Here is a 57,671-nt window from a genome sequence, read left to right on the forward strand (position 1 = left end):
CATTCAGTTTGTCTATCAATTGTTTAGTTTCGGGCGCAGTAATTACGTTTTTTTCGGGATTAATTACTACCATTATTTCCAAATCGGAATTGTAAAATTCATAAATCGATTTCATTATGGCCGAATCTCCCTCAAACTCAGTTAGCGCTGAAAAACGCTCAATTTTGAATAAAATTTGATTTGCCAAGCGTGCTTTTTTAGTGAAGGGACAAATCGCTAAATTGCTGAACACTGGATGGGGTAACTCTACAAACTCCGTCATCCATCTGAGGGTAGATTCTATGATTTCTGTGTCGAATTCATTCATCGAAAATCTATGTATTTGATATTTCACACTCATCATACTTTATTTGTAAGGAGGGCGATGCACACCATTGGTGTCAATTTAACGCTATTTCCCTCAGTCCGGCAGGAAATTCATTCCCTGCCGGAATTTCGGTTAAATTTACACCAATAAATTGCCCACCTGGCTTTTTAATATTGGCGATATAATTCATTCGTGAATTGTGCCATCTGGCATAATTGCACCTGTGAGTGTTGCCATGTCGAGATTTGCTCTACCCATATTTGCTCCTTTCATGTTAGCTTTCTCTAAGTTGGCACCACTAAAATTTGCCCCATATGTTTGTGCATTTTTTAGATTCGCTCCACTTAAGTCTGCCACATTCAGGTTAGCATGGTTTAAATTTGCCTGTATCAGGTTTGCTTCTGTGAGGTTTGCCGCCGTTAAGTTGGCAACACTCAAATTTGCTTCGCTTAACTTGGTTTTAATCAAATTAGCTTGCAGGAGTTTTGCACCGATCAAATTGGCCTTAGTTAGATTGGCACCACTCAAGTTAGCTTGACTCAAGTTAGCTTCACTCAATTGTGCACCATTCAGGTTTGTTGATGTGAGGTTGGCTCCTTGCAGATTAGCTCCAGCCAAGTTTACTTGACTCAAGTCAAAACCAGCTAGGTTCGCTTTTTGCAGTGAAGCACTAGGAGCAATTAAGTAAGCACCTGCATTAACAGGATTAAACCTTTTGGGGAAGGTAGTCCTTGCGTTGTAAACTGTTTGTTGAAGTTTTGCTCCCTCAAGGTTCGCCCCTTCAAGGTTGGTCTCGAATAGGTTAGTCTTAATTAGGTTTGCATTACTCAAATCAGCCTCCATAAATTCTAATTTACTCAAATTTAACCCACTTAAATTTGCTTTACTGAGATTTACCATCCTCAAGTTTGTCTCCGGATATAAATTAACACTGCTAAGATCTAAGCCACTCAGATTAGCTTCACTTAGGTTTGCATAATAGAGACGGACTTCACTTAAATTGGCATTGAGAAATTTTGTTTTCCTTAAGTTTGCTGAGTTTAGATTTGCCTTATGAAGGTTTGAATGACATAAATTTGCCTCACTCAGATTAGCACCATGTAAGTTTGTTCCAGAAAGTTCTGCACCGCTGAGATTAGCGCTACTCAAGTTAACCTGACTCAGGGATTTTCCGGTTAGATTTACTCCCGCTAAGTTAATCCCTGTAAAGTCGCGTTCTCCCTCTTGATACCGTTGCAAAAATTCCTCAGCACTAATAGCTGGTTCCAGATTTTCTAGTGCAGAATCATCTATTCTTTCCTCTTCCTTAGATTCCACAGTATCGGCATTCACAGGTTTAGCGATCGGCTGTTCTGCAGCTTTGCTAGATACCGCCTCTTCGCGCAATAACCGATCCACCCGATCGCTAAACCGCCTCACAACCTCAGCATCATCAAGCTTCTCACCAGCATTCGAGCTTTTCTCAACCGCATTCTCAACATAATACTTGTCTACAAAACTTTGCAACCCAGCATTATATCCCTGTCCTACCGCCTGAAACCTCCATTCGCCATTCTTCTTGTACAAACGTCCAAATTCTAAAGCCGTTTCTTGGGAAAATATCTGATTTAAATTGTACCTAACCAATTCGCTAACAGTTTCTCGATTGTAAAGCCTGATAAAAGCATTTGTAACTTTACTAAAACTTTGATTTTTTTCCTTTCCCTCGTGAATAGTCACAACAAACACAATTTCCTGAATCGCCGAATTGATTTTACTCAAATCCACATAAACCGTCTCATCATCTCCCTCAATTTGTCCATTCCTGCTGTCTCCCGAATGTCGCACCGCACCGTCCGGCGATGTCACATTGTTGTAAAATACAAAATACTTTTCATCAGGAATGCGACCGTCCGCCGCTAACATAAAAACTGATGCGTCAATGTCGCAGTTTTGTGCTGTCTGGCTGACTTGCCAACCCAGGGCGATCGCAATTTTATTGAAATTAGGAGTTTCTTTAGAAAGATTGAACCTTTCACCCTTAATTAATTCGATACTCATATGCGATAATTCCCTTACCTCATAAATGGTATTAATTCTCTCATCTATGTTAACCAGATCGCAAATTGGATTTTATCTCGAAGATATCGAAACCCCAATTGGTAGAACCGTCAATTTAACCCTTACCGGACTTATTCTCCTATCTTCGAGCAGCTTCATCGCCGAAACTTACCCGATTTCGGAAACTGTTAGAATTAATTTCCAAACTCTCGATACAGCGCTTTTAGTTATTTTTGTGTTTGAGTATTTATTGCGGCTGTGGTGTGCGGAAAATCGAGTTAAATTTATTTTTAGTTTTTTTTCAATTATTGATTTGCTGGCAATATTACCATTTTTGCTGGGGTTTGTCAACGTCAGTTTTATCAGAATTTTTCGCTGGTTTAGAATTCTCAGACTCATCCGCTTCCTGGAATTAAAAATTTCTATTTTCCGCATCAGCAGCGAAGATGGGGTAATTTTTGCTCGGATTTTGTTTACTTTGCTGGCAATAATTTTTGTTTATTCTGGTTTGATTTATCAAGTCGAACATCCGGCAAATCCCGAAAGTTTTGGAACTTTTTTGGATGCTGTTTATTTCTCGGTTGTCACAATGACGACGGTGGGATTTGGCGATGTTACTCCGATTTCGGAATCCGGCCGTTTTCTGACTATTTTGATGATTTTGACGGGAATTGCTCTAATTCCTTGGCAATTAGGGGATTTGATTAAACAATTAGTTAAAAGTGCTAATCACGGAGAAGCTGTTTGTAAAGGTTGCGGTTGGTCTGTACACGATGCTAATGCTAGATTTTGTAAAATGTGCGGCAGTCAGTTAGAGAATGGTTGACTGTTGACTGTTGACTGTTGACTGTTACAGCCGTTTTCAGGTAGGGACACAGAATTGCCCATTCGTGTCAACTTAAGCCTGAAACCCTAATAAATGTCGCTTTTAGGCAAAGTCTAGATCCCCCTAAATCCCCCTTAAGAAGGGGGACTTTGAGAAGAATCTTGTTCCCCCCTTAAGAAGGGCTAGGGGGGATCGAGTTATAATCGTCAAAGAGTAGACCGGTAGTAGGTTTGACGTTAAGTTGACACTAATGGGCATTGCTGTTTCCCTACAGAAGATTGCCTCTAATTTAGATGTAGCAGTATTTTTCATAATAATTAATAACTAATAACCAATAACTAATAACCAATAACTACTGACTACTGGCTAATGACTAATGACTGCTGACAACTGACAACTGACTTCTTTAAGCTAAGGGTAACAAAATTTCAAATTCAGTGCCGCTGCCTAACTCCGATCGCATTCTGAATGCACCGCCGTGTTTGCCCGTCACTATTTGATAGCTAACTGCTAAACTGGTTTCTTTGAGGGCGCGTTTTTCCGTAGAAAATGATTCTATAATTTTTTTGTACTTGCTAGGTGACATTCCTGGCCCGTTATCGGCTATGCAAATCGAAACCCAGCGAACATGAAGTTTATCTAAATCCGGCGCAGGTTCGGGACAGCAGACTTGAGTTGTGATTTCAATTTTAGGCTGGCGATCACCGTCTCTGAACCCTCCACCTTTGAACTCCTTCGCCAATTCTTGACCGACTGCTTCATTAATTAATGTATGAATAGCATTGGTTAAGATATTCATAAATACTTGGTTTAGCTGTCCTGCATAGCACGGCACTGGTGGCAGGTAGCCGTAGTTTTTCACTACTTGGATTTCCCTGGTCAAACGACTTTTGAGCAGCAAAAGTATGCTGTCTATGTTGGCGTGCAAGTCGGTTGGTTTGGGATAAACATCGTCTATGTGGCAAAAGTTTTGCAAACTGCTTGCCAGCTTGCTCAAACGTTCCGCTCCTGATTTGATGCTGGCAACAGTTCGGAGGAAATCGTTTTGCAAAAAGTCATAGTCGATCTCTTCTTTGAGCCGTGCTATTTGCGGCGGGGGGTTGGTACAGTATGCGTCGTAAACTGAGAGCAATTCCATCAAGTTTTTGCTGTAGTCGCTTACGTAGGTTAAATTCCCCCAGATAAAGCCTACCGGATCTAAAATTTCGTGGGCGACTCCGTTGACTAAACGCCCTAAACTAGCCATTTTTTCGCTTTGAATCATTTGAGTTTGGGCTCTTTCGTAGCGGACTTGAGTTTCTATGCCACGAATTTGCCAGTAGGCGATGTTTAGTGCGTTAGGGTCTAAGAGTCGGTAAGATTGGGAGTCTATTTGGACGACGATCGGTTCTGACTGCAATTCGGGCGATCGACGCAGAGCTTGTGGAGCTGCTGCCAAAATGGTTGTACTCTCTGGGACTAATAATATTTCGACGCGAGCGTAACTGTAGAGAACTTTTAGTGGCAGGTGCAAAAATAGCTCTGGGCCTTGGGGTTTAAGCAAATATTCCAGCAGTTGCCTGCGGGATATCATCCCCGCAAACTCTCCTGCTTCCATCAAGACGACTCCCGGCACTAGGGGATGCTGTTCAAACATTTCGGCAACTGCCACGGCCAAGCAGCTCGATTTAACCTGAAAGTCATACAGGGGCAAATCCCAGAGGGTAGACTCTAGGGAAAGGTCTTGATGGCTGCCTTCGGAGAGTGAAGGGCCAAGGAGTTTAGAACTGAATTTATGTGCCACTGGAACTTTTAGTTGCCGAAACGCTGGGAAAGTGAATTGAGAACCTACTACTAAGCTAGCCTATCACTTCAACGCAGGAGCGAACAACCGAGAATATTCTTGAGTTAATCATGTTTTGTGAACTATGGGCAGGAGAATTTCAAATTCAGTGTTCTTACCTGGTTGCGATCGCAATTTGAGTTGGCCGCCGTGCTTTTCTGTGACGATTTGATTGCAGATAGCCAGCCCCATACCGCTGCCTTTGCCTGCTGGTTTAGTGGTGAAAAAGGTGTCAAATATCTGCTGGTGATTTTCTGGAGCAATGCCTGGCCCGTTATCGGCAATGCAAATTGCCACCCGCTTGCCGTGTTCGGTTTCTATCACTTTAGTGGTAATTTCGATTTGGGGCTGCCAGTTGTCCGGGCACTGGGTGTGTATTTCTCGATCGGCTGCGTACTCTGTCAGGGCGTCTAGAGCATTAACTAACAAATTCAAAAACACCTGACTCAACTGACCGGAGTAGCCGCTTACTAGCGGCAGTTCGCCGTAATTTTTAACCACTGCTATGCTATTTTTAAAGCGGTTTTTCAATATTAACAGCGTCATCTCCACGCATTCGTGAATGTCTGTCTCCACTGGTTTTGTCTCGTCCATATGAGAGAAGTGGTGCAGCCCGTTAACTATTTTTAGCAATTGCGAGGCTCCCAACTCCATCCCTTCTAAGGTGATAGGCAAATCTTCTTGTAAAAAATCAAATTCAATTTCTTCTTTGAGAGCGTCTATTCGGGGACATGGTTCCGAATATTCTTCTTCATAAACCGACATGAGCTGAAGCAAGTGTTCAAAATAGGACAGCAGAAAAGTTAAATTCCCCCAAATACAGTTCAGCGGATTTCTGATTTCATGCGCTACTTCTGCTACAATTCTCCCCAAACTAGCCATTTTTTCTGTTTGGATGAGTTTGGATTGGGTTTGTTTGTGGAGCAACTTATTTGTTAATTGATGAATTCTTGATTGAGCAACCATTAATTGGTGTACGTCTAAGAGTTTGTAGCTCTGAGGCGCTACTTCCACTACTACAGGTTCGTAAATTAATTCTCCTGACCTGTAAAGCGATTCCTCGGCGGCTTCTACTATTAATTTACTGCCGGGAAGTATCAGCGGCTCTGGCTTAGAAAACTTGTATAATACCTCTATTGGTCGCTTGAAAAACATTTCTAATCCGTAGCGGCGGTTAATTTTTTCAAAAAATAGACGCCTGGATATTATGCCGACAAAAGTACCCCCCTCTGTCAAAATAACGCCAGGAAGCATGGAATTTTTTTCAAAAGCCTGGGCTACTTCTTTTGCCTGTTGAGTTAATTCAATTTGGCAGTTGTAGAGGGGCAGGTCTAGGAGAGTTGATTCTAAGGAAATGTTCCAAGTACAAATTTCAGGTATATGCAACACTGATAACTCCGAGCTAGTCTCACGCACAGCAAACATAGATGAAACCCCTGTTAAATGTTGTATAGATGGATAACTTAAGTTGCTATTAATTGGTAATGGGTAATTGGGAGAGGGTAGTTGCTAGTTTGTTAAATTAGAATAGTACCCGGTGGCTTAACCCGATTACACTAGCATTGTGTGCTAAAGGTTTTGTTTCTAAATCAATGTTAAACGATCGAAGCTTTTGTGGATATTACGGAGTTCATCTGTAAACTTTTTACCATGATATACCTGCGATCGCGTGTTTTCAGAAAATTTTTAATATTTATAATTAATTATTGTGATAAATTATACCATTTTTCTAGTGATAGAAGGGAATTGGAGAACCGCGAGCGGCTTATCAGTGAATATACGGGCATCCTTCGAGGGTTGGAGGGCCCGGATCAGCCATCGTCCAAGGGGCTTGAGGTTCCAACGGTATCGTCAAGACTGGGGTCCAGGCAACAATCGGCAGATTGTACAGCAGAAAGAAGTTCGGCCACGGATTCGCTTTCTTCGGATGTAACCGAATGTAACGGATGGAAGGCTTTAGTTATCGTCGCGAGAGAACGAAGAAGCAATGTTCCGCAAGGGTTTGTGCAATTAAGAACGTTCTAACCGTATTGGCGGTGGCCATACCACTCAAAAGAAATGCAACTTTAAGCAACTTCAAACGTCGATGGTAGTCAGTTTTTTGCCATCTGCCACCTGCCATCTGCCGTCTCCAATCGTCTTCTTAGGGTTCCACCTCCGGCCAGAGGCGTTCTAGCTGATACCGCCAAGCCGCGAGAGTATTTTCGCGAGACTCTCGCCCTAGTTCCATTTCACCCATCAATCCCTCTGCGTAGAAACGGTCTAAAGTCTGAAGGGTAGTTTCCACAGACTGTCCCTGCGCCTTCGCAGCTTTGATGATTTGACGGATGCGGCTTTCTATCAAACCGCCGAAAAAGTCAGACAAACCTCTCTCTTGCAAAGCCAGCAGTCTGGCGACGGCGGCTGAGAAATCGGCGGTCGCGAGTGTGGCACAACTGTGCTGAAATACTCCCCACAAAACGTTTTGATGTAAGGCGTAGCGAGTTTCGAGGGTGGTGTCAAAGTTAGCTTCTAGCAGTTTATCAAGAAATGGTTGAGCTTCCTGGGCATCGGCGATCGGCAGCAAAATCCGCAGCCAACTCCCGTCTTCTGAAAGGAGGACTAAGAGGCGAAAATTGGGGGTTTCTACTTGCCAAGAAGTGGCAGCAGGCATCTCAACACTATCACCAAATAAGTCTTTAAGGCTATTGCTAATTTCTTCGGGAGTCATAAGGATTTTAGATTTTAGATTTTAGGTTAGTCACCAGTCATTAGTCAGCAGTGCGATCTTAAATCTCAAATTGGTTTATGGTAGCCAGCGGGGGTGATAGCCGGCAAAGGGAAGTTCTTCGGGCTGTAGTTTTGCGGGAGAACCGTCTGTCGGTATTTCTACTAAGGGTAGCAGCCAGAGGCGGCTGGTGGCGATCGACTGTCCGCTATCGTTGCGGGGACTGTCTGCTGCTGAGGGAGTTGCTGCTGTGACTGATTGGTCGAAAATTAATGCCAGACCGTCGGGAGATAAACTGATTTGGGTATCTAATTGGTTGGGCAAAATCAGCAGCGGTTTGATGGTTCCTACCAAACGAGTACCTTCTTTTTTGAGGTCGATGGTGGCGATGAAAGGCTGTTCTTTATAGCTTTCTGTTTTGAGGCGTTGGGCTAACAAACAGTAGAGACGCTGAACTTGGTTGTCTTGGTTTTTGCGGGGGTCGAAATAAACGGCCATAATGCTGCCGGGAATACGCAATATTTCTTGTTCTACACCTTGGTTATCTAAGATGAAAAGCGATCGAGTAAAGTCGCTGTTGTATTTAACATAGGCGGCGGCAGAGTTGTCCCGGGCCATGCCCAATACTTGTTCGTATTTTGGCAAAAATTCTACTGGGTCTGCTTCGGGTTTGAGGGGGACGATCGCTAATCCTTGTTTTTGAGATATTACCATCGATTTGCTGTCGGGGCGAATCATAAAATCTCCGCCTTGTTCATTTTCCAATGGTCTGGGCGCCTGTGTTTCTTCCAAAATCCAAGGACTGAAATCGCCGGGATTGCGGCGGTTGACGCGCTGGACAACTATGATTTTTCCATCGGCTGAGAGGTCGAATTTGAGGTTTTGGTAATCTTTGGCATCTAATAGTTTGTCGATTCTACCCGCTGGATATTTTTGTTGAGTTCCTGAACCCGATTGGGGGTTGAGGCCGGTGGTGACTGTGAATAGTTCTTGATTTAGGGTGCCGCGAGTACGGGCGAGCGATCGATCGGTGGCTGAGAATAAAATGCGATCGCTGTCGGGATAGGGTTTAAAATCGGTGACAACTAAATCTTTGGGAGTTAGGGGTATCGGTTTTGAGTCGCTGCTGGTGAGATTGACTAGCATTAATCTGCTTTCTGTTTCGCCTTGAACGCCGATGTAAGCAAAAGCTCGATCGCGGCTGCGAAAGGAACTGCTAAACGGTTGCATCGGCGTTCCTTTGTTTTGATTTTTTTCTCCGAAATACTTATCGGTTGCTCCGGCGAGTTTGACTGTGTAGGTAACGCCGTAGGGTGCGGGATCTTTGAGGGTGTAAGCCATGCGTCTTCCAGCCCAACTAAATTTACCGGGGAGGGGGGGTTCTAGCTTTAAGTTTTCCTCGACGGTGGGCTGGTTCATCGGCCGAAAGAATGTGAGGATAAAGCCGGTATCTTCGGCGCCGATTTGTTTGTTTTCCCAGGTAAATTCTCGCACTCTGGGTGCTGTGCGATCGCCGCTCAGCAGCAGCAGTCCGATTAAGACGCTCAGCACTAGCATGAGCAAGATGGCCGTGCGGTCGATCGGCTGTTTGAATGGCAGATTAGCGAAAGGTGAAGGATTAATTTTTTTCTTAAAAATACTCACAAATCTTTCTCTCCTACTTTCTGCTGAAAATCAACTGCCAAATTTTCCCTCTTAAATTTTACTGTCTTGGGCGTACTCCCGACCCTCTGAAACGGTTTTTTTTACCAGCGAGAAGGGCTGGAACGAAGTATGTTGGTCACTAACTCGGTTTCTGAAAGTGTTGATGCCTCCAGGACTGAATTAAACTCACGAGCTTAAATCCGTGGATTCTGCGGCACTTTCAACAGTATCAACCGAGTGGAGATATGGTGAAATTTGAGTTTTACCTTTTAGGATGCCTCAGAGCTAAAAATTGCTCGATCGAGAGAGGATTTGAGGACAGTAGATCACCCTACAATTGTGCCAGTTGCGTCCAGGAATATTTGAGATTAAATCTCAAATCGCTAATTATTTTATAGGTTGAGAGTTAACCCTGGCGCTCTACCCATCTTCCTAATAATCATGACCCCTACTTAGATACCTTTCACGAATCCTTGACTATTAGGGGGTTGGAAATATTATTAACTGCTGACAGTGTATATGGCGATTCTGGTGCGGGATACAGCTTAGAATATTTGCTATCGTAATGTCTGACCTCAAAATAGTTTAAGTTTGACGGGTGAGGCTTATAGATTGAGAAACATTCCAAAATACAAAAAGTCGCTGCACTCTCTAAAGGCCCGACATTCACTACTTGATTTTTAAAGAGCCGACCTGATTTCATCCACTCTTTCATCTGCTTTCTTGACAAACAGTAAAATGCTGAATGAGGATTGCTAAACTCAGCAAATTTTACACCTTCTATCTTTACACTAGATAGCTGATTCCATGATAGCTCCGGATCTATTGTCAAATCAATATATCTCTTGGTTCCTTGATACATTTCAAAACGGTTTGGGTAAAGAATAGCATTCTCATACCCGCTTTGTCGGTTAAATTTTTCTAATTTTTCTAGAATGAAAGCATCATACAAAACAATGTCATCTTCTATGAATAAAAACCAGTCAAATTTTTCTACTCTTTCGACAAATTCTTCCTGAAGCCTAAACTCTACAAACATGGGATCGCATTCAGGGCCTTCTTGTATCTGAATGCAATTAATTTGATATTCAGGTAAGTAGGCTGTAACGTGCCTGTTCGGTAGGGTTTGGATAGCAATACTCAGGTCGCAATGAGCAAAACTCGTCAACAGTCCATCTATTGTATGCCTGAGTCTCTCTATTTTTTCTGCGCCTTTTTCTGGATTGTTAGATTCTTCAACGGATGTAATGTGTGCGACAGCAGCAAAGACTTTGGGACGTTCTTTTTCGGGTTGCTCGATTTGTTTAAATAAATTTATAATGCTATTTCTTTGATAAAATAACATCAGTTTAGCATACCTCCTAGTCACTCGCAATATTTCTTGAAACAGAGCAATTTGTAAAAAGATAAAGTGAATTACTTTTCTTCTTGTATTGGGTTCGGCTGACATATAGACAATCTCCTTTTCCTTTACTTAAACAGTTGATTGATGGGAATTAAATCCATCGGTGATATTTTATCGATTGGCAGACCAAAATCAAAAGCCACTCTACACCAAATTAGAGTGGCTAGCACCCCTATAAACAGCCCTGTTAATTGAATATCCTGCCAAAAACAAGTTAGTCCTTCTTTCCACAAACCGTAGTTAGTTACTGCATAGGTAGGAAGGTCGCCCAGAGCTACAGCAATCACGGCACCTAAATTACCTTTTAAGTGGTATCCCAGCGGTATAGTTATACATAGATTCACAAAAGTCAGCAGATTACCCATAGCTGCGTACTGAGACTTTCCTACGGCTAACAGACAAGAACCCATCATATTGTGCAAGGTGGTGTGCCAGATACCTAAAGCCAAGATTGGCATCATCCAAGAAGCCGCCGCATACTCTTTCCGATAGAGTATTAAAATTAACTGATCTCCGAAGCTCACAAAAATTGCTAAACCTACGGCTAATGGTATTAGAATTAACTTGCGGTTGTTCAGGATCTTGGCGCGCAACTCTTCCCGCGGCAACGTGGCTAGCATAGAAATCGAGGGAAAAATCACCCGGCCACTAATGGCGATGATGACTTGGCGCGGCATATCCCCCAGGGTAAAAGCGATGCCGTAAATGCCCAACAGTGTTAAAGTAAATATTTTCCCGAGAATGAGTCGATCGGCTTGAGAACACAGAAAAAATAAAATCGTAGACAAAAATATCCATTTGCCATAAGAAAATATTTCTTTTACGGCTTCTTTATCCCAAGCAAAGCGGTTTGACTTGCCGGGAATCAAAAAATGGCTCCATACTAACTCCACTACAGCTCCAGTCCAGCCGCCTACAACGATCGCCCAAATGCTGCGATCGAATAAAGCCCACACAATCATCACTGTAGTAGAAATTATCTGCGTACCCAACTCAAAAAGCACTACTTCCTTAACGCTCATTTTGCGTTCTAGGGTGGATACGGAAGTCGATTTAAACCCTCCTATTAGGGTATTTATACTTATGGCTGGAATCAACCACATCAGACGGGGTTCTTCATAGAATTGAGTAACTGGCCAGGTTATTAGAATTAAACACAACCAGACAAACAAGCTGCGAATAACTTGCATTGTCCAAGCAGTGTTGAAAAATTGAGGCTCGTCCCCGCGCTTGTTTTGAATGATACTTGGGCCCAGACCTATGTCTGTGAATAAGTTAATGCCTATGATGAAAACGTAGGCTAGACCCATTAGACCAAATAATTCAGGCAAAAGCAGGCGCGTCAGGATTAGGTTGCTACCAAATCGGATAATTTGACTGCTTCCATAACTTGCGATCGTCCAAACAGCACCTTTGATAGCTAATTTTTTTTCGGATGACATATACTCAGAATTTATTTCCTAATTACGAGTGTAGTTGCTGAATTTGTTATTTGCAACTCCTACAGGATGCTGCTGCGACTTTTATAGCTGACTGTACAGTATCTTTATTTGTATACGGAGAAGGGTTCTCAGTACCCATCTCGCAATAAATGTAAAATAGAATCTCATACTTCCTCTATACCTAATAATCATAAGGATTTTTGGGTTCGGGAATTGGCTGGAGGGAGGATGCTTGAATGATTAATTTGCGCTTGCCTTGGAGTTCTTCTACGATCGTTTCTCCTTCTATTTCTAGCCAACTGTCTGGGGCAAAGGCGGTGCGGCTTTGACCGATCGGTAATTTTACTGGCAACCCGATGGGATAGGCGTCGGCCGCGCAGCAGGTAATGATAAAACGCCCGATCCACATATATTGTTCTGCTATGTTGGGGGGGTGAATTACAAATCCTTGAACTTTGACTTTTTGACCTCTGTATGTATCGGGTTCTGGATTGAAATTTAACAGCCGCACCCATTCGACGAGCGATCGCTGTTCGGGTTTTGTAGTATTGCGAAATTCTTGGGGTTGCAGTCTGGTGATTGGCAGGGATTCAGTGAGGCCTCGTTCTAATGCTGTCTGGCTGCTAAAAGTGCGTGGCGTTGTTAGTAAACCGATTAATGCGACGCTCAACATTAAGGTACTGCCGATGCTGGGGGGAAACAAAGTAACGTGTTCAACTTCTGTAACTCTTAGAGAGTTATTTGCTAGTGATGTTCGCGATTGCTTTGTGGTGCGATCGAGTTTTACGAGTTCCCAAGTTTTTAACCCGCCAATAACCATTAAGCCGATTCCTCCCGCTAAAGTCAAGCCAAAGTAATTGGGGTGAATGAGAATGCTTAATTTGCCTGTAATCCAATATTTTAGGAGCAGTATTCCCCACGCTAAGATAGCTAGGGCGTCCAGCCAGGGGCTAATTTTTTTAAAATTCATTTTGTAAGAGTCATTGAGAATTGGGAATAGAGAGTTTGAAGGAAGAAAAAGAAAGAATAAGACGAAATAAGGAAGAACAAAGATTGAAAAAACAGCTACCCGTATATCCGTGAGTACCGTCGTGAATCAATTTCATTGAAAATCGCAACGGGTATTATTTATATGTCATATCTAATTTATTAACCTAAATGCAAGTTAACACCGAGGGTCATTAAAAAGGTTAACTGAGCTGCCAAGACAATTATGTAAACTACGGCTCGACTTTTAAAAATTGACAGCATTAAACCTATGCCTTTGAGGTCAATCATCGGGCCGAAAACGAGAAAGGCTAACAGCGAACCGCTGGTAAATGTGGAAGCAAAAGACAGGGCAAAAAAGGCATCTACTGTAGAACAAATGGATACGACTGCGGCTAATAGTAGCATGGCGAGAATTGAGGAAACGGGCCCTTGACCGAGGTTGAGAATGAGTTCGCGGGGTGCGCCAACTTGAATGATTGCTGCGATCGCACTTCCGATTACCAACACTCCTCCCAATTCGCGCAACTCCTGTACCATAGTATCTAAAAGCAGGCGCAGACGCTCTTTAGAAACGCGGTGGAACATCGAGGAACGTTTCGAGGTTTTTCCTGTTTGGCCTGTTTGTAATGGCTTCCAGTCGTCTTGTAGCAAAGATTCGATCGGCACCGCCCCCCCCGGCTGACCGAGCATAAAAGTTCCCGACTGCAACAGCAGCGGAGTGTTGGCTTGGACGAGCTCTTGTTCGGAAAACTCTGGTTTTGGTAGAGGGATAGCGCGGGCTACAGCAGGTTGCAGCAGAGGTCGCAAGTCTTTTTGGGTGCTGAACACCCAGCCGATAATTGTGGCTGTGACTAGGGAAAATACCACCCGCAAAACTACAATTTCTGGCTGATCGCGAAATGCCGTCCAAGTCGCCCAAATTACCACGGGGTTGATGGTGGGGGCCGCAAGCAAAAAGCCGATCGCGGCTGGTGCGGGCACTCCCTGCATCAGTAGCCTGCGGGCTACGGGCACGTTACCGCACTCGCACACGGGAAACAAAAAGCCGATCGAACTGCCCATCAAAGCCCCCAGTAGCGGGTTTCGCGGGATGCGGGATACGAGTTTGCGTTCGTCTACAAACCCCAGCAGCAAACCTGAGAATAAAACTCCCAGCAGCAGAAAAGGTATTGCTTCTACTAACAAGCTGAGAAAAAGGGTAAAAGCATTGTTTAACTGATTCGTGAGGGCGGGTTGCATCGATCACCTACTGGTAAATTGCTATTTAGTTACACGTCTTTGGCAGAACCCCCTGTCGATCATACCAAAGCACAGCACTAAGTTAAGATTCAGTTGAAACTTTTTTCTTACAATCCTCTATCTTATAGCCATCATTAAAACTCGCAGAGCCTGGTACGGACACGGCCGTACCGTTTCCCTATAGATATGGCGTACAATATATATCCGTCCCTACTTTTCACCATGGTATATGATTAATTTTTAAATTTAATAAAGCCTTTTCTTTGCTGGAATTGGTATAGTTTATAATTTAATCAATGCTAGCTTGTGAATGATTTGGAATGGTTAAAGTTGTTTGAATTCCACTCAATTTTTCTACCTGATATCTAATTCGGTGGCATCGGAATTGATATTACCCACACTCAGGACACCGCGCCTGGCCGTTTCCCTACAATTAATCGGCAGCCGGTGGTTAGATCTTTCATCGAAAAAAAGTGATTATTTTGGGGTAGGGAAACGGCATTGCCGTGTCCTTCGTTGTCTTGAGTATCAAAGGCCGTAGCTGGTGGGGGGGACACCATCGCGGTTATAGTGCGACCTAAAACTCAGGGACGCCCACCCACGGGTACATTCGACCGCGAGGCGGGCGATCGGGCAATTCCGATTTTCCTCTATTGTCACTTTATTATATTTTGGAAAAATGTAATCTTATTATTAAAAATAGGTTAAGACCCGAATTCCAGGTTAATGAATAATTAAATAGTCGAACCAAGCGTTAATACCCCTCAAGTCAGTATAAAATAAAGTCAGGCCTAGCCAGGGCGCATTTATATCGGTGATACTTAATATTGCCTAATACTTTAAGTGGTAAAATTTTTCTTACTACAGTCAGTTTTTTGTGTAATTTAAAAAGCAGTTTGCCAGGAGATGCCGGTCAAAGCACTCAGCAACTCACCTGCTGACCTTTGGTAGCTGAATGTCTGCTAGCAAATAGAACCCCAAAAAAGCGTACTGATGAATTTATGTTGAATACCTCCTGCGTAGAAAGACCAGTCCAACCCATCTCCGAGGCTGACCTAGGAGAACTTTGTTTAGACTCTACTCTCCAACAATTGTCGCTGTACGATTTTCAGGTAGAAGCTACGGATTGGGGAATGCGAATTTCTCAGATGTTAGAAGCTAATCCGCTGTTACCGGGAGTCATTGTGACCCATCAAGGTGAATTTGCCGGCATGATTTCCCGGCGGAGATTTTTAGAATTTATCAGCCGTCCTTTTGGGCGAGAATTATTTTTAAAGCGACCAGTGAGGGCTTTGTACCGCTTTGCCGAAACTGAGAGTTTAATTTTTCCCAGCAATACTTTAATCGTCGATGCAGCCAGGAAGTCGCTGTTGCGATCGAAAGAACTGCTTTACGAACCGATTGTGGTTCAATTGTCACCTCAAACTTATAGTTTGCTAGACGTGCACGAACTGTTAGTAGCGCAATCCAATATTCATGAACTAGCAACAAAATTGCTGAGGCAGCAAACTCAATCTCAACTAATTCAAACCGAAAAACTAGCGAGTTTGGGACAGATGGTAGCTGGAGTAGCCCACGAAATTAGAAATCCCGTCACCTGCATCAGCGGAAATCTAGGCTTTTTGTCTAACTACTCGAAAGACATCATGGAGTTGCTATCTGCTTACGAACAAATTGTGGGTAACACCGAAAAAATTGACCAACTCAAAAAACACATAGAATTTGATTTTTTGCAAGAAGATTGGGTAGAAATTCTCAAAAGTATGAAAGTTTCATCGCAGAGGCTGACCGAACTCGTCACCAGCCTGCACACCTTTTCTCACATGGACGAAACCCATTTGAAACAAGCTAACATCCACGAATGTATTGACAGTACGCTGCTAATTATGAAAAACCGTCTCAAGTACGGAATTGAAGTAGTTAAAAGCTATGGAGATTTGCCTTTAGTCAAGTGTTACTCTGGTCAGTTGAGCCAGGTATTTATGAATATTATCAGCAATGCAATCGACGCTTTGGAAGAGGTAAAAGAAGAAAAAGGTTTTATGCCTGCGATTACTATTGAAACCGAGGTAATAGACAGTTGTGACGGAGACTGCGTAAATTCGGAATTAATTCAAAATTATGTTATGGGCGATCGACAAAATGCAAAACCGCTATCATCCGCCAGCCAAAACGGCGACTTCTGCCCAGAAGCAGGGGCAAAAAATCAAAATAACGCTTGGATAGCAATCAGAATTGCCGATAACGGACCGGGAATTCCGCCAGAAATTCAACGGCGGATTTTTGAGACATTTTTCACCACTAAACCCGCTGGGAAAGGTACTGGTTTGGGGTTGGCAATTACCCATCAAATTGTTACGGAAAAGCATAAAGGCAAGTTAAATTTGCATTCTACTCCCGGTACAGGTACTGAATTTGAAATTTTGTTGCCGTTGATTTGAAGGAAGTCCCGCAACCGATGAGTGTAACGGATGTAAGGGATACTAACGAATGGATGGAAGAGGGAATGCAGGACACGGATACACGGATTTAGGTAAGGTGCGCATTGCGCACCCTACTGTTACGCTACTGTTACGCTCGAAGCTGAACTGGCATCACCAAGAATGTAGCATTGACTCCGCCTAAAGGCTGAAAAATTACAGGTGCAAGAGCACCGTTTAATTGCAGTTGAATTTCGGGAGACTGAGCAGTTTTCAAAATGTCAATTAAGTATTTCACGTTGAAAGCAATATCTATGCTATCTCCCGAAATCTGTGCGGGCATTGACTCTTTACCACAGCCGACATCTTTAGCATCTACAGACAAAGTAATTTCCTGATTCTCCTCGTCGATGCTGCATTTGAGAATATTATTTTTTTGGTCTGCAAACACGGCAATTCTTTCTACTGCTGCTAAGAACGATCGCCTTTCTAAGGTAATTTGCCGCTCAAAGGAGGGCGGAATCAACTGCCGGTATGCGGGATATTGCCCTTCCAAGGTGCGGGTTGTCAGCCGCTGGTCTGCCCACTCAAACACTACTTGACCGTGTTCAAAATGCAGGGTTACAGGTTCAGTCCACTGTCGCATCACCAGCATTCTTTCTACTTCCCGCAATGCTTTAGCGGGGACTGTCACCTCAAATTCTTCTTGAGTTTCTTCGCCTTCAGCTTTTTCATTTGCAGTTTGAACTACTGCCAATCTGTGGCCGTCTGTAGCTGCAAATTCCAAGCAATCTTGCAATACTTTTAAATGCACGCCTGCAAGTACCTGTTTTGCCTCGTCGGGGCTAGTAGCAAATAAAGTTCCTTTGAGTCCTTCTATCAAGGCTTCGGGTGGCAATTTGAGGATTGTTCCGGCTTCGATTGCGGGTAATTCTGGGAATTCTTCGGGGCCCATGCCTCTAACTTGGTAGCTGCCAGAACTGCAAGTGAGATATGCTACGGTGTCTCCGGCTTCGTCTTCTAAAGTAATCTCTCCATCCGGGAGTCTCGAAACAATATCGTTAAGCAATTTAGCGGGTATTGTAAAACTGCCGCCGCCTGTTACTTCTGCTGCGAAGCTGGTACGAATGCCCAAACTGAGATCGAAAGCTGTCAAGCTAACCCGCTGATTTTCCTCATCCGCTACTAAGAGCACGTTGGCTAGTACCGGATGTGTCGGGCGGGAGGGAACGGCCCGACTTACCAACGAGAGGTTGGCGTTGAGGTCACTTTGGGTGCAAACCAATTTCATGGTAGGAAGGTTAATTAACCGGATTTGAAACAGAAACAAATCGTATCACAGAAAGCCAGCGGGTCGGTTTTTCTGTGTGTAGGGCTTAAGCATGGGGCGCTTATTCCCGGTTTCTACGCAAAATTTTGCCTGTAAAAACGAGAAATCTTCGTAGAAACCGGGTTTCTGAGGTTAGCGCGCGTCGCGAACTATGTGTGTCGGGCGTCTAGGGCTCACCAGTTTTTTTTATTTATTTAATTATTTTTGTATCGATCGCCCTGTAGAAACTGTGGAAAAAAAGTTAATTGTTTGCTGGGCGTGACTTGTAGCTAAGAATTATATCGATTCCGGTTGCACTCCTTATCATTGTTGAGTGTTGACTGTTGACTGTACAGCGAGATCCTACTTTGCACGCTACAGTCCTTAAGCCTATGCTGTCACTTTCGGCAAAAAATAATCTGGAAGGCTTATAGCATAAGACTTTTACCAAAATTCTCGATTTGGGCCATTCTGTTAGAAAATAAACGCTCAAATGCTAGCTATATCTACAGTTAAAAATTTGGCTCTTATTTTTATTTTCCCAGAGTAACAGAATAGGGTTAAGAGCGTACCGCTTCGTTGCAGCAAGGGCGCAGATCTTACGAGCGATCGCCCAGCCGATGTGCGGACAGGTTCCAGTCTCACTGGGTTGGGCGATCGGCTGTTGACTGGGTGACAATGCCTCTGGAACCTTGATGATAAAAGCATTGAAGCCCATAAATGTCAAAAAAGATAGCGGATTATTGACAGCTTATTGACTTATAATATCGTCGGAGAGATCCTTGAACCTGATTCTCTACGATCCCCACTCTCTTTTCTTGAGTAACCAGGCGAAGATCCTTTCGCTGGCTCACTAAACTCAAAACCTTGACGCAGCATTGCTTTCAACCTGCTTGTCACCAGGTCGAGATCGGCTGGCGTTGATTCAAGATGATGTCAATTTCCTCGTATGACCTTGGAAGACTAAAATTCATCAGCCTTTGGTATTGGATATTTTATTGAGATAAATTATCATCAGTGCTGTAGAGCAAAATTGCTGGCACTGCCAGCGGTCAATTAGGAGAGGTGGATGAATTTTTCAGCAATACGTGAACAATTTTTGGCAGGCGGTATTGTCATGTGGCCGCTGCTGCTTTGTTCAATTCTGTCGGTAACGCTGGCGAGCGAACGCGCCCTATTCTGGATCAGAATTTACAGACGACAAAAGCAAGTTGCTCATGATGTTTTGCGGCTCTATCAACTCAATAACATGGTGAGTGCGATCGATAAGCTCAAGCAGAATGTTGACTTACCGATCGCCCGCATTTTCCTCAGCACGTTGCAGCTTGAAGAGGCGACACCTGAAGAATTTATTCTAGCGCTAGAAACCGAGGGAAAAATCGAAATTCTGCTACTGAAGCGGTTCAATCATATTTTTGACACGATCGTTGCGCTAGCACCATTGCTCGGTCTTCAAGGCACAGTATTTGGGCTAATGACCACATTTGCCTCGATTAACATTGGCAACCTTGCAGCGACAAATAAATCGGGTTTGACCGCAGGCATTAGCGAAGACTTGATTGCCACTTCTGCCGGATTGCTAGTGGGCATTATCACTCTGACATTTTCCAGCATTTACCGGGGCTTATATCAGCGCGAAGTTGGCCGAATTGAAGAATATGGAGGGCAGCTAGAACTGCTTTATCGCCGTCATTATCGAACTGCACAAAAAGAGTATGAACCTACCAAAAGATCCTGAAATTCCTCCACCAATTAATATTGTGCCACTGATTGATGTGGTGTTCTCGCTGCTCACATTTTTCATTCTCTCTAGCTTGTTCTTAAGCAGCCCTGAAGGACTGCCTGTGAATTTGCCCAAAGCGACTGCGAGCCAGCCGACACAGACAACGAACCGAGTCACCATCACGATTGATTCAAAAGGACAAGTCAGTCTCGATCGTCAGCGCACAACGGTAGAGGCTTTGCCCGGACAACTGAGCGCCTTAGCTGCTACTCGTCAAGACCTGATTGCCGTGATTAACTCTGACGAAACCGTTGATTTTGGCTTGGCTGTAGCCGTTATGGATCGGGTGCGACAGGTTAAAGGAGTTAAACTAGCCGTTGCGACTCGCAGACCCCAATGATATCGATTCCGGTTGCACTCCTTATCATTGTTGACTCTTGACTGTTGACTGTAGAAGGAGGGGTCAAAAAAATGAAAATTGCGCGAATTATTAATTACGAGCTTGATTCGACTTTACGCCCGACTCCGGAAGCACGGATTTGATATCATTGCAGCGCGGCCGGAATTGATATTACCTGTGGAAAACTTGTGGGAAAGCTGGTGCGGTCGATCGCCCGCCCATTTTTTGTGCAAAAACTGTTTCGGGCGATCGAGTAAAGTTTTCCACAAAGGGAGGGCAACTTTTCCACAGGTTTTTCCACAGGCAAGCTGCTACGCATAGAAATTGTCTGTGATCGGAGAGTTACCCGTTCGGTGATGCCGATCTTGAAATCGCTACATAGAGTCATTGGTGTGACAACTGACAACTGACAACTGACTTCTTCTCAAGTTTTTCGGCTGACAGCATTAATTCGATCGCTCAACTGACGCAAAGTTTGAGCCAAATTCGGGTCAGTGTTCCGCAACTGAGCAATTTTGTCGCAACTGTAAAGCACAGTCGTGTGATCTTTGCCACCGAATACTTCCCCAACTTTCGGCAAACTCAAACCAGTATGCTGCCGAATTAAATACATCCCTATTTGACGTGCCAGACTAATTTCTCGCCGACGGGAAATTCCTTTTAAATCTTCAACAGAAACATCAAACTCCTCAGCCACAACTGCAATTACTGCATCTGGCGTTGCCTCTACGCTTTCAGTTTGTGGATTCAAAACCGGGGTGATATTTTCCACGGTCATCGGCAAACCAGTAATGGAAAGATATGCTACCGCCCGAATCAAAGCTCCTTCCAATTCCCGAACGTTGGAAGTGTAACTAGAAGCAATGTATTCAATGACATCTCGCGGCAACCGCATATTTTCATACTCGGCTTTTTTCTGCAAAATTGCCATCCGAGTTTCCAAGTCTGGCAATTGAATATCGGCAATTAATCCCATGGAAAATCTGGAACACAAACGCTCTTGCAGGCGGGGGATTTGCTGCGGCGGGCGATCTGAAGCTAAAACTACTTGATTCCCGGCTTCGTGCAAAGTATTAAAAGTGTGAAAAAATTCTTCTTGAGTGTATTCTTTGCCTTCAATAAATTGGATGTCATCTATCAATAAAACATCTGCGGCCCGATAATGATCGCGGAAAGTTTGCATACTGTCTTTGCGAATTGCGGCGATTAAATCGTTAGTAAATTTCTCAGTAGAAACGTAAAAAATCTTGGCGTTGGGGTCAATTTCCAAGCGATAATGACCGATCGCCTGCATCAAATGAGTTTTGCCCAAACCGACCCCGCCACACAAAAATAGGGGATTGAATTCTCGGCCCGGCGACTCGGCTACCGCGAGGGAGGCGGCGTGAGCCATGCGGTTGTTAGAACCGACGACAAAGCGGGAAAATAGGTATTTTGGGTTTAAATTGGCGGGTTTGGGGGGGTGAAGCGAGTGGCTTTCCGGGACATCGGCGATGGGGGAGGGCCAAATTATGGCCGAGTCGCTGCTGCCGCCTGTTTCGTTTCCTCCGGCAATTGTCAAGTAAATGTCTACGGGATAGCCCAGAATTTCTGCGACTGCATCGGCAAGGATTTCTCTGTAATATTTTTGCAACCAATTGCGAGCAAAGGGATTGGGGGCGCTCACGATCAAACAGTTATTTTCGAGTTGTTCGGCTCTAGCAGTTTTGATCCACGTCTCAAAGCTAGGTCTGCTCAGTTGTACCTGGAGACGTTCAAGTATCTGATTCCACAGACTTTCGAGGGGAATGTCCACTGCTCACCTCTGCCGATCGGCATTCAAGATATTAATTCTACTCTAGAGAGTTTAGTCGTCAGATGCTAAAGTTTAAGGGAGTCTGCCGATCGCCAAAATTTTTGCGGCTCTGCAGCCCAAACCAGGTATCGGGGAGCTGTTCAGCAAATATTTAGATTTGGCAGGAAAGCCTAAAAACGTGGCCATGAAGAGTTCTACTGGCAAATTTTGGAAGCAACCGGCAATTTACATATTGCTGCTGGTAACGGGAGCCGGGGCCGCCATGTTGGGCGATCGTCTGACGGTTTCTCAATTTCGTGCAAATTCTGGGGATTCTGGACAAAGGGGGCTGGAACCGAAATTGCAACTGCCTCCTAATACAAAGGAAAAGGATCGAGTTAGCAAAGTCTTGCCGCCGGTTTCCTTGTCAGGCGACGCGGCTAATGTGAATTTTATTGTGGCTGCGGTGGCAAAAGTTGGCCCGGCAGTGGTTCGGATCGATGCTTCGCGCCGGGTGCAGCCGGGAAATAGAGGGCTGTCGCCGCAAGATTTTTTGGGCATAGAACCGAATTCGGGCGGCCGGGGCGGAATTGAACGGGGTACTGGTTCGGGTTTTGCGATCGGTGCCGACGGCGTTATTCTCACTAACGCTCACGTTGTAGAGGGAGCCGATACAGTAAATGTAACTCTCAAGGACGGCCGCAGCTTTCAGGGGCGGGTGTTGGGGGCGGATAAGGTCACGGATGTGGCTGTGGTGAAGATTGAGGCGAATAATGTGCCTGTGGTGGCGATCGGCAATTCGGATAAGCTGTTGTCTGGGGAATGGGCGATCGCGATTGGCAATCCTTTGGGTTTGGACAATTCCGTAACAGCGGGGATTATTAGCGCTACGGGGCGATCGAGCTCTGACGTGGGCGTACCCGACAAGCGGATCGGTTTTATCCAAACAGATGCTGCGATTAATCCGGGGAATTCCGGCGGCCCGCTGCTGAATGCTTCGGGTCAAGTTATTGGCATGAATACGGCGATTATTCAAGGTGCTCAAGGATTGGGGTTTGCGATTCCCATTCAGGCGGCGCAACAGGTGGCGAAGGAACTGATTTCGACGGGGAAAGTCGAACACGCTTATTTGGGAATTGAAATGGCGACGCTGAATCCAGAGGTTAAGGAGCAAATTAACAGCAACGCTAACAGCAGCCTGCGAGTTACAGTCGATCGGGGTGTGGCTATTGTTAGTGTAGTTCCTGCTTCTCCCGCTGCAGCGGCAGGTTTGCGGGCTGGAGATGTGATTCAAAAAATTAACAATCAGCCGATTATTCAGTCGGAAGCTGTTCAGGATTTCGTACAAAATGCTAAGGTTGGCGGTCTGTTGCAAATGGAAATCAACCGCAACGGGCAAATAGTTAATTTGACTGTTAAAACGGGAAGTTTGCCGGTTCAAAAAGTTAGATAATCTGTTGATGGTTGACAGTTGGCCGTTGACGGTTGACAGTTGACGGTTGACAGTTGACAGTTGTTACCAATTACCAATTACCAAGGACTAATTAATATGGCAGAAATCTTGCAAATTTCTCAATTAGGAAATCCCGTGCTGCGCCGCCCGTCGCAAGTTGTCGAGAATATTCAGGACGATCGCATTCAACAGTTGATTGACAGCTTAATCTTTACAGTACAGCAGGCAAACGGAGTGGGGATTGCCGCCCCTCAAGCGGCTCAGTCCGATCGCCTGTTCATTGTCGCATCCCGCCCCAACCTGCGCTATCCCCAAGCACCCCACATGGAACCCACAGCGATGATTAATCCCCGGATTGTGGCTGCATCAACAGAGACAGTCAAAGACTGGGAAGGCTGTTTGAGCATTCCGGGAATTCGGGGATTGGTGCCCAGAAGTAAGGCGATCGAGATAGAATACACCAGTAGAGACGGCAAACTCCACCGACAAGAATTGACAGACTTTGTGGCCCGAATTTTTCAACACGAACACGACCATTTAGATGGAATTGTGTTTTTAGACAGGATAGAAAGCACCAGAGAACTGATGGCAGAGGATGAGTACCAAAAGCAATTTGTTAATTTACTCCCTTCAGCACAAATCTGTGAGCCGATTTGAGATTTACTCGTTATTACTCACTCGTTTTTTGTAGCGCAGAGTCATTGAATCTATTACAAACAGTATGAATAGCAATCAACAACCTGCAAATCATCAGCCACAAATTATTTTGATTACGGGGAACATGGCTGCTGGCAAATCAACTGCTGCCCAATCACTTGCCGAACGGTTGCCCAAAAGTGTTCACCTGCGCGGAGATATCTTTCGTCGCATGATTGTGAATGGGCAGGCGGAAATGGCCTTAAATTTGTCAGCAGAGGCATATCAGCAACTTCAACTGCGCTATCACCTGGCAGCAATGGCAGCGCGACAGTATCTCCAGGCTGGCTTTACGGTTGTCTATCAAGACATCATCATTGGTTTGGCACTCAGTGAGGTAGTCGCCGCGTTTCATGATGTGCCGTTGTCTGCGATCGTTCTGTGTCCCCAGGCAGAGGTTGTAGCGGCACGAGATGCAGCAAGATCCAAGACCGGATATGCCAACGAAACAATGGTTTATGAATTCGATCGCGTGCTCCGCACCGAAACTCCTCGTCTCGGTTATTGGCTGGATTCAACCCATCTAACGGTTAAAGAAACGGTCGATCGGATTTTGGCAAATTTGCAAGAGGAATGAGTGAAATAACATCGCTATGTGCCTGAGCGCGATCGCTCCTAAATCAATCGTTTAAAGGGAAGATATCTTATACTTGACATTTAAAATTTGTGATATAACTATTAACAATAACATCAAAGATGTTGCGAACAGGAGAGCAAATGTCTATCAATTTGGAAAAAGGCGGGAGAATCAATCTCTCTAAAGAAGCACCGGGGCTAAAAAATGCCGGGATTGGTTTGGGATGGGATACCAATATTACAGACACAGGCGCAGCATTTGATTTAGATGCTTCCGTGTTTATGTTGGGGGCTACTGGCAAAATACCCGGCGAAAAATACTTTGTTTTCTACAACAACAAGGAGTCGCCGGACACCTCTGTAATACATCTGGGAGATAGCCGAACAGGAGAAGGATTTGGCGATGATGAAACCGTTACAGTCGATTTAACCAAAGTCGATCCGGCGGTGCAAGAAATTGTGTTTGTGGTAACTATCCACGAAGCAGAATCCAGAAGGCAAAACTTCGGTCAAGTGCGGAATGCTTTTATCAGGATTTACGACACTACTACTAACACAGAGGTAACGAAGTACGATTTGGACGAGGATTTTTCTAGGGAGACTGCGGTAGAATTTGGCAGACTTTACAAAAAAGACGGCGAGTGGAGGTTCCAAGCTGTAGGACAAGGCTACAATTCCGGCCTGCAAAGCTTTGTAGATAAGTATGCCTGATAAAAGGTCGATCGATCCTATCTAAATAAATCGAGGGAAAATTCGGAAGCAGGAATGTTTCCCTCGATTTTAAGCAATCAGACTCATGAGGTGACAAACCAGATGGGAATTCAATTAAAGAAGGGCGAAAGATTTAATCTTTCTCAAACATCTCCTACTTTAACAAAAGTTGCGATCGCCCTGGGATGGGAAATAGCAACTCAACAAAGTTTATCCAACTCAAACCATCAAAGCTGCGATATCGATGCCTCTGTTTTTGCGTTAGGTTCGGACGGCAAAATCCCCGATGAAAGATACTTTGTATTTTACAATAACTCGCAGTCGCCGGACGGAGCGATCGCCCATTCGGGAGATAATCAAACTGGTCACACTCAAGGAGATGACGAGACAATTTATGTAGACTTAGAAAAAGTAACCGCTGCTGTTGAGGAAATGGTTTTTGTGGTCACGATTCACGACGCACAAGCTAAACATCAAAATTTCAGCCAAATCAGAAATGCTTTTATCCGATTGTACGATCGCGAAACCGGGAGCGAACTAGCGCGGTATGATTTAACAGAAGGTTTTTCTGAAGAAACAGCAGTCGAGTTTGGACGGTTGTATAAAAAAGAGGCAGCTTGGAGATTTCAGGCCGTAGGACAAGGATATAAAGCAGGGTTGCAGAGTTTTGTTGACAAGTATCATTCAGAGATTAAACAGCAAGAAAAGCCAGCACAACGTACAGTAGAACTGCCTAAGTTACCAGTTATTGAAGATAGCCACAAAAGTCAGAAAGCTATAGCATTAGACAAAAAGCTTGAGGAGAAAGCGCCGCACATTTTTAATCTTGCTAAGAAAGCCGATATCTCGCTCAAGAAAGCAAATCTGACAAATCACAATGCTCAAGTAGCGCTTTGCCTCGATATTTCTGCTTCCATGTCTTCGCTGTACAGTTCAGGCAAGATTCAGCGTTTGGCAGAGAAGATTTTGGCTTTGGGATGTCGGTTTGATGACAACGCAGCGATCGACATATTTCTGTTTGGAGCCAACCCCCACAATCCCGGTGAAATGTCGATCGACAATTTCTCAAACTTCATCCACCATATACTGCAACAGTATCCTTTAGAAGGAGGTACTTACTACGGCAAAGTGATGAAGGAAATTAGAAACTTCTATTTTCCTGACGGTCGCGGTAGCAGGCGCTACGCACCTATTAAAGCCGATCGACCTGTCTACGTGATGTTTGTAACTGATGGAGAAACTGCGGACGAATCGCAAAGCAAGCAGCAGTTACAATGGTCGTCCCACGAACCGATATTTTGGCAGTTTATGGCGATCGGCAAGTCGCAGAAAGATGTCAAAAGTAAGGGAGTTCGCGGGTGGTTAGCAAGAACCGTAGCGAGCGATTTTAGCTTTTTAGAACAGCTTGACGAAATGGGCGATCGCTACCTAGACAACGCCGATTTCTTCAGTTTAGAAGACCCGGAACATATTGCCGATGAGGAATTATACGATTTGTTGACAGCCGAATATCCGCATTGGGTAAAATCAGCACGAATCAAAAATCTCTTACCCTAGAAACAGCTTTTGCCGGCCAACAAAATGCTAGCTTAGGGCAATCATTCAACTTCAAAATAAACCTTACACAATCACAAAACTATGGCTATCAACTTGACAAAAGGACAATCAATCGTTCTCAGCAAAAGCGAATACGACTTGTCCAGACTGACAATGGCTTTGGGCTGGGATGTAGCGAAATCTAAACAAGGTCTTTTCGGCCGAAGCAGCGGTGCAAATTTTGACTTAGATTCCTACGCTCTGCTGCTGGGCGAAAATGGCAAATTAAAGAACTACAAAGAGGATGTAATTTATTACTCTAATTTGGAGTCCAAAGACAAAACAGTTGTTCACTCAGGCGACAATCTCACCGGGGCGGGAGACGGAGACGACGAACAAATATTGGTGAAACTGAGTTCTTTGCCAGCACAATATCACAAAATAATTTTGGGAGTTAATATTTACGATGGGAAAGAGAGAAAACAGCATTTTGGCTTGGTAGAAAATGCTTTTGTGAGAGCTGTAGATGCCGCCGGGAAAGAAATCGCTCGCTATCGCTTGTCCAATGACCCATCTTATGAAGGAAAATTAAATATGTTGATGGGAGAAGTCTATCGAGAAGGCAGCGAGTGGAAGTTTAAGGCTTTGGGAAATCCTTTGGCTGAAGATTTGAACGGTGTTGTCGGTTCGTTTATGCGGTGATATCAAAAATGTTTTTTTAACCGCAGATAAAGGCAGATAAACGCAGATGAAATTCCATCTGCGTTTATCTGTGTTAATCCGCTGATATCTGCGGTTAAAAAATCCCCATGTACTTATTAGACATCGGCAAAAAAGCTACTCCAATCAATCTTTGACCGGCCGCATTGTCGGGAACATGACGGCATCTCGGATGCTTTGAGTATTAGTTAAAAGCATCACCAATCTGTCTACACCGATCCCCATTCCCGCACAATTAGGCATTCCCAAAGATAGTGCTTGGATAAAGTCTTCATCCATTGGATGCGCTTCGTCATCGCCGGCATTTTTCTGCGCCAACTGTTCCTCAAACCGCTTTCTTTGCTCTTTCGGATCGTTCAATTCTGAGAATCCGTTCGAGTATTCTGTACCGTTAATAAATAGCTCGAAACGTTCTACAAATCCCGGCTTGCTGCGATGTCCTTTCGCTAAGGGACTGACTTCGACGGGGTAGTCGATGATGAATGTAGGTTGAATTAGTTTAGGAACAACTAATTTGTCAAAAACTGCATACAGCACGTAGCCTAAACTCTGTTGTTCTAACTTAGACAGGTGCAGTTCGAGTTTGCTTGCAGATTCGATCGCACTTTCCAAGTCCAAACTGTCAAAATCCAGCCCAAACTCGTCTCTGACAGATTCTACCATCGTTTTCACTTGCCAGTGTTTGCCGCTGAAACCCGGATATTTTTCGCTGTAGTCGAACTTGCGTTCTAAACTAATCATTTCCCCCTGATTTTCAATTTCTTTGACATCCCCAAATACCGCTGCCGCTGCGAAACATATCACGTCTTCGACAACTGTTAAAATGTCGAAAACATCGGCATAAGCTTGGTAAACTTCTAAAGAGGTAAACTCTGGATTGTGGGTGCTGTCAATTCCCTCATTTCTAAATGCTTTCCCTAGTTCAAATACTCGCTCGAAACCGCCGCAAATTGCTCTTTTTAAGAATAATTCTGGAGCCACTCGCAAATATAAATCCACTTCCAAAGCATTATGGTGAGTGATGAATGGCTTAGCAGCAGCACCGCCATAAATAGCTTGCAGTGTTGGCGTTTCTATTTCGTAAAAATTTGCTTGCCACAGATAGGAACGGATGCTTTGAACGATGCGGCTGCGAAGCATAAAACGGTTGAGCGCATCTTGGTTGCTTGCCAAATCCATTTCGCGGTGACGGCGGCAAACTTCGGGGTCGTTAATTCCATAATAAGAATCGGGAAATTGAATGGTAGCTTTTGATAAAAGCTTTAATTCCCTCACTAAAATAGAAAGTTCTCCCCTGGGGGTGCGGCAGCCGATACCTTCGACGCCGACAAAATCGCCGACATCGAGCAATTTTTTAATTTGTTCAAAGCTCAAACCGACTTCGCCGGTGACGATTGCTTTCTCGATTTTGAGTTGAATTTTGTCTGTGGCGTCTTTTAAATCGATGAAACCAATTTTGCCGCTGTCTCGCTTGGAAGTGATGCGGCCGGCTAATCGCAGGGAAATTTCTTCGGGGTCAGTTTCTCCGTTTTCGAGTTCTTTTCCCGGCTGACTAAATATTTCGCGAACTTGCTTGGCTGTGTGCGATCGCGCGTAGGATTCACTGGGATACGGTTCTATGCCTTGCGATCGCAGTTCGTCTACTTTTTGACTGCGGACTTCGGCTTCACTGAGAGTCATTAGTTATTGCCTGATTAAAATTACAAATATCTGACATCTTGCACTATTTTGGCATCGTGCGATCGGGTGGGCTAGAAGAGCCCAACCCCTACTCCCCACAAGAAAATTCACTCTTTGTGGAACAGGCATCTTGCCTGTTCGTGACAAAGCTGCAAGATGTCAGAAACACCAAACTCTATCATAACTAGGTGGTTTTGAGAGCCAATTTGCCAAATAATAAGTTACACGCTCTCGTAGCCTGATCGCACAGATCCGCACTCGCCCCAGAAATATCTCCGATAACAATTTACAATCGAGTGCACAAAGCGACCGAAACATTAAAAAATTAAGTTGTCTGTCGATCGCAACAGGTGAGATGATATGTAGTGCAGCCTCACGGCAGTTCCATAGAAACTGAACAGCAGAAACGCGAGCGATCGAACTCGGCTCATCGCACCTCTGTCAGAATCGACCACACACACTCTCTCTCTTAACGTATAAAAACCAGAATTATGGCTGTTGCAACCCAATCACTCGAAGAACTCTGCATCAACTCTATCCGCTTTTTGGCCATCGATGCGGTAGAAAAAGCAAAATCAGGACACCCGGGACTGCCGATGGGCGCTGCCCCTATGGCCTTTGTGCTGTGGGATCGGTTCATGCGGTTCAACCCCAAAAACCCCAAGTGGTTTAATCGCGATCGCTTCGTCCTCTCAGCCGGCCACGGCTGTATGCTACAGTACGCCCTCATGTACTTGACCGGCTACGATAGCGTCACCCTCGACGACATCAAACAATTTCGTCAGTGGGAATCCAAAACCCCCGGACACCCCGAAAACTTCGTCACCGAAGGCGTAGAAGTTACCACCGGCCCCCTCGGACAAGGAATTGCTAATGCCGTCGGTTTGGCAATGGCAGAAGCTCACCTCGCTGCTAAGTTTAACAAGCCCGACCATAAAATTGTTGACCACTACACCTATGTCATCATGGGTGATGGCTGCCACATGGAAGGCATTTCTGGCGAAGCTTGTTCTTTGGCCGGACACCTCGGACTCGGCAAATTAATTGCCTTGTACGATGACAATCACATTTCTATTGAAGGCGACACAAGCTTGGCCTTTACTGAAGATGTCGGCAAGCGTTTTGAAGCTTACAATTGGCACGTTATTACAGTAGACAATACCGCTCTAGATGAAGATACTAACCTAGAAGCAGTTCACAAAGCTATTGAAGAAGCCAAAAAAGTCACGGACAAACCGTCCATGATTAAAGTCCGCACCATCATTGGTTACGGTTCTCCTAACAAGCGCAATTCTTACAGTTCTCACGGTGCTGCTTTGGGTACCGATGAAGTGAAAGCAACTCGCGATTTCTTGAAGTGGGAACACGCACCGTTTGAGATTCCTGATGATGCTTTGTCACACTTCCGCAAAGCAGTCGATCGCGGTGCTCAAGCTGAGCAAGAATGGCACAAAGCTTTTGAGGCTTATAAAGCAGCATATCCTGCCGAAGCAGCAGAATATGAGCGCACAGTGGCAGGCAAACTTCCTGAAGGTTGGGATAAAGTTTTGCCGACATACAAGCCGGAAGATAAGGCAGATTCGACTCGGAATCATTCTGGAAAATGTTTGAATGCTTTGGCAAGTGTGTTACCTGAACTGATCGGCGGTTCCGCTGACTTGGCATCTTCTAACATGACTTTGCTCAAGGGTGAAAAAGACTTCCAAAAAGGTCAGTACGAAGGACGTAACCTGCGGTTTGGCGTGCGGGAACACGGCATGGGTGCAATCGCCAACGGTATGCTTTTGCACGGCGGTTTAATTCCTTACTGCGCCACTTTCTTGGTATTTGCTGACTATATGCGGGGAGCAATTCGCCTCTCTGCACTATCGGAAGCTGGAGTTATTTATGTAATGACTCACGACTCCGTAGCCTTGGGCGAAGACGGCCCGACTCACCAACCGGTGGAAACTCTAGCTTCTTTGCGAGTAATTCCCGATTTGTTGGTAATGCGCCCAGCAGACGGAAATGAAACATCAGGCGCTTACAAAGTGGCAGTTGAAAGCCGCACTCGCCCAACTTTAATGGCTTTGTCGCGCCAAAACTTGCCTAACTTGGCTGGAAGTTCGATGGAAGGAACAGCCAAAGGCGCTTACATTTTGTCCGACGACGGCGGCACTCCCGACATCATTTTAATCGGCACCGGCGGCGAAACATACCTCTGCGTTGATGCCGCTGAAAAATTGCGCGCCGCAGGCAATAAAGTGCGGGTAGTTTCCATGCCTTGCTGGGAATTGTTCGACTTACAAGATGCCGCTTACCGCGAATCTGTACTGCCAAAAGCTGTTACTAAACGCTTGGCAGTTGAAGCGGCTGCTAGCTTCGGCTGGGGACGTTATTTGGGTTCCGAAGGCGATAGCATCAGCATCGACAGATTCGGCGCTTCTGCACCGGGCCCCGTTGCTTTAGAAAAGTTTGGCTACACCGTTGATAATGTGGTAGCTAAGGCTCAGGCGCTGCTGGGTTAATAGCAGCAGCATAATTTTTGGTGGGGCGGGCTTCTGGCTCGCCCCATTTTTTATAGAAGAAGGAAGAATTTCGGCAACGGATGTAACAGATGTAAACGATGTAAGCGATGGATAGAAGAAGGCTTTAGTTATCTAGAAGATAAGGAAGAAGGAAGGAAAAGCTAAAATCTAAAATCTAAAATCGCAATATTGGGTTTCACTTCGTTCTACCCAACCTAGAGCTCGCTACAGCTCGCGAATCATTGAGAATTGCTATATTAAGAGTTACGGAAGAAAAACCAGTTTCTACGACAATATTCGGTTTAGCAACGAGGCATCTAACCAGAAACCTCGTTTTTAGCCCCCGGTGCGTTCAAGACTGTATCTTTCAAAAATTTGAGATAGGTTATAAGTAATTGAGTTAAATTACCAATTACCAATTCCCGCTTACCAATTACCAATTACCAATTACCAATTACCAATTACCAATTACCAATTACCAATTCTCGATTACCCATTCCATTTATGATGATTTGGAAATTTTTAAATCACCTGTTATTCATCGGGAATTATATTCCTCAAGGCTACTGTTACCTTTGGCAACGAGAACTCGTGGCGCTCCACATAGTGTCAGACTCTATAATTGCCCTGGCCTACTATTCAATACCGCTATCCCTAATTTATTTTATCGGTCAGCGAAAAGACTTGCCCTTCCGCAACATCTTTTGGCTGCTTGCAGCCTTTATTATCTCTTGCGGCACTACCCATATAATGGAAGTTTGGACGCTTTGGCATCCTGTTTATTGGGTTTCTGGCAGTCTAAAAATTATTACCGCCGCGATTTCTGGTTACACCGCATTTGCATTAATTCCTTTCGTTCCCCAAGCATTAACTCTCCTGAGTCCAACTCAATTAGGGATGATCCATTCCATACTGCAAAAAGAAATAATTGAACGCCGAGAAACGGAAGCTCGCTATCAAACTTTAACTGAAGCTTCGCCGGTAGGAATATTTTATGCAGATGCTCGAGGAGACTGCTTGTATGTCAACGAGCGCTGGTGTCAAATTTCGGGAATAAGCTGTGATGAAGCTTTGGGCAAAGGGTGGTTGCAAGGCATTCATCCAGACGACCGCGAGCGGGTTTTTTCTGAATGGTATAGCGCCGCGCAGAAGAAATTGCCCTTTAAATCTGAGTACCGCTTTCAAGGCTTTAATCACCCTCAAATCAGTTGGGTATTCGCTCAATCTGTCGGTAAAATCGGAGAAAATGGGGAAGTTAAAAGTTATGTGTGTACTATTACTGATATTACAGAACGCAAGCAGGTAGAAGATGAAAATAGACGGCTCAATGAAACTCTGGAGCATCGAGTTGCGGAGCGCACTGCTCAAATCGAAATTTCTAACCACCAATTGCAAAAAGAAATCGCTTACCGCGAAAAAATTGCACTCACTTTGTTGGAATTGACGCAACTGCAAAATGCAATTCTTAATAGCGCTAACTACACAATTATTTCTACAGATCCAGACGGTACAATTAAAACATTTAATCGGGCTGCCGAGCAACTTTTAGGTTATTCGCTAGAAGAAGTGGTCGGGAAAGTCACGCTAGCAATAATTCACGACCCTCTGGAGGTCGCTCAAAGAGCTGAAGTTCTTTCTCAAGAATTGGGAGTGAAAATAGAGCCGGGAATTCAAGTATTTTTTGCCTTGCCGTGCCGGGAAATCGCTGACGAAAATGAATGGACTTACATTCGCAAAGATGGTGCGCGGTTTCCGGTACTGCTGTCGGTGACTGCCTTATTTGATAGTAACGGAAATATTAACGGTTTTTTGGGTATCGGTCAGGATATTAGCGATCGCAAACAAGCTGAAAAAGAGCTGCGCGATCTAACCAGTGCCATGCAAAATGCGGTGGAAGGCATTTCGCGGCTGGATATTGAGGGGCGCTACGTGAAGGTTAACCGAGCTTACGCTCATAAATGCGGTTACGAGCCGGAACAAATGCTTGGCATGAAATGGCAGCTCACCGTACACCCGGGCGATGTTGAGATGATGCTCTCAGCTTATCAGGAAATGGTAATTTCTGGCAAAGTAGAAGTTGAAGCTAGAGGAGTCCGAAAAAATCGCTCGTTTTTTTATAAGCAATTAACGATGGTAAAAGCTTGCGACGCACAAGGGATATTTAACGGTCACCACTGTTTTATGAAAGATATCACTGAGCGGAAACTAACTGAAACTGCTTTGCTCGAAAGCGAATTCAAGTACAGGCAAATAGTTGAATTAGCAGAAGAAGGTATTTGGGTAATTGACAGAAATGGCCTCACGACTTACGTAAACCACGCAATGGCGCGAATGCTAGGCTATAGTGAATTAGAAATGTTCGGGCGGTCGCTTTTGGATTTCATGGACGAACGGGACAAACCACAAGCTATTGAAAATATAGAGCGGCGCAAGCAAGGTATTGGTGAACAACACGAATTTAAATTCAAAAGCAAGGATGGCAAAGATATTTGGACTGATATGTCTACCAGTCCAGTCATGGATTCCCAGGGTAATCTGCTGTCTTGTTGCGCCTTGGTTTACAACATTACAAGCCGCAAGGAAGCAGAGCAGCAAATGCTGCAGCTTACAGAAGATTTGAAGCGTTCCAACGAGGAATTAGAACAATTTGCTTATGTGGCTTCCCACGATTTGCAAGAACCGCTCCGAGCCGTTACCAGTTACACTCAATTGCTGGCCCAGCGCTATCAAGGAAATTTAGACGATCGCGCAGATAAGTATATTCATTATATTGTCGATGGTGCCACCAGAATGCAGCAGTTAATTAATGATTTGTTGGCGTATTCGCGCCTGGGAACGAGAGGTCAGGAGTTTGAGCAGGCGGACTGCAACGCTGTGGTTAAGCAAACTATGTGCAATTTGCAAATTGCGATCGCCGAAACAAAAGCTGTAATCACCTGCGACGCGATGCCAACCGTGATGGCGGATGAATTTCAACTGGTGCAATTATTCCAAAATTTGCTCGCCAACAGCATCAAATTTTGTCGCCAAGATATCCCGTTGATTCATATCGCTGCCTGCAGGCAAGAGAGCGAATGGGTGTTCAGTGTCCGCGATAACGGCATTGGCATCGATCCGCAGTATGCCGATCGCATTTTTATCATTTTTGCGCGCCTGCACTCCCGCCGCCAATATTCCGGTACTGGTATAGGTTTGGCGATGTGCAAGCGCATTGTTGAACGCCACGGCGGGCGCATTTGGGTGGAATCTCAAGAGGGAAAAGGAGCGACTTTTTACTTCACTATTCCTATAATTAGTACCTGAAGCCTAAAAATTCAATTTTGTTTTTATACTTTAAAGGATACGCCTATTATGAGCGATCGAAGCACTGTTAGACCTATAGAGATTCTGCTGATTGAGGATTCTCCCAGCGATGCCGATTTGGCAATAGAAGTCCTCAGTCAGGGTAAAATATTGAATAACTTGCATTTTGTGGAGGATGGAGTCGAAGCAATCAAGTTTTTGCGCCGAAAAGAACCCTATCTCAGGGTACCTCGTCCCGATTTGATTTTGCTAGATTTGCATCTGCCGAAAAAAAGCGGTATAGAAGTGCTAGAAGAAATTAAAACTGACCCAAAGTTAAAATTAATTCCTGTAGTGATTCTCAGCACTTCAGCAGCTCCAGAAGATATTTTTAAGTCATATTCCCTCCACGCCAACTGTTACATAACAAAACCTGTAGATTTCGTAGAATTTACTAAAGTAGTAAGGTTAATTGAGGAATTCTGGCTGGCAGTCGTCAAACTTCCTCTAAATTAAACGAACAGATGCTTTGCTTGTGAACCCTATAAAAGTTTTCAACCTATGGAAATTCGCCTGGTGGATGCTTCGCTCATTGAGAGTGAATGGACTTTATAAAAGCTGGCGACAATTCAATTTTTAATAAGTTGAGAATAGTATAAAATATGGTATAAAAATAATTTTTTTTGAAGAAAAAGCAGGCTTTTCTGTTCGCATTCACGTCCAAATTTAATTCTGCTTAGCCCGATGTTGCCTAAAAAAACGGTTATAAATATTGATATAAATCAACTCCGCCCTCAAGTTAAAAATGATTCGTGTGGTAATTATGACAACCTCAGCAGCCGATGAAGAGAGGATCAAGTTTTATGGGCTGTCAGCCCGGTGCTACATAACTAGGCTTATCGATTTTAGTCAAGTCGCTAAGCTGGTGAGATGGATTAAGGATTGGTGGCTGGTGGTGGTGACAGTTCCCAAATAATAATTTTCAAGTTGAAAATGGCAAGGGAAAGCAAAAAAGTTTAACCTAAGATTGGTAGAGTAAAATTTTTACAGTCAAAAACGTCTAAGCTATGTGGATTAAAATTCTGTTAGTAGAAGACAATCCGGCTGATGCTGATTTACTTGCAGAACTGTTAGAAGTATCTGTGGGCGTCGAGTGGGAACTGGTGTCTGTTGAGTTCTTGCATGAGGCGATCGCACAACTGTGTAAACAACCCTTTGATGTAGTTTTGCTCGACCTTTCTTTGCCGGACAGTCGTGGTTTGGAAACGCTAACTCGCCTGCGAGAAGTTGCTCCTGATGTGCCAATGGTGGTAATGACAGGCTTGGACGATGAGGCGATCGCCCTCGAATCAGTTCGCTTGGGAGCTCAAGACTATATTGTTAAAGGTCAAATTACTACTCAATTATTAGTGCGGACGATCCGCTACGCGATCGAACGCTCTCAAACCTTTCAAATGCTGCGGGAAAGCGAGCGCCGCTTTAGGGCGATTTTTGACTCTTCGTTTCAGCTAACCAAGCTGCTGACTCCCGAAGGAATTGTGCTGGAAGTGAACGAGACAGCCCTCGATTTTGCCGGATTGCGATCGGAGGGTATTGTGGGCCGCCCGATTTGGGAAATGGCGATTTGGGCTCAGTCGCCACAGGTTTCCGAACAATTGCAATGGGCGATCGGCAAAGCAAGTCGCGGCGAGTTTTTCCGCAGCGAAATCGACTTGTTAGGCAAAAGTGGCCAAATTATGACAGTTGATTTCTCACTGAAACCTGTTAAAAATGAAACAGGACAAGTTTTGCTGCTGATTGCTGAAGCCCGTGACATTAGCGATCGCAAACGAGCAGAAGCGGAAATTCTCAAAGCCCTCGCACGAGAAAAGGAACTTTCACAACTGCGAGCTAAATTTGTCACAATGGTTTCCCACGAGTTCCGCACACCTTTGACAACCATCCAATTTTCCGCTGGATTGCTGCAAGACTACAGTTCTCAGTGGCCCCAAGATAAAAAATCTACTCATTTTGTGCGGATTCAATTAGCAATTAAACGCATGACAGAGTTATTAGAAGATATCCTCGTAATTGGTAAAATCGAAGCCAATACCTTGCAGTTTCAACCAGTTTCCTTAAACCTCGAAAAATTTTGCCGTCAACTGGTAGAAGAGCAGCAGCTCAACGACAGCAACCAACACCCGATCGCCTTTCAATATGAAGGTGGCAACTGCGAGGCTCAAATGGATGAAAAGCTGCTGCAGCAAATCTTGGGAAATGTCCTCTCAAATGCCATCAAATATTCCCCCGTCGGCAGCACAGTTTCCTTGCACCTCAACTGTCAAAACAAAGAAGCTGTTTTCCAAGTTCAAGACCAGGGCATCGGCATTCCCCAAGCCGATCGAGAGCGGATATTAGAAACTTTTTACCGAGCTACAAATGTCGGCACTATTTCGGGAACAGGTCTCGGTTTAGCAATTGTGAAGAGGGCTGTGGAACTTCACGGTGGCCAACTTGCGATCGACAGTCAAGAAGGAAAAGGTACAACTTTCACTATTACCTTGCCTCTCATTTGCCCTCCTAGTCAATAACAACTGAATTATCAACTATATATCTGCGATTTAACGATTAATTAAGCCCCTAACAAACAAACTTATCAAGTATCTGAACCCAAAACTTTCCAACAAACTACTAACTAAAAGGAGCTATCACCGTGGCTAAAATTTTGGTAATAGAAGACGAAGAAGCGATTAGAGAAAATATTTTAGAGTTGCTGGAAGCCGAGAATTTTGAAGGAATAGGAGCGATTAACGGCAAAGTCGGCATCAAATTGGCGATCGAACAAATCCCGGATTTAATTTTGTGCGACATGATGATGCCGGAAGTAGATGGTCACGGCGTCATCAAAGCTTTGCGCTCCGAACCCTTGACTGCCACAATCCCGTTTATTTTCCTCACAGCCAAAGCCGATAAAGTTGACGTTCGCACGGGCATGGAACTGGGAGCTGACGATTACATTACTAAGCCATGTACGCCGCAAGAACTGCTAAAAGCCATTGCTATTAGACTTGAAAAACAAAAAACAATTAGCCGACAATCTCAAAAGACCCTAGACGAATTACGCACTAATATTAGTATGTCGCTGCCCCACGAATTGCGGACTCCTTTGAATGCAATTCTGGGTTTCTCTGAGCTGATTCTGTCAGAATATAAGGTCTTAGAGGAATCAGATATCTTAGAAATGATCGGTCAAATTCAAACTTCCGGTCATCGCTTGTATAGACTGATTCAAAACTTTTTGCTATATGCAGAACTGGAGATAGCAGCCACAAATCCCGAACTGCTAAAGGAGATGCGAAATAGCGAATTTAGCTGTGTAAAGTCTTTGCTGAGTCAAAAAGCGCGGCAGCAAGCAAAACACGCTAATAGAACAGAAGATTTACAATTAAACTTGCAAGATTCGTCGGTAGCTATGGATTCTGTCAGACTCGCAAAAATTGTTGAAGAACTATTGGACAATGCCTTCAAGTTTTCATTAGAAGGAACGCCAGTTTTATTAAGCACTTTCGTCGAAAATCAGACTTTTATTCTGTCTGTCAAAGACAAAGGCCGCGGCATGACTACCGATCAGATTGCACAGCTAGAAGCTTACAGGCAGTTCGATCGCAAACTTTACCAACAAGCAGGTTTGGGATTGGGCCTGGCTATTGTTCAACGCCTTGTAGAATTGCACGGAGGAGAATTTAAAATAGAAAGTTTGCCGCAGCAAGAAACAAGAGTTTGCGTTTCTCTGCCTGTCTAAACAATGATTAGACCAGTTAAAAAAAAATGTAACTGTAGGCAAACTTCCAACCATTATGGAATAAATCATTCCCAATTCTAAACTCTAAAATTTAAAATTGTATTATGGAGGAGCGATCGCTCCTTTCAGACACCGCTGCATATAAATTTGAGCTACCTTATCATTAGGGTTGATTTCCAAGCAGGCCGAAAACAATCTTATAGCTTCGCCATACTTGTCACTATTGTAGAGTACCAAAGCTTGCTCAAAGATTGTCTTTGTCTCTAACTTTTTCTGTCGTAACTCTGGCGGATCGGCCGCAAATACTTCATAAACTGTTACCATTCGCGATTTGCCTTTAACTGTTACGCGATCGATCAACCTCAAATCATAAATATCATTTAACTGTATAAAAGTATTGTGAGTAATTAACATCGAAACTTCATACTCTTTCGTCAAAGTTTCTACGCGGGAGGCTAAGTTTACCGCATCGCTAATCACCGTGCTGTCCATCCGACTTTGACCACCCACCGTGCCTAACATCAAAGAACCCGTATTGATGCCAATGCCAATTTGCAGCGGCGGGCGATCGGCTCGATTGCGACTAATATTATACTCGTTAAGCTGTTCTAGCATAGCAATTCCAGCTTTCACAGCATCGTCCGCACTGCCATTAAACAGGGCCATAATCGCATCGCCAATGTATTTATCAATAAAACCAAAATTGTTAGTAATTGCAGGTTCCATCCGCGACAAATAAGCATTAATAAATTGAAAATTTTCTTCGGGATTCATCGTTTCAGAAACAGAAGTGAAATCGCGAATATCTGAAAACAGCACCGACATTTCTTTCTGTACCTGATCCCCTAATTTTACTTCCAGAATACTTTCATATCCCAGAAAGTGGAGAAATTCGTGTGGCACAAACCGCCCGTAAGCATCTGTTAATTTTTCTTCCGCTGCTAAAGCTTTTTGTAACTCGTCTGTGAATTGCCGGCGCTCGCTTTCTACCTCTTGACGCTCTGTGATGTCTTGAAAAGCGGCGATCGCGTAAACTATGTTTTTCCGTTCGTCGTAGATTGGAGTCGCCCAAACCTCGATCGGCACAATCCGATCCGACCCATGAACTTCTAGATCGTCCATACGCACAAATTCTCCCCGCAACGCCCGAACAATCGGTTGGCTATCTCTCGGATACAATTGATTAGTTCCAGCGTCGTAAAAATGATAAGCTTCAGGAAATTGGTCAGTACCCCCATCAAAAATTAAACCTTGGGCTAGTATCCTTTCGCCCCAAGAATTCATGTAAAAAGGTTTACCCTTACCATCCACAACAAATATTCCCACCGGCATCGCTTCCAGGAATTGAGTCAATCGGCTTTCGCTTTCTGAGAGTGCCTCATTTAACTTTTCTTGAGCTGCCAAAGCTTTTTCTAAATCATTAGTAAACTTGATTCGTTCCACTTCCACCTGTCTTTGCAAACTAATATCCTTAGCAAAACCCTGATAGTAAAGCACTTCACCGTTAGCATCATAAACTGTGCGCGCATACTCAGAAATCCAGATAATGCTGCCATCTCGACAGTAAACCTGAGACTCAAACTCACACAGAGTACCGTGCTGTTTCATCAGCGCCAGAAACTCTTGACGGCGGTTCGGTTTCACGTACAATTGCTGCTGAATATCATTAATGCTTTCTATCAATTCTGATGCGGAATCGTAGCCGTAAATTTCTGCAAGAGCAGGATTCGCACTGATAAAATGTCCGTCCGGCGTCGTCTGAAATATACCTTCGAGAGCATTTTCAAATATCCCGCGATACTTCTCTTCAGCTTGAATTAGCGCCGCTTCAGCTTCTTTGCGTTCACTTATGTCACTAAAAGCAATAATCGCATAGGAAATTTCGCCTGTAGAATCATAAATTGGAGTTGCCCAACTTTCTACAGGAGTAATCTTATTAGCTGTACGAATTTCTACACCCTCAGTCCGCACATTTTCGCCGCGAAGCGCCCGCATAATTGGCAATTCTTCCACAGGGCATCTCTGATTAGTCCCGGTTTTATAGAATTGATAAATTGCTGCTTTTTGCTCTGAATTAATATGCGGCACAGTGCCTTTGCCAAATACATCCCGTGCTTTCTGGTTAGCGTAGAAAGATTGCCCGTTTGCATCAATTACACACACACCCAATGGCATAGCTTCTAGATATTGCGTCAAGCGACTTTCGTTTTCATGGAGTTTGGCAATCAGCATGGCCTGCTTGCGGTTTAATTTGACTAACTCCTGATTCATTTCCTGAAGCTCTCTTTGTTTTTCAGCTAATTGTTTATCTTGAAAATATTTATATATTGCCTCAGTAACAGTTAACTTTAAGTCATCAGATTGCCAAGGTTTAGGTATATATCGGTACAATTTAGCATAGTTAATAGCATTGGCTACCGCCTCCAAATCTGCCTGCCCCGTCAGCATAATCTTGAGACTGTTCGGCGAGATAGCATGAACGCTCCTTAATAGTTCGTCTCCTTTCATACTAGGCATGATATGATCCGAAATAACCAAAGGAACTTCATACTGTTCTGCTAAAAGTTCGGACAGCAACTCTAAAGCTTCTTCGCCACTTTGAGCCGTTTCAATTAAATATTTATCTTCAAAAGCTTTTAGCAAGTCTATTTCCAGACTATCGAGTATAGTCTGCTCATCATCGACACAAATAATGACGGGTTTTTTCATAAATTTGCTAGACCAGACTTAATCGCTTCAATTAATTCTTGACTTTGCCAAGGTTTTTCTATGAAAGCATGAAGATTTGCTTGAATTTTTGTGCGTTCAATTGCTTCTTTGTCTGCTTGTCCTGTCAGCATCACAGTCACAATTTGCGGATATTTTTGATGAATTTTAATCAGCAACTCATCTCCTTTCATTCCGGGCATCAACCAATCAGAGACAATTACTAGAATGTTAACCTCAGCTTCACATAGCTCTTCAATAATTTCCAGGGCTTCGGCAGCACTTTCAGCAAATTCCCAAAGATATTTACCGTTAAAAGTCTGTTGCAGTTCAATTTCCAGACTTTCCAACACCCCTACTTCATCGTCCACACACAAAATTGCTGATTTAGACATCGCTAGTTTCCTTCTTTAGTTTGGCAGGGTGAAGCCCGATGGGTAAGCACACCGTTTGCCAAATTCTACATTCGGCGCGGGTAGACTGCAAATTTTTAGCCCCCGACTTCAGTCTGCGACGCTTTAGCTACTCAGTTAAATTAATCGGCAAAGAAACTGTAAATGCTGTATTACCCGGTGCCGACTCTACATCAATTTTACCCTGATGTTTTTCAATTATTTTTTTGACAATATCCAGTCCCAACCCGCTGCCTTCTCCCGCAGGTTTAGTAGTAAAAAAAGGCTCAAAAATTTTCGGAATAATCGCTGGTTGAATCCCCTTACCGCTGTCAATAATTTTTACCAAGACGTTGGTATCTTGTTGTACCGCGTCAATTGTTAAAGTTCCTTGATTGTCCATCGCTTGTAAGGCATTGTGAATTAAATTGGTCCAAACTTGATTGAGTTCGTCGGGATAACACAGTACCGGAGGCAATTGAGATTGATAGTTTCTGACAACTTCCACACCCTGCTTTATTTGGTTTTGATAAAGAGTTAATACAGTTTCAATTCCCTCCGTAATATTCACCTCTATTTTTTCCCCATTTACATCGTAACGCGCATAATTTTTCAGAGCAAAGACAACTTTTGCAGCGCGTTCAGTAGCGGTAGCGATGGTTCGGGCGCTCCGGTGAATGCTAGCAAAGTCGTAGGCGGTTTTTATAATATTTTCGCTTTCAGGATCTTTGAGCAGCGACAAGAATTCTTGCAGATTTCCTTGCAATCCGATATTGACTAAAATGCTAGCAAGGCTGTCAGCGTTGTCAATGCCTTCCGAGTCTAGTTGCTGCTTTACGCCTTTTTTCAGAACCCGTTTTTCTCTAGTAGATAAAGAGTAATTTTGTTGACTAGAACTGTACATCAAACGCAAGAAATCGTGCTGGCGTTCTGCTGACAGTTCTTTAAAAAAAACTGGCAAACTTTCGAGATTGTTATCCAAAAAGTTAGTAATATTTCCAATAGACGACCGAATTGCGCCCAACGGCGTATTAATTTCGTGAGCAATGCCTGCAATCAGTTGCCCTAACGCAGCCATTTTTTCCGATTGCACTAATTGATTCTGAGTAGCTTGCAATTTATTTAAAGTTAGTGTCAGTTCATCGTTTTTCTGTTGAAGCTTTTTTTGCAATTGGCACATTGCTAAATGGGTTTCTACCCTAACTAGAACCTCTTCCACCTGAAATGGCTTGGTAATATAATCTACGCCACCTACCGCAAAGGCTTTGACCTTATCAAGTACCTCATTAATCGCGCTAATAAAAATTACGGGGATGTCGCAAGTTCGTTCATCAGCTTTAATCTTTTGGCAGACTTCATACCCATTCATTTCCGGCATCATAATATCCAGCAAAATCAAATCGGGAGGCATACCTTTTGCCGCCGAAAGTGCTAACTCGCCGCTAGGTACCGGGCGCACTTTATAGCCCTTGGTGTTCAAAATTCCGGCTAGCAGCCGCAAATTAGCTGGGGTGTCGTCAACTACTAAAATATTACCGCGCTCGGTGCTAAGAATGTCGTTATTCATGTGATATTGCTTGAGATATTAACTTTAAAACTTTGTCGTACTCAAAATTTTCTATACAATTTGCGATCGCACTAGCCGTTACTGCATCCTCTAATCGAATTTGCTCTATCAAGGTATCAATTAAATCCATATCTGCATTCAGTATCGCTAGCTTTAAATTAGCTACCAGTGAATCAGGCAATTTCACCAAATCAGTCGCAGTCATTGCGTGATCGCCCTCTTTGATTGGCAATAAATTAGTTTGATCCGGATCTTCATAAATATAGCGCACTCCGATATGTTTGTGCAGAGCATCAAAAATATCCGCTTCCCGGAAAGGCTTCCGCATAAAAGCATTGCAGCCCGCCGACAAAATAACTGCCCGTTCTTCCTCCCACACGCTCGCAGTCAGCGCAATAATCGCAGTAGCTTGACCTTTAATAGTGCTTTTAATGTATTGCGTCGCTTCGTAGCCGTCCATCACGGGCATTCTCATGTCCATCCAAATTAAATGTGGTTCCCAACAGTGCCAAATCTCAATAGCTTCTTGACCGTTAGTAGCTTCTTTTAGTTCAAAACCCAAAGGATTGAGAAGTTTAATTAGCAGTTGGCGATTTAGCGGTTTATCGTCTACTATCAAAATTCGATAGGTGGGTTGGTGGGGTTCCAAAGCAATAACATTACGGGTCGGTTTTGGGCTGTCAATATCAGCGGCATCGACCGCAATAACTTGAATGTCAAACTTAAATTGAGTTCCCTTGCCAACAGCAGAACAGACGCTCATTTCGCCGCCCATTAATTCCACAAATTTGCGACTAATTGGCAATCCCAAGCCAGTACCTTCTTGCGAATCTTTGCCGGTCTTGGTTTGCACGAATGGTTCAAAAAGAGCGTCTAATTCATTGGTAGCAATACCGGGACCAGTATCTTCGACTTCAAAATGAAGGAAGAAGGAAGAGGTAGAAGCTGAATCGTCATTTGGCGTGGCAATAATCTGGTTGTTCGAGTGACTGGATTGAGATATTTTAAGACCATTAAGTGCTGAAATTTCTGTATTTAGTGATAGTTCTTGGTGAGCAAAGCTCCCCTTTTCTACCTGCTGACTTTGGCCTAATGACTGCTTGCTAACTCTGACAGTTACACCCCCCTCATGGGTAAATTTAAGAGAGTTATTGAGCAGATTAATTAAGATTTGTCGCACCTTTATCTCGTCGGTTTCTACATATTGTGGCACGTCGGTGCTCCGATCAAAAACTAACTGCAACTGCTTGTCATGTGCCTTGAGTTCAAACATATCTTCCAAGTCGTTTAGCAGGCGATAGAGGTCAAATTTTTTGGGATTGAGGGTGGTGCGCCCGGATTCAATTTTAGATAAATCGAGTACGTTATTAATCAGGGTGAGCAGGTGTTCTCCGCTGCTGTTAATTATGCTAATGTTTTCTTGATGTTCTGGGGATAGAGTTTGGCTGCGAGTCATCAGTTGGGAAAAGCCGAGAATTGCATTGAGAGGCGATCGCAATTCGTGGCTCATGTTAGCAAGAAAGGTGCTTTTAGCTTGATTCGCTACCTCTGCTTTGTCTTTAGCTACAGCCAATTCTGCCGTCCGCTCTTGCACTCGGTTCTCTAAAGTTTCAAAAGATTGTTGCAGTTGTTGAGCCATGCTGTTAAATGACTTGGCTAATTCCCCCAATTCGTCCGAACGTTCACTTTCTACGGTTGTGTCCCATTCACCTTTAGCAATATTTTTTGCTGCTGCATTTAAGCGCAAAATAGGGTTTGTCACCCACCGAGAAGTCAGAATGCCGATCGCCACAGCTACTCCTAAAGCTGCGAAACAAAGCAAAACCGCTGTGCGGGTATTGGCATCGATTTCTTTGGTGAAATCTGCTTCGGGAACAACTACGACAATCAGCCAGTCTAAACCTTTGCCGTCTTGGAACGGCAAGACTTTTAAAAATTGTCGCTTGTGATTTATTTCAAAGCTCAATAACTCCGATTTTTTAATTAGGTCTAATTTTTGATACTGTGCAGTTAAATATTTAGCTGTAGACCGAGTAAAAGGGTTGCTGCTTTCTTCTACTTTAAACAATTGTCTTTTATTACCTTTACTGCGAAACGGGTTTTCACTTGTGGAAGTTGCTAATAAAGTACCCTGGCGATCTATAATAAATGTTTGACCGGATTTGCCAACTTTGAGACTGTTGAGAAATCTCCCAAGATGGTCGAGACGCAAGGCAGTAAATAAGACTCCTTCTAGCTGATTTTTTTCGCTGTATACTGGTTGGATAGCGCTGATAAGTAATGTCGGTTCTAGTAAGGAAACAAAAACTGAACTCCAAGTAGGTTTGCCGACTTTTACGGCTTTTTGGTACGCAGGATGTTGCCGATTGTCATAGTTTTTGGCAATGGTGGTAACTGTAGTGCGATCGCCTCGTTCGTTTGTACTGTAAGAATTAAAATTTAACCCAGTAGATGTTTCTATCACATTGATCATTCGGGAGCCGTTAGACAGTTGCTCACCGGCTCTATAATCTCCCTTATTGTTGCCAACGGAGGTAAAATTGATATATGGATATAATTGTACTTGCCGCCAAAGATATTTCTCCCAAACTGATAAGTTTTCCATCTTTAACAACCCGATGTTGACAGCATCCAGCTTAGTTTGATTGATTTGATGGGGAGTTGTTAGGTAAACTTGCAGGTTTTGCTCGACACGCAAACTCACTTCGCTCATTAACTGACTGGCAAGGTTATTAACTGCTTTTTGTCCGTTTCTAAAAGAAAGATATCCTACGAGTCCCACGGCTCCAACGATTTGCAGTACAAATGGAACTATGAGAACAGTTCGCAGCGGTAATTTGTCTAAAAGTTGAGAAACCATAAGATTGAGAGGTTTGGTGAACTTAGTCTAGAAGCGTCCTTGCACAAGCTGTCTTAACAGCAGCACCATTTACTGCCGACTAGCTAGAAAGAATTGATGCGGGCTATTTTAGCTGTGCTAGATGCTCGACCCCATCGAATGTAAACCTAATCTTGGCTAGATTAAAGTTGATTATTTCCCCCATTGTCGTATTATTGTGAACATTTAGGTAGAATTTGCAGTCTCTAGCTTCGAGAACTGCCTGCTCTCCGATCGCGTGGGCGAGTTGAACCCGCATCCCTCAAGCGATTTGGAGGCGGGTCAAGAAATTTGCGATCGGCACTCGCCATTTTCCGCAAGACGTGTTATACTCTAAAAAGTCGAGGGCACGTAGCTCAGTGGATAGAGCATCAGGTTCCGGTCCTGAGGGTCGGGGGTTCAAATCCCTCCGTGCTCACTTAAATTTATTCAATGACTTACTTTGAGACACTGGGGACAAATTTTTGTCCTCGGTGTCAATTATTGTGATTTAAGCGTCAGTGTCAAAAATCGAATCGCCGCTGTAGTCGCAGGTCGCCGACTGATTGCGCCCCTGGTGCTTGGCACGGTACAGTGAACGATCGGCGAGCGCAATCAAGTCAGCCGATGATAGTTCCGAAATCGGAATCAAGTTAGCGATACCCATACTAATAGTAACTACATCGCTCACATCAGAGGTTTTGTGAGGAATATGTAAAGCTTGAATAGCAGCGTGAATCCGTTGGGCCACCGAACTCGCTCCTTCAATATCTGTATTAGGCAAAATGATGCCAAATTCTTCTCCGCCGTAACGCGCCACTAAATCCGCCGGACGGTACACCACCTCTTGCACCGTCTGAGCAAGTTTGAACAGGCAACTATCCCCCATTTGATGACCGTAGCAATCATTATAACGTTTGAAATAATCCACATCAAACAACAAAAGAGAAATAGGTTTTTGTTCCCGGTATAGCCGCTGCCATTCATGCTCTAAGCGGTCATTAAAACAGCGGCGATTAGCAATTTGAGTCAACCCATCAATATTTACCACTTGTTCTAAGAGGTGAGTAGCGCGGGCTAGTTCTTCGTTAGAGAGTGCCAGTTGTTGATTAATTTCTCTCATCCGCGCTTGGGCCTGCTGCCTTTCTGCCAATTCCTTCTGCAACTTCTGGAAAATATCCGCTTGTTTAATGGCGATCGCTAACTGATTAGCAATCTGTTTAACAAGGTCAACTTCAAATTCTTCCCATTGCCGAGGAGCAGAACATTGATGAATACATAACAACCCCCACAAATCTTGTCCATTTAGCAACGGCGCAACTAAATTAGCCCGAACCGGAAATTGTTTCCAAAGAGCGCGGTAACAGTGTTGAAGATCAATATTATTGATATCTTCAACTATCTTCATTCTTCCTTCTTGATATGAATTAGGATATTGTTGACCACCACACTTGTCGTTCAAGAGATTTTTGCTTACCAATTTACATCCTTCGCCTACGGATTCTGAAACAAACTCACCATATCCAAAATTACTGTCAGGATCAAACTTAAATATGCCGACGCGCTCGGCATCAAGAAACAGGCGAATGTCCTGGGAAGCAATCTCAAAAATTGTAGACAAATCAAGAGATTGACGGATGTGTTGAGTAATTTCTTGAAGTAATATAGCCTTGTCGTACTGTTTCCGCAAAGCTATTTCCGCTTGCTTTTGGGCGAGAATAGCTGCCTCTGCTGCTTTTTTTGCTTTAATAATTTCACCTTCGTATAGAATACGCTGGCGGATACAGATCAAGATGCAATCGTTCACAAAGTTTCCTCCCTGATTCCGACGCACAGCGTTGATCAGCATAGGTATATCACTACCATGCTTCGACCTTAATGAGAAGTAAATTTCCTCTACTTTACCGTCGAGCTTCAACAGGGGGAAGAAATGGGTTTGAAAAAAAATCCGGCTGGGCATTGGCAGAATGGAGTCCATTTTGCGTTCCCGCAGTTCATCGGTTTCGTATCCGAGTAATTCCAGTAATGTGGCGTTGACCATTAGGATCGTACCATCGTCAGCAAACGAGAGGAATCCACAGGGTGACGTGTTGAGTAGCTCGTCTATCTGGTAGGTCATGTTTGCCATACAAATCAAGTAGTATGAGGTACACTCAAATACTCCTTAATCATCTCGATCGTTTCTTGTGGATGACTCAGGTGCGGGCAATGTCCCGTAGCTTTCATCAGCCGTAGCGCACTTTTAGGTAGGTGGCGCTGAAGGTAATGCCCTACTTCGGTGGGAGCAATCACGTCATCAGCGCATTGCAATATCAGTGAAGGTACTGGTACCTTGGGTAAATCACTGCGATTGTCAGAGTAAAAAGTTACCTCGGCAAAGCGACTTGCAATCACCGGATCAGTGGAGCAAAAACTTGTCTCAAGTTCCTCACTTAACTCAGGACGCTCCTGATTCTGCATCACCATTGGCGCCAGAAAGCTTGCCCAACCAATGTAATTTTTCTCCATGATATCGAGCAGATCCTCAATATCTTTTCGCTCAAACCCTCCGTAATAATTTGGTAAATCATTGATGTAGCAAGGTGAAGGCCCTAGGAGAATCAGGCGATTAAAGTAATTAGGAGCTTGAATTGAGGACAGAAGGCCGATCATACTGCTGACAGAATGACCGACAAAAATCACATCCGTCAACCCTAATTCTTCACAGATATCGAGGATATCCTGAACATAGCCATTGAGGTCGCTGTACCGTTCATAACTGTAGGCACTAATATCAGACTGTCCCGAACCTACATAATCAAATAGGATGATTTTGTAGTCCTTCTCAAAAGCCGGTGTTACGAAACGCCACATATTTTGATCGCAACCAAATCCATGAGCAAACATCATCGTCTGGGTGCCTTGTCCAAACAATTTTATATTATTCCGTAAGAAAATTTTTTTGGTCATTTGAGCGACATGAGCATTAAATTAATTATAAGACTTTTGCGCGCTTTCAAGAGGGAGGATTGCTGATTCCACATAGTGGTAGACAACAATTCAGGATCTCAGATTAATTGAGTGGCAAACTCAGCAATAGCCGGCTTCCTCAACATATAATGCAGCCCAATTTCCTAGGCGCTTGCTTGTAACTATTCCTATTTCGGTGGGGTTTCAATTCCTTCGGCAATTGTACTGAGATTTAAGCCATGTGTGATTACAACTATGGGTTGGGCAATTATTCCGCGATCGCTCGCTCGAAACGCTGGCTAAATCGCGGACAAGTGAGGGATCAATTTTGAGCGACTTTACCAGAAAATTTTTCAGATTGTTAAAAGCAGCATAGCCAGTCGCAAAATCATCGACATAAATCTCCATACCATGCTCGGATCATTGGCTCAAAAGATTGTATGTAATGTCAACATTAAGCCTCATTGCCGTTCCCGTAATCTTTAGCCCTAGATATTTTGGCTTCATATCGGTGCGCTCAACAATGCGATCGCTCTTAGCGATTAAAGTCGGTTGGCTGAGTTGACGTGGCGACAGATTCACCGCGACATTAGGCAGAATTAGTCCTGCTGCTAGCCACTGCTGATATTGCCAGCAAGCTTGCTCTAAAATTCATTTGCTCTTCGGGCCAAATCAATCCAGTTTTTTCGGTAATGGCAATACATCGATGGCGATGAATCCAACCTAGTTCAGGAGAACACCCTCCTACTATAACTTTAACACCAGCAAGGCTACCTGTTTGCGAATCGAGCTGAGGTTGATCATACAGCAAGTATTGGCTTTCCAAGCACAATTCAAGAGATTTGCGATCGCCACGGTATTGGATTTGGCCCTAGGTATGGTGGCTGTGTAAAAAATATAGGTATTCGACCTCATTCCTTAACTTAATATAGGGAAATATCTGCATTTTTGAGCAAGCTATCGAAATCCATTTCATCTTGTGGAGCGAGGGAGAGGCTAATAGTGGTGATGAGGTGTAAGTAATGATGTTTGATAATAAAATAAATTTTAATATTTTAGTACAATAATTTCTCGTGGTTCCGCTAATGTGGGGGTAGTAGAGATAGGCAACACGAGGGACTAAAGTGCTAGGCTAGGAAGATTTGCTGGTATGTCCGAGAATGGGATATAGAGAGGATTTTATGATTTTTGAGATGTCATTGAAATATACAATTTAGAGGCTCAACAGCTTACCCCTAGATTTTTACCAAAACCTATTTAGTGAAATTGATATACCATAAGGCGCTGATGCAGAAGGCAATCAAAGCTCCTATTTCAGCAATTAAAAACCTCCTAAACATTGTCGCGGTTGCTATAAATTTTCACAAACTCCTCAAATTAAAAGTAGGTTGGGTTCCCTAGCTCAATCCAACCTACTTTTAACAACGATGAATTACTGCTAACTCTCAAATATCCTCATCGTCTTGACCTTGCACACCCTGGAGAATCCGCGATAGCTCACTCTTCTCATTAATCGTAATCCGAGTGGGAGAACCGCTGATAATCCGTTCGTAACCACGGAACGAATCTTTAATTTGTGGGCCTCTTTCAGTAATTGTGTATTCCCGAATTCCTTTGTCGTGCCAGGAACCGCGCATCTTAAACACATTAATTGCCCGCGACATTTCTCCTCGAATCTCTACATACTGCAGCATAATAATCGTGTCAGTAATTGTAGAAATATGGGAGTCCGTAATCGAATTAGAACCCATAAACTGGTCGCTTGTATTCGTAAAAAAGCCGGTTATTTCTTCCTGCTTCGCAAAACCTGTCACTCCGATCACAAATTGCCTGAAAGCATTATTGCTGACACCCCTAGCTAAAGCAGACAGCGAGTCTATAGCAATTCGAGAAGGTTTGAACTCCGCAATTTCTGATTTAATAGTCTGCAAGTGGTCTTCCAAACCGGCAGATTCCGGGTAAGTACACAGCAGCTTCAGCATTCCTTTCTGTTCCATTTCCTCAAAATCAATGCCCCAAGAATAAGCATTGCGGAACAACTGAGCCCGCGACTCTTCATAGGCAAACAGCAGCGCCCGATTGCCGTTCATACAAGCATTCTGCAAGAACTTGCTCACTAAGAGCGTTTTGCCGGTTCCCGTTGCACCCGTAGCTAAAATAATCGAGTCTTTGAAGAAGCCGCCGCCGCACATCTCATCTAGAGTTTTATCGCCCGAAGAAACCCGCACGTTGGAAGACTTTTGAGTTAATCGCATCGCCCCCAATGGGAAAATATTAATTCCGTCATTAGTCATAGTAAAAGGATATTCGCCCTTCATATGAGTTGTACCCCGCAACTTCAAAATTTCGATGGTGCGGCGGCGGCGTTCTCCTTCCAATACGTTGCGAACAATCACCACATTATCCGACACAAACTCTTCCACTCCAAACCGAGCCACCGGGCCGTATTCTTCCACCCGTTCCGTCGTCATAACTGTAGTTGCTCCGACTTGTTTGAGGCGCGCAACTAAGCGAAAAATTTCTCGGCGCACCACCGATGCAGCATCGTACTGCTGAAATACGGCGGTAACAGAATCTATTGAAACCCGCTTGGCTTTGTACTTGCGAATGGCGTACTGAATTCGCTCGATTAAGGCTGATAAATCAAAATTTCCTACGATATCTTGACCTTCTGGATCGGGGGAAGCATCCAAAATAAATAGCTTGCCTTCCTCGATTAACTGTGCCAGATCCCAACCGAAACTGCAAGCATTTTTAATAATATCTGTCGGAGATTCTTCAAAAGTTACGAAAACTCCAGCTTCGTCAAAATGGGTAATTCCGTTATACAGAAATTGTACGGCAAATAAAGTTTTTCCCGTTCCTGATGTGCCGCTGACTAGGGTGGTTCGCCCGAGTGGCATTCCGCCGTGACTGATGTCATCGAAACCCTCAATCATCGTGCGAATTTTTTCAACTCCTGCCGTTACCAATCCTTCTCGTTTAACCGTTTGACTAATTTCATTCATGTCGATTTTTGTCAACTCTCAGTATTCTTTAGTTGTCACTCATTAACCGCCGATCATGAGTCTTTGTACCCAGCTTTTAGTTTTGGCTCTTGCTCAATAACTAATTACTGCTGACTGCTGACTAATGACCCCGCCCAAAAACCGATACCGTGCCACGTACTCCTGTCGTGGAAGGAGAAAAATTTTAGACTTGTGTTCAACCTCCCAGATTCATCTGTTGAATAAATCTAAAATCTAAAATCGTTCGACGCTCGCACGACTCGACGCTTCGACTGAGCGCTCGCCGAACGTTTCACGCCAAACCGAAGTCTTAAATCTAAAATCGACTGACTCTCACCTGATTATCTTATGAATTCAGGTCTTCTTCGCGAAGTTCTTCATAGAGCAAATCTAATCCTATCAGAACTTTCTCACGATCGGACAAATCGCCAATAATTTTTCGCACCGGTGGTGGCAGGATTTTGGCCAGCGTCGGGGTTGCCAATATTTTGTCCTCTTCTGCTAGCTGAGGATTTTTGAGAACATCTATGACTTTCAGCGCGTAGACGCCTTGAAATTCTTGTTCTAGGATGTCCTTTAGGGTTTTCAAAGCTCGCACTGAGTTGGGAGTATTCCCCGCAACGTACAGCTTCAGAACGTAGGTTTTCTTCAGAGGACTCATGAACTTTTTTAAATGTTGAGTATTAGTTGTCAGATGTTAGTTGTAGTTGTTATTTGTCTTAAATCCGCTGTTCTTTGTTATTTTATAATAATTTCCGCCTCTCCCTCGCGCGACCGTTTGTCGGCTCCTTTATTTTTTGTTAGATTCTACCTTCTACCTTTTCTTTCTTAAATTATGCCGAATCCCTTCTACCTTCTACCTTGAGAGGTTTCTTTCGGAATCGATCGCCGATACATCTCGCACATATGAGCGATCGCGTCAATCAGAGTCAAGCGGTAATCGAGCAATATTTCCTCGTTGCGTCCTTCTATTTTTAGCTGTTTAGCAAACTCGTCCATCAATTCCATGTGAATTTCTACAATCTGAGTCACGGGAACGTCAGCAAAAAAAGCCAAATTCACAAATTCATCTATTTGATTGTTGACCGCAGTATCTTGAGAAAAATAATTCAAAACGATGTCGCGATAACTTGACTTGAGTTGCTCCAAAAACTTTTGTTTCTCTGGTCCCGACAGATTTCTCAAAAAAATCTGGGAATTTCTTTTATAATACACACCTAAGTATCCTAATCGCTCCCGTAATTTTTCCGCCAGCCGTCGCTGCTGTCGGCTGAGCAAACTTTGAGCCGTCAATTGGGCTGTCGCATCGACCGTTACGGATTGGTAATTGACAGGAACCGGAGTTGAAAGCTTCAGAAATTGTGCGATTGCCCGATCGATACCGGCAGCTATTTCGCTCGATCGAGCGATTGCCAGTTGCACCTCAGCAGGGTGATAAAAAAAAGCACAGCTTTCGTCTTGACTCTTGTTGGGGGTACTGGCTGCGGCCTCAAAACCCTCTGAATATGGTGCTTCGGGCCTGCAATCTTGCGGGTGAGGCGAAAAAATCACAGCAGGCAAAAAGATCGATCGTTCTTGCAGCTTGCCTAGAAGCGATCGCAGATCCCCATCCACCTCCAAAACCAAACAATCAAGGTGATAATTGTGCTTAAGGAACCCCAAAAGCTCCACTGCCGACTTAATGTGCGTTAAAGCATAGCGTTCGCCTCTCAAAAGCTCGATCGCAGAGGCTGCGATTTCCTCAGAGCGGACAAAAATACCGATAGACAGTTGAGGAAGCAAAGCTGTAGGTGCACCACCTAAGTTGCCTGAAAGTGCTGGCTCGCTCAGAGTTGATATCTCCTTTATAAAAAACTTAACATTTTAACAATCATCTCAATATTTATTTTAACCAATCTTAACCGCAAAATAAGTGATGCGCTTCTACCAAAGGAAGAATCAAAGTGTACTCTGTGGTTTTTGTGTCAAGCACCCTGAGCGTGATTTCTGCAATTAAGCTTAAGCCTTAAAATAATTGCTAGTCGCCTCAAATCAGGCGTAGGCATCGAACTCCCCGGTCTCGGTGCAGATATCAAGCCTGATAGCGAACTGATATAAAACAAATAAGATACAAAAATTCGCAGCTACATTGAGCATCAAAAATATTACTGCTCTCGCGAGCAGACTCTCAGGTTTGTTATGCCACTCACCACCCCCAGTCTCAAAAATTTTATCGAGCCAGTGCCGTTGTGCCACCAAACGGCTGCGCTAGAATCGCTGCAGTCAATTTTCAGCTCCTGCAACTGCGATCGAGTCGCAGTAGTCAACGAACAGCTACAGCCGCTGGGATTAGTGTACCTCCGCAGCCTTTGGGCTTGGGGAGCCGATCGCACAAACGACGGGCAGCAACCTTTGTCAGAAAGCCCGATCGCGATCGAACCAGTCATGGCATTACCCGCCGCTATGAGCGTCAGGGAATTCTGGCAGTACCTGCAAACAGAGGAACAAAACACCCCAGCCGGGCCAAACCGCCAAACCGTCGGCATTTCCTCAAACACTCCGATCGCCCTCACAGATGCCAGCGGTCAATTTTTAGGAATGCTAGACAGCCTGAGCCTGCTGCAATTCGCCGCACTCAACAGCAGCTCGCTCTGCAGCCTCACAGAGCCGGCAACAGCCGTCAAAGAAATCGAATTAAAAAAACCAATTTCCGAAGCAATCGCCACGGTCCTAGACGCTCAAGTGCGCTTTCTAGAAGCAGGATTGAAACCTTCGGAAAACCTGAACTCCCTAGTCGAACTACTGGAAAAACTGCCCCTGCCCCTAAGATTGCAAACCCCCACCGCACAAATAGTCAGCCAAAACGCAGCGTGGCGGATTTTGCTGGGAGCAGGCCCAGAACCAGTTCCAGAACCAGCAGCAAATTTGGGTAAACACTCGCCCCGCAAACCAAGCCATTTAACAAGCGAATACAAGAGCGTGGAGTTAGAGGGCATCACCAAAGAATGCAGGAGCCTAGTAGGAGCAAGTAGATCGAGCGAGCGCGATTCAACAGCAGCCACCAGTTGCCCGCTGCCCCTGTACGCTGCCGCCTCCCCCTCAACATTAACCGCTCCAGCTTGGTGCCCCACCGCCGGCAAACCAGACACCTACATTTGCGAGTGCCCCGTACAAAAAGGTCAAGAACGGATCTGGCAATTTGTCAAACAGCCGCTCTCAGACAAGCTAATTTTAGTAATGGGCCAAGATGTTACCGAAGAACATTTAGTCGCCAAAGAACTAGCAGCGAAAAACGCAGATTTAATTCACCTCAACCGACTAAAAGACGAATTTTTATCCTGCATCAGCCACGAACTAAAAACCCCGCTCACCGCCGTGCTAGGTTTGTCAAGCCTCCTCAAAGATAAATTGATCGGAGAACTAAACGACCGCCAAACACGCTACGCCAAACTAATCCATAAAAGCGGGCGGCATTTGATGACAATAGTTAACGATATATTAGACTTGACCCGGATGGAAACCGGGCAGCTAGAACTAATTCCCGAACCAGTCGAAATAGCATCAACCTGCCAAAGAGCCTTTGAACAAGCAAAACAACTGCAACAGCAAGAAGAAAAAAACCCTCCCGCCCCGAGCAAAACTGACGGTACAGCAAACGCAGAACCATCCGCCCAAATAGAGTTTACACTCGAAATAGAACCGGGACTGAGCCACTTAATTGCTGACGAACTGCGGCTGCGGCAAATGTTGGTTAATCTCCTTTCCAATGCCCTAAAATTCACCGAGATCGGCGGCAAAATCGGATTGAAAGTAAATGTTTGGGAAGGCTGGATCGCATTCACAGTTTCGGACACGGGCATCGGCATCCCCGCCGAGAAACAGCACCTAATCTTTCAGAAATTCCAACAGCTAGAAAGCCCCCTCACCAGGCGCTTTCAAGGAACCGGACTGGGACTGGTACTGACTCAACGCCTAGCTCGGCTCCACGGCGGGGACGTTTCGTTTATTTCCTCAGAAAACCAAGGCTCTCAATTTACCCTGTTGCTGCCACCAAATCCTCCGGGAAATAGCAGCGAAGAAGTCCCGGTACCTGGAGCCGCCGAGGCAGAATTATTAAAACCCCAATATCCGACTCCGATCGCCAATTCTCGCTCTCGTTTAGTATTAATAGTCGAAGCAGTTCCCAAATATATCGAAGATTTAACCAACGTCATCTCAGGTTTGGGCTACCAAGTAATAGTCGCCCGTTCCGGCACCGAAGCGCTGGAAAAAGCTCGCAGGTTCAGTCCAGAAGCGATTTTCCTCAACCCGCTGCTGCCGCTGCTGTCGGGTTGGGACGTGCTGACCCTGCTCAAGAGTGACCCGGATACCCGATCGATTCCGGCGATCGTCACGGCCACCAGAGGCGAAAAAGAACGGGCCAGTGTCAACAGAGCCGAAGGCTTTTTGAGCTTGCCGGTGGAAGAACCCGCTTTGCGGCGGCTGCTGGCAGACTTGATCGGTCACAGTAATGCTAGTAGCCCCAAAGTAAGGAGTTCTTTAACTGTGTTGTGGCTCAGCCCGCAAAACGGTTCCTCTCAAGGTTCCGCTTTACTGCTCAACCCCAACTACTGTCGGGTTTTAGAAGCAGACGACCTCGGCCAAGCAGAACTCGTGGCCAGAATTTGGCGGCCCGACGCGATCGTCTTGGACGGTACAAGTGCACTGCAAAACCCCTTAGCTTTTATCGAACAGTTAAGTCGGTCTCGAAATTTGGGTTCTCTCCCCTTGGTGACTTTAGACCCCCCAACTACGCAACTGGCAAATCAAGTCAAAGGATTGTCGGTATTTCCCTGTTTAGCCACTAGGAGTCCCGACGACAGTGAAACTTCACCAACCGGGTTAATGCCAAGTGCTTTGTGGCAAGTGATTCAAGTTGCTGCGGGCATGAGTTGGAAGCCCAGCATTTTATTTGCCGACATTTCGACTTTACCGGATTTGCACCGAACTTCTGGGGGAAACCCGACGGAAGAATTGGAACATTGCGATCGATCGACAAATGCCGAGATTCCCCTCCCCAATTCCCAGTTTTCTACTCCTAACTTTCAAGCTTTGATTCAGTACATCCACACAGCAGGATTTCGAGGGTCGATCGCTTCCTGCTGGACAGAAGTTTTGCAGCAGTTGCAATATCAAAGCGTTGACTTAGTTTTGCTGTGTTTGCGAGATGCCCCCTCAGAATCC

At 44.3% G+C, this 57,671-nt stretch carries 42 protein-coding genes and 1 tRNA gene (2 of these 43 cut by a window edge); 18 read left to right on the forward strand and 25 right to left on the reverse strand.

The window, feature by feature from the left end:
• Together QUA53_RS09750 and QUA53_RS09755 are read right to left on the reverse strand one after the other, a co-directional pair.
• A protein-coding gene (locus tag QUA53_RS09750) for a hypothetical protein (RefSeq protein ID WP_333096871.1) crosses the window boundary here: on the reverse strand, positions 1–307 show its 5' portion. The gene continues 215 nt to the left of window position 1, outside the view; the window shows 307 of its 522 coding nt (coding positions 1–307); the start codon lies at positions 305–307; its stop codon lies beyond the left edge, outside the window.
• 186 nt (positions 308–493) lie between these two features.
• A complete protein-coding gene (locus QUA53_RS09755; protein ID WP_333096872.1) occupies positions 494–2,347 on the reverse strand; it encodes a pentapeptide repeat-containing protein in 1,854 nt (617 codons plus the stop codon).
• A gap of 46 nt (positions 2,348–2,393) precedes the next feature.
• Here QUA53_RS09755 and QUA53_RS09760 point away from each other — a divergent pair, with 46 nt between their 5' ends.
• Positions 2,394–3,173, forward strand: a complete 780-nt coding sequence (locus QUA53_RS09760; RefSeq protein WP_333096874.1) for an ion transporter — start codon at positions 2,394–2,396, stop codon at positions 3,171–3,173.
• A gap of 406 nt (positions 3,174–3,579) precedes the next feature.
• On the opposite strand, the gene QUA53_RS09765 is transcribed toward QUA53_RS09760, so the two are convergent.
• The 8 genes from QUA53_RS09765 to QUA53_RS09800 form a co-directional block, all read right to left on the reverse strand.
• Complete coding sequence (locus tag QUA53_RS09765) at positions 3,580–4,956, reverse strand: ATP-binding protein (protein WP_333096876.1); 1,377 nt, start codon at positions 4,954–4,956, stop codon at positions 3,580–3,582.
• A 108-nt stretch (positions 4,957–5,064) separates the two neighbouring features.
• Positions 5,065–6,420 (reverse strand): ATP-binding protein, encoded by a 1,356-nt coding sequence (locus QUA53_RS09770; protein WP_445304934.1) that lies wholly within the window; start codon positions 6,418–6,420, stop codon positions 5,065–5,067.
• A gap of 718 nt (positions 6,421–7,138) precedes the next feature.
• Positions 7,139–7,705, reverse strand: a complete 567-nt coding sequence (locus QUA53_RS09775) for a hypothetical protein (RefSeq protein ID WP_333096880.1) — start codon at positions 7,703–7,705, stop codon at positions 7,139–7,141.
• A 75-nt stretch (positions 7,706–7,780) separates the two neighbouring features.
• A complete protein-coding gene (locus QUA53_RS09780) occupies positions 7,781–9,346 on the reverse strand; it encodes a hypothetical protein (RefSeq protein ID WP_333096881.1) in 1,566 nt (521 codons plus the stop codon).
• A gap of 463 nt (positions 9,347–9,809) precedes the next feature.
• Entirely contained in the window at positions 9,810–10,796 is a 987-nt protein-coding gene (locus QUA53_RS09785; RefSeq protein WP_333096882.1) for a hypothetical protein, read from the reverse strand.
• Between the two features lie 20 nt (positions 10,797–10,816).
• Complete coding sequence (locus QUA53_RS09790) at positions 10,817–12,193, reverse strand: oligosaccharide flippase family protein (RefSeq protein WP_333096884.1); 1,377 nt, start codon at positions 12,191–12,193, stop codon at positions 10,817–10,819.
• A gap of 181 nt (positions 12,194–12,374) precedes the next feature.
• Complete coding sequence (locus QUA53_RS09795) at positions 12,375–13,163, reverse strand: TIGR03943 family putative permease subunit (RefSeq protein WP_333096885.1); 789 nt, start codon at positions 13,161–13,163, stop codon at positions 12,375–12,377.
• A gap of 179 nt (positions 13,164–13,342) precedes the next feature.
• Positions 13,343–14,422 carry a permease gene (locus QUA53_RS09800; RefSeq protein ID WP_333096887.1) on the reverse strand — a complete coding sequence of 360 codons (1,080 nt, stop codon included), beginning with the start codon at positions 14,420–14,422 and terminating at the stop codon, positions 13,343–13,345.
• Between the two features lie 1,001 nt (positions 14,423–15,423).
• Between QUA53_RS09800 and QUA53_RS09805 the strand changes: the two genes are divergently transcribed.
• Complete coding sequence (locus QUA53_RS09805; protein WP_333096889.1) at positions 15,424–16,863, forward strand: HAMP domain-containing sensor histidine kinase; 1,440 nt, start codon at positions 15,424–15,426, stop codon at positions 16,861–16,863.
• A 130-nt stretch (positions 16,864–16,993) separates the two neighbouring features.
• Here QUA53_RS09805 and dnaN read toward each other — a convergent pair whose 3' ends face one another.
• Positions 16,994–18,133 carry a DNA polymerase III subunit beta gene (dnaN, locus tag QUA53_RS09810; protein ID WP_006632140.1) on the reverse strand — a complete coding sequence of 380 codons (1,140 nt, stop codon included), beginning with the start codon at positions 18,131–18,133 and terminating at the stop codon, positions 16,994–16,996.
• A gap of 1,087 nt (positions 18,134–19,220) precedes the next feature.
• On the opposite strand from dnaN, the gene QUA53_RS09815 reads away from it, so the two are divergent.
• Both QUA53_RS09815 and QUA53_RS09820 read left to right on the forward strand, forming a co-directional pair.
• Positions 19,221–19,889, forward strand: a complete 669-nt coding sequence (locus QUA53_RS09815; protein WP_333096891.1) for a MotA/TolQ/ExbB proton channel family protein — start codon at positions 19,221–19,223, stop codon at positions 19,887–19,889.
• Positions 19,867–20,274, forward strand: coding sequence for a biopolymer transporter ExbD (locus QUA53_RS09820; RefSeq protein WP_333096893.1), 408 nt, complete (start codon positions 19,867–19,869; stop codon positions 20,272–20,274). The genes QUA53_RS09815 and QUA53_RS09820 overlap by 23 nt, the downstream gene beginning before the upstream one ends.
• A gap of 145 nt (positions 20,275–20,419) precedes the next feature.
• Here the strand turns inward: QUA53_RS09820 and QUA53_RS09825 are convergent, their stop codons facing one another.
• Together QUA53_RS09825 and dnaA are read right to left on the reverse strand one after the other, a co-directional pair.
• The gene (locus QUA53_RS09825; RefSeq protein ID WP_333221999.1) at positions 20,420–20,593 is read right to left on the reverse strand and encodes a hypothetical protein; all 174 of its coding nucleotides are present in this window, start codon (positions 20,591–20,593) and stop codon (positions 20,420–20,422) included.
• Positions 20,594–20,698: 105 nt separating this feature from the next.
• Positions 20,699–22,069 carry a chromosomal replication initiator protein DnaA gene (dnaA, locus tag QUA53_RS09830; RefSeq protein WP_333096897.1) on the reverse strand — a complete coding sequence of 457 codons (1,371 nt, stop codon included), beginning with the start codon at positions 22,067–22,069 and terminating at the stop codon, positions 20,699–20,701.
• Positions 22,070–22,253: 184 nt separating this feature from the next.
• Here dnaA and QUA53_RS09835 point away from each other — a divergent pair, with 184 nt between their 5' ends.
• The 6 genes from QUA53_RS09835 to QUA53_RS09860 all read left to right on the forward strand — a co-directional run bounded on the left by QUA53_RS09835 (position 22,254) and on the right by QUA53_RS09860 (position 27,722).
• Positions 22,254–23,501: an HhoA/HhoB/HtrA family serine endopeptidase gene (locus tag QUA53_RS09835; RefSeq protein WP_333096898.1), complete on the forward strand. Its 1,248-nt coding sequence runs from the start codon at positions 22,254–22,256 to the stop codon at positions 23,499–23,501.
• 96 nt (positions 23,502–23,597) lie between these two features.
• Entirely contained in the window at positions 23,598–24,158 is a 561-nt protein-coding gene (def, locus tag QUA53_RS09840) for a peptide deformylase (protein ID WP_333096899.1), read from the forward strand.
• Positions 24,159–24,222: 64 nt separating this feature from the next.
• On the forward strand, positions 24,223–24,774 hold the full coding sequence (locus QUA53_RS09845) for an AAA family ATPase (protein WP_333096901.1): 552 nt from the start codon (positions 24,223–24,225) through the stop codon (positions 24,772–24,774).
• A 140-nt stretch (positions 24,775–24,914) separates the two neighbouring features.
• Positions 24,915–25,484: a TerD family protein gene (locus QUA53_RS09850; protein ID WP_333096902.1), complete on the forward strand. Its 570-nt coding sequence runs from the start codon at positions 24,915–24,917 to the stop codon at positions 25,482–25,484.
• 54 nt (positions 25,485–25,538) lie between these two features.
• Entirely contained in the window at positions 25,539–27,041 is a 1,503-nt protein-coding gene (locus QUA53_RS09855) for a TerD family protein (protein WP_333096903.1), read from the forward strand.
• Positions 27,042–27,122: 81 nt separating this feature from the next.
• The gene (locus QUA53_RS09860) at positions 27,123–27,722 is read left to right on the forward strand and encodes a TerD family protein (protein WP_333096905.1); all 600 of its coding nucleotides are present in this window, start codon (positions 27,123–27,125) and stop codon (positions 27,720–27,722) included.
• A gap of 144 nt (positions 27,723–27,866) precedes the next feature.
• Here QUA53_RS09860 and lysS read toward each other — a convergent pair whose 3' ends face one another.
• Positions 27,867–29,420, reverse strand: coding sequence for a lysine--tRNA ligase (gene lysS / locus QUA53_RS09865; protein ID WP_333096907.1), 1,554 nt, complete (start codon positions 29,418–29,420; stop codon positions 27,867–27,869).
• Between the two features lie 317 nt (positions 29,421–29,737).
• Positions 29,738–29,875: a hypothetical protein gene (locus tag QUA53_RS09870; RefSeq protein WP_190734883.1), complete on the reverse strand. Its 138-nt coding sequence runs from the start codon at positions 29,873–29,875 to the stop codon at positions 29,738–29,740.
• Between the two features lie 36 nt (positions 29,876–29,911).
• Between QUA53_RS09870 and tkt the strand changes: the two genes are divergently transcribed.
• The 6 genes from tkt to QUA53_RS09900 all read left to right on the forward strand — a co-directional run bounded on the left by tkt (position 29,912) and on the right by QUA53_RS09900 (position 38,990).
• Positions 29,912–31,927 (forward strand): transketolase, encoded by a 2,016-nt coding sequence (tkt, locus tag QUA53_RS09875; protein WP_333096909.1) that lies wholly within the window; start codon positions 29,912–29,914, stop codon positions 31,925–31,927.
• A 504-nt stretch (positions 31,928–32,431) separates the two neighbouring features.
• Positions 32,432–35,230, forward strand: coding sequence for a PAS domain S-box protein (locus tag QUA53_RS09880; RefSeq protein WP_333096910.1), 2,799 nt, complete (start codon positions 32,432–32,434; stop codon positions 35,228–35,230).
• 48 nt (positions 35,231–35,278) lie between these two features.
• Positions 35,279–35,725, forward strand: coding sequence for a response regulator (locus QUA53_RS09885; RefSeq protein WP_333081177.1), 447 nt, complete (start codon positions 35,279–35,281; stop codon positions 35,723–35,725).
• 307 nt (positions 35,726–36,032) lie between these two features.
• Positions 36,033–36,185, forward strand: a complete 153-nt coding sequence (locus tag QUA53_RS09890) for a hypothetical protein (protein WP_333096912.1) — start codon at positions 36,033–36,035, stop codon at positions 36,183–36,185.
• A 91-nt stretch (positions 36,186–36,276) separates the two neighbouring features.
• Entirely contained in the window at positions 36,277–37,779 is a 1,503-nt protein-coding gene (locus QUA53_RS09895) for an ATP-binding protein (RefSeq protein WP_333096913.1), read from the forward strand.
• 122 nt (positions 37,780–37,901) lie between these two features.
• Positions 37,902–38,990 (forward strand): response regulator, encoded by a 1,089-nt coding sequence (locus QUA53_RS09900; protein WP_333096914.1) that lies wholly within the window; start codon positions 37,902–37,904, stop codon positions 38,988–38,990.
• A 102-nt stretch (positions 38,991–39,092) separates the two neighbouring features.
• Here the strand turns inward: QUA53_RS09900 and QUA53_RS09905 are convergent, their stop codons facing one another.
• From QUA53_RS09905 to QUA53_RS09920, 4 genes are all read right to left on the reverse strand, one after another.
• Positions 39,093–41,699, reverse strand: coding sequence for a PAS domain S-box protein (locus tag QUA53_RS09905; protein WP_333096916.1), 2,607 nt, complete (start codon positions 41,697–41,699; stop codon positions 39,093–39,095).
• Positions 41,696–42,091, reverse strand: a complete 396-nt coding sequence (locus QUA53_RS09910; RefSeq protein WP_333096917.1) for a response regulator — start codon at positions 42,089–42,091, stop codon at positions 41,696–41,698. The genes QUA53_RS09905 and QUA53_RS09910 overlap by 4 nt, the downstream gene beginning before the upstream one ends.
• 127 nt (positions 42,092–42,218) lie before the next feature.
• A complete protein-coding gene (locus QUA53_RS09915; protein ID WP_333096919.1) occupies positions 42,219–43,655 on the reverse strand; it encodes a response regulator in 1,437 nt (478 codons plus the stop codon).
• The gene (locus QUA53_RS09920) at positions 43,648–46,515 is read right to left on the reverse strand and encodes an ATP-binding protein (protein WP_333096921.1); all 2,868 of its coding nucleotides are present in this window, start codon (positions 46,513–46,515) and stop codon (positions 43,648–43,650) included. The genes QUA53_RS09915 and QUA53_RS09920 overlap by 8 nt, the downstream gene beginning before the upstream one ends.
• Before the next feature lie 363 nt (positions 46,516–46,878).
• Between QUA53_RS09920 and QUA53_RS09925 the strand changes: the two genes are divergently transcribed.
• Positions 46,879–46,951: transfer RNA gene (locus tag QUA53_RS09925), tRNA-Arg, on the forward strand.
• A 72-nt stretch (positions 46,952–47,023) separates the two neighbouring features.
• Here the strand turns inward: QUA53_RS09925 and QUA53_RS09930 are convergent.
• The 6 genes from QUA53_RS09930 to QUA53_RS09950 all read right to left on the reverse strand — a co-directional run bounded on the left by QUA53_RS09930 (position 47,024) and on the right by QUA53_RS09950 (position 54,251).
• Complete coding sequence (locus QUA53_RS09930) at positions 47,024–48,640, reverse strand: diguanylate cyclase domain-containing protein (RefSeq protein WP_333096922.1); 1,617 nt, start codon at positions 48,638–48,640, stop codon at positions 47,024–47,026.
• 5 nt (positions 48,641–48,645) lie between these two features.
• Positions 48,646–49,461, reverse strand: a complete 816-nt coding sequence (locus QUA53_RS09935; RefSeq protein WP_333096923.1) for an alpha/beta hydrolase — start codon at positions 49,459–49,461, stop codon at positions 48,646–48,648.
• A gap of 204 nt (positions 49,462–49,665) precedes the next feature.
• The gene (locus QUA53_RS29165) at positions 49,666–49,869 is read right to left on the reverse strand and encodes an EAL domain-containing protein (protein WP_445304935.1); all 204 of its coding nucleotides are present in this window, start codon (positions 49,867–49,869) and stop codon (positions 49,666–49,668) included.
• A gap of 1,037 nt (positions 49,870–50,906) precedes the next feature.
• Entirely contained in the window at positions 50,907–52,469 is a 1,563-nt protein-coding gene (kaiC, locus tag QUA53_RS09940; protein ID WP_333068315.1) for a circadian clock protein KaiC, read from the reverse strand.
• Between the two features lie 346 nt (positions 52,470–52,815).
• On the reverse strand, positions 52,816–53,130 hold the full coding sequence (gene kaiB, locus QUA53_RS09945; protein ID WP_006632119.1) for a circadian clock protein KaiB: 315 nt from the start codon (positions 53,128–53,130) through the stop codon (positions 52,816–52,818).
• Positions 53,131–53,318: 188 nt separating this feature from the next.
• A complete protein-coding gene (locus tag QUA53_RS09950; RefSeq protein ID WP_333096926.1) occupies positions 53,319–54,251 on the reverse strand; it encodes a circadian clock protein KaiA in 933 nt (310 codons plus the stop codon).
• Positions 54,252–54,647: 396 nt separating this feature from the next.
• Here QUA53_RS09950 and QUA53_RS09955 point away from each other — a divergent pair, with 396 nt between their 5' ends.
• Positions 54,648–57,671 carry the 5' portion of an ATP-binding protein gene (locus QUA53_RS09955; protein WP_333096928.1) on the forward strand. Its footprint extends 213 nt past the window's final position, so the window shows 3,024 of its 3,237 coding nt (coding positions 1–3,024); it begins with the start codon at positions 54,648–54,650; its stop codon lies off the right edge, out of view.

Source organism: Microcoleus sp. Pol12B3 (assembly GCF_036701355.1).
Classification (GTDB): domain Bacteria; phylum Cyanobacteriota; class Cyanobacteriia; order Cyanobacteriales; family Microcoleaceae; genus Microcoleus.

Coding starts and splice junctions, on each gene's coding strand:
- QUA53_RS09755 (WP_333096872.1), bottom strand. CDS start 2,347: ATGAGTATCGAATTAATTAAGGGTGAAAGGTTCAATCTTTCTAAAGAA.
- QUA53_RS09760 (WP_333096874.1), top strand. CDS start 2,394: ATGTTAACCAGATCGCAAATTGGATTTTATCTCGAAGATATCGAAACC.
- QUA53_RS09770 (WP_445304934.1), bottom strand. CDS start 6,420: ATGTTTGCTGTGCGTGAGACTAGCTCGGAGTTATCAGTGTTGCATATA.
- QUA53_RS09775 (WP_333096880.1), bottom strand. CDS start 7,705: ATGACTCCCGAAGAAATTAGCAATAGCCTTAAAGACTTATTTGGTGAT.
- QUA53_RS09785 (WP_333096882.1), bottom strand. CDS start 10,796: ATGTCAGCCGAACCCAATACAAGAAGAAAAGTAATTCACTTTATCTTT.
- QUA53_RS09790 (WP_333096884.1), bottom strand. CDS start 12,193: ATGTCATCCGAAAAAAAATTAGCTATCAAAGGTGCTGTTTGGACGATC.
- QUA53_RS09795 (WP_333096885.1), bottom strand. CDS start 13,163: ATGAATTTTAAAAAAATTAGCCCCTGGCTGGACGCCCTAGCTATCTTA.
- QUA53_RS09800 (WP_333096887.1), bottom strand. CDS start 14,422: ATGCAACCCGCCCTCACGAATCAGTTAAACAATGCTTTTACCCTTTTT.
- QUA53_RS09805 (WP_333096889.1), top strand. CDS start 15,424: ATGTTGAATACCTCCTGCGTAGAAAGACCAGTCCAACCCATCTCCGAG.
- dnaN (WP_006632140.1), bottom strand. CDS start 18,133: ATGAAATTGGTTTGCACCCAAAGTGACCTCAACGCCAACCTCTCGTTG.
- QUA53_RS09815 (WP_333096891.1), top strand. CDS start 19,221: ATGAATTTTTCAGCAATACGTGAACAATTTTTGGCAGGCGGTATTGTC.
- QUA53_RS09820 (WP_333096893.1), top strand. CDS start 19,867: ATGAACCTACCAAAAGATCCTGAAATTCCTCCACCAATTAATATTGTG.
- QUA53_RS09825 (WP_333221999.1), bottom strand. CDS start 20,593: ATGCGTAGCAGCTTGCCTGTGGAAAAACCTGTGGAAAAGTTGCCCTCC.
- QUA53_RS09835 (WP_333096898.1), top strand. CDS start 22,254: ATGAAGAGTTCTACTGGCAAATTTTGGAAGCAACCGGCAATTTACATA.
- def (WP_333096899.1), top strand. CDS start 23,598: ATGGCAGAAATCTTGCAAATTTCTCAATTAGGAAATCCCGTGCTGCGC.
- QUA53_RS09845 (WP_333096901.1), top strand. CDS start 24,223: ATGAATAGCAATCAACAACCTGCAAATCATCAGCCACAAATTATTTTG.
- QUA53_RS09850 (WP_333096902.1), top strand. CDS start 24,915: ATGTCTATCAATTTGGAAAAAGGCGGGAGAATCAATCTCTCTAAAGAA.
- QUA53_RS09855 (WP_333096903.1), top strand. CDS start 25,539: ATGTTTCCCTCGATTTTAAGCAATCAGACTCATGAGGTGACAAACCAG.
- QUA53_RS09860 (WP_333096905.1), top strand. CDS start 27,123: ATGGCTATCAACTTGACAAAAGGACAATCAATCGTTCTCAGCAAAAGC.
- lysS (WP_333096907.1), bottom strand. CDS start 29,420: ATGACTCTCAGTGAAGCCGAAGTCCGCAGTCAAAAAGTAGACGAACTG.
- tkt (WP_333096909.1), top strand. CDS start 29,912: ATGGCTGTTGCAACCCAATCACTCGAAGAACTCTGCATCAACTCTATC.
- QUA53_RS09880 (WP_333096910.1), top strand. CDS start 32,432: ATGATGATTTGGAAATTTTTAAATCACCTGTTATTCATCGGGAATTAT.
- QUA53_RS09885 (WP_333081177.1), top strand. CDS start 35,279: ATGAGCGATCGAAGCACTGTTAGACCTATAGAGATTCTGCTGATTGAG.
- QUA53_RS09890 (WP_333096912.1), top strand. CDS start 36,033: ATGACAACCTCAGCAGCCGATGAAGAGAGGATCAAGTTTTATGGGCTG.
- QUA53_RS09895 (WP_333096913.1), top strand. CDS start 36,277: ATGTGGATTAAAATTCTGTTAGTAGAAGACAATCCGGCTGATGCTGAT.
- QUA53_RS09905 (WP_333096916.1), bottom strand. CDS start 41,699: ATGAAAAAACCCGTCATTATTTGTGTCGATGATGAGCAGACTATACTC.
- QUA53_RS09910 (WP_333096917.1), bottom strand. CDS start 42,091: ATGTCTAAATCAGCAATTTTGTGTGTGGACGATGAAGTAGGGGTGTTG.
- QUA53_RS09915 (WP_333096919.1), bottom strand. CDS start 43,655: ATGAATAACGACATTCTTAGCACCGAGCGCGGTAATATTTTAGTAGTT.
- QUA53_RS09920 (WP_333096921.1), bottom strand. CDS start 46,515: ATGGTTTCTCAACTTTTAGACAAATTACCGCTGCGAACTGTTCTCATA.
- QUA53_RS09930 (WP_333096922.1), bottom strand. CDS start 48,640: ATGGCAAACATGACCTACCAGATAGACGAGCTACTCAACACGTCACCC.
- QUA53_RS09935 (WP_333096923.1), bottom strand. CDS start 49,461: ATGACCAAAAAAATTTTCTTACGGAATAATATAAAATTGTTTGGACAA.
- QUA53_RS29165 (WP_445304935.1), bottom strand. CDS start 49,869: ATGGAGATTTATGTCGATGATTTTGCGACTGGCTATGCTGCTTTTAAC.
- kaiC (WP_333068315.1), bottom strand. CDS start 52,469: ATGAATGAAATTAGTCAAACGGTTAAACGAGAAGGATTGGTAACGGCA.
- kaiB (WP_006632119.1), bottom strand. CDS start 53,130: ATGAGTCCTCTGAAGAAAACCTACGTTCTGAAGCTGTACGTTGCGGGG.